Source organism: Corynebacterium sp. HMSC05E07, assembly GCF_001807225.1.
GTDB classification, from domain to species: domain Bacteria; phylum Actinomycetota; class Actinomycetes; order Mycobacteriales; family Mycobacteriaceae; genus Corynebacterium; species Corynebacterium singulare.
In genome coordinates this window covers 1-57,671 of record NZ_KV788277.1, presented here as the reverse complement: position 1 = coordinate 57,671, position 57,671 = coordinate 1, and the positions used below count along the sequence as shown (strand labels likewise).

At 60.3% G+C, this 57,671-nt stretch carries 40 protein-coding genes, 1 tRNA gene, 1 other RNA gene and 1 pseudogene (1 of these 43 running past the window's edge); 27 read left to right on the top strand and 16 right to left on the bottom strand.

The window, feature by feature from the left end; genetic code table 11:
- A protein-coding gene (locus HMPREF3149_RS12115) for an MMPL family transporter (RefSeq protein ID WP_070538440.1) crosses the window boundary here: on the top strand, positions 1–1,473 show its 3' portion. Its footprint begins 960 nt before the window's first position; 1,473 of the gene's 2,433 nt are visible here — the last part of the coding sequence; its start codon lies beyond the left edge, outside the window; its stop codon occupies positions 1,471–1,473.
- 6 nt (positions 1,474–1,479) lie between these two features.
- On the top strand, positions 1,480–2,763 hold the full coding sequence (gene tgt / locus HMPREF3149_RS12110) for a tRNA guanosine(34) transglycosylase Tgt (protein ID WP_070538438.1): 1,284 nt from the start codon (positions 1,480–1,482) through the stop codon (positions 2,761–2,763).
- Here tgt and HMPREF3149_RS12105 read toward each other — a convergent pair.
- The 4 genes from HMPREF3149_RS12105 to HMPREF3149_RS12090 all read right to left on the bottom strand — a co-directional run bounded on the left by HMPREF3149_RS12105 (position 2,751) and on the right by HMPREF3149_RS12090 (position 4,823).
- The gene (locus HMPREF3149_RS12105) at positions 2,751–3,479 is read right to left on the bottom strand and encodes a sortase family protein (protein WP_042528868.1); all 729 of its coding nucleotides are present in this window, start codon (positions 3,477–3,479) and stop codon (positions 2,751–2,753) included. The two genes, tgt and HMPREF3149_RS12105, sit on opposite strands and share 13 nt — an antisense overlap.
- Positions 3,472–3,756, bottom strand: a complete 285-nt coding sequence (locus HMPREF3149_RS12100; RefSeq protein WP_042528870.1) for a type II toxin-antitoxin system RelE family toxin — start codon at positions 3,754–3,756, stop codon at positions 3,472–3,474. The genes HMPREF3149_RS12105 and HMPREF3149_RS12100 overlap by 8 nt, the downstream gene beginning before the upstream one ends.
- A 2-nt stretch (positions 3,757–3,758) precedes the next feature.
- On the bottom strand, positions 3,759–3,968 hold the full coding sequence (gene relB / locus HMPREF3149_RS12095; protein ID WP_042528872.1) for a type II toxin-antitoxin system RelB family antitoxin: 210 nt from the start codon (positions 3,966–3,968) through the stop codon (positions 3,759–3,761).
- A gap of 120 nt (positions 3,969–4,088) precedes the next feature.
- Positions 4,089–4,823, bottom strand: a complete 735-nt coding sequence (locus tag HMPREF3149_RS12090) for a queuosine precursor transporter (protein WP_070538436.1) — start codon at positions 4,821–4,823, stop codon at positions 4,089–4,091.
- A 434-nt stretch (positions 4,824–5,257) separates the two neighbouring features.
- Between HMPREF3149_RS12090 and HMPREF3149_RS13995 the strand changes: the two genes are divergently transcribed.
- Genes HMPREF3149_RS13995 through HMPREF3149_RS12045 form a run of 9 tightly spaced genes read left to right on the top strand, consistent with a single transcriptional unit; the run spans position 5,258 to position 22,270 of the window.
- Positions 5,258–5,968, top strand: a complete 711-nt coding sequence (locus tag HMPREF3149_RS13995; RefSeq protein ID WP_246820013.1) for a hypothetical protein — start codon at positions 5,258–5,260, stop codon at positions 5,966–5,968.
- Complete coding sequence (locus tag HMPREF3149_RS12080; RefSeq protein WP_070538434.1) at positions 5,968–8,979, top strand: VWA domain-containing protein; 3,012 nt, start codon at positions 5,968–5,970, stop codon at positions 8,977–8,979. The genes HMPREF3149_RS13995 and HMPREF3149_RS12080 overlap by 1 nt, the downstream gene beginning before the upstream one ends.
- A gap of 57 nt (positions 8,980–9,036) precedes the next feature.
- Complete coding sequence (locus tag HMPREF3149_RS12075) at positions 9,037–12,705, top strand: tubulin-like doman-containing protein (protein ID WP_070538432.1); 3,669 nt, start codon at positions 9,037–9,039, stop codon at positions 12,703–12,705.
- Positions 12,705–15,563, top strand: coding sequence for a hypothetical protein (locus tag HMPREF3149_RS12070; RefSeq protein WP_042528880.1), 2,859 nt, complete (start codon positions 12,705–12,707; stop codon positions 15,561–15,563). Before HMPREF3149_RS12075 ends, HMPREF3149_RS12070 begins: the two co-directional genes overlap by 1 nt.
- A 24-nt stretch (positions 15,564–15,587) precedes the next feature.
- Complete coding sequence (locus HMPREF3149_RS12065) at positions 15,588–17,924, top strand: SaeA-related protein (protein ID WP_070538430.1); 2,337 nt, start codon at positions 15,588–15,590, stop codon at positions 17,922–17,924.
- A 2-nt stretch (positions 17,925–17,926) separates the two neighbouring features.
- Entirely contained in the window at positions 17,927–19,762 is a 1,836-nt protein-coding gene (locus tag HMPREF3149_RS12060; protein ID WP_246820012.1) for a GAP1-N2 domain-containing protein, read from the top strand.
- 41 nt (positions 19,763–19,803) lie between these two features.
- Positions 19,804–20,766, top strand: coding sequence for a hypothetical protein (locus HMPREF3149_RS12055; protein WP_070538428.1), 963 nt, complete (start codon positions 19,804–19,806; stop codon positions 20,764–20,766).
- Entirely contained in the window at positions 20,763–21,773 is a 1,011-nt protein-coding gene (locus HMPREF3149_RS12050; RefSeq protein WP_070538427.1) for a TRAFAC clade GTPase domain-containing protein, read from the top strand. Before HMPREF3149_RS12055 ends, HMPREF3149_RS12050 begins: the two co-directional genes overlap by 4 nt.
- Positions 21,770–22,270: a hypothetical protein gene (locus HMPREF3149_RS12045; RefSeq protein ID WP_070538426.1), complete on the top strand. Its 501-nt coding sequence runs from the start codon at positions 21,770–21,772 to the stop codon at positions 22,268–22,270. The genes HMPREF3149_RS12050 and HMPREF3149_RS12045 overlap by 4 nt, the downstream gene beginning before the upstream one ends.
- Here HMPREF3149_RS12045 and HMPREF3149_RS12040 read toward each other — a convergent pair.
- The gene (locus tag HMPREF3149_RS12040; protein WP_070538425.1) at positions 22,267–23,643 is read right to left on the bottom strand and encodes a hypothetical protein; all 1,377 of its coding nucleotides are present in this window, start codon (positions 23,641–23,643) and stop codon (positions 22,267–22,269) included. The genes HMPREF3149_RS12045 and HMPREF3149_RS12040 overlap by 4 nt on opposite strands.
- Before the next feature lie 52 nt (positions 23,644–23,695).
- Between HMPREF3149_RS12040 and gluQRS the strand changes: the two genes are divergently transcribed.
- From gluQRS to HMPREF3149_RS12025, 3 genes are all read left to right on the top strand, one after another.
- Entirely contained in the window at positions 23,696–24,628 is a 933-nt protein-coding gene (gluQRS, locus tag HMPREF3149_RS12035; RefSeq protein ID WP_070538424.1) for a tRNA glutamyl-Q(34) synthetase GluQRS, read from the top strand.
- Positions 24,629–24,695: 67 nt separating this feature from the next.
- A complete protein-coding gene (locus HMPREF3149_RS12030; protein WP_042528897.1) occupies positions 24,696–26,267 on the top strand; it encodes a cation:proton antiporter in 1,572 nt (523 codons plus the stop codon).
- A gap of 24 nt (positions 26,268–26,291) precedes the next feature.
- Positions 26,292–26,627 carry a hypothetical protein gene (locus HMPREF3149_RS12025; protein ID WP_070538423.1) on the top strand — a complete coding sequence of 112 codons (336 nt, stop codon included), beginning with the start codon at positions 26,292–26,294 and terminating at the stop codon, positions 26,625–26,627.
- A 569-nt stretch (positions 26,628–27,196) separates the two neighbouring features.
- On the opposite strand, the gene HMPREF3149_RS12020 is transcribed toward HMPREF3149_RS12025, so the two are convergent.
- The 3 genes from HMPREF3149_RS12020 to HMPREF3149_RS12010 all read right to left on the bottom strand — a co-directional run bounded on the left by HMPREF3149_RS12020 (position 27,197) and on the right by HMPREF3149_RS12010 (position 29,165).
- Positions 27,197–27,748 carry a hypothetical protein gene (locus tag HMPREF3149_RS12020; RefSeq protein WP_246820011.1) on the bottom strand — a complete coding sequence of 184 codons (552 nt, stop codon included), beginning with the start codon at positions 27,746–27,748 and terminating at the stop codon, positions 27,197–27,199.
- Positions 27,749–27,868: 120 nt separating this feature from the next.
- Positions 27,869–28,282 (bottom strand): Shedu immune nuclease family protein, encoded by a 414-nt coding sequence (locus HMPREF3149_RS12015; protein WP_083280874.1) that lies wholly within the window; start codon positions 28,280–28,282, stop codon positions 27,869–27,871.
- Positions 28,283–29,076: 794 nt separating this feature from the next.
- Positions 29,077–29,165: transfer RNA gene (locus HMPREF3149_RS12010), tRNA-Ser, on the bottom strand.
- Positions 29,166–29,364: 199 nt separating this feature from the next.
- On the opposite strand from HMPREF3149_RS12010, the gene ffs reads away from it, so the two are divergent.
- From ffs to recR, 6 genes are all read left to right on the top strand, one after another.
- An RNA gene (ffs, locus tag HMPREF3149_RS12005) (signal recognition particle sRNA small type) lies at positions 29,365–29,463 on the top strand.
- 81 nt (positions 29,464–29,544) lie between these two features.
- Complete coding sequence (locus HMPREF3149_RS12000) at positions 29,545–30,816, top strand: aspartate aminotransferase type Ic (RefSeq protein WP_070538421.1); 1,272 nt, start codon at positions 29,545–29,547, stop codon at positions 30,814–30,816.
- 84 nt (positions 30,817–30,900) lie between these two features.
- On the top strand, positions 30,901–31,377 hold the full coding sequence (locus tag HMPREF3149_RS11995) for a suppressor of fused domain protein (RefSeq protein ID WP_052471353.1): 477 nt from the start codon (positions 30,901–30,903) through the stop codon (positions 31,375–31,377).
- Between the two features lie 76 nt (positions 31,378–31,453).
- A complete protein-coding gene (locus tag HMPREF3149_RS11990) occupies positions 31,454–34,309 on the top strand; it encodes a DNA polymerase III subunit gamma and tau (RefSeq protein WP_070538420.1) in 2,856 nt (951 codons plus the stop codon).
- A gap of 57 nt (positions 34,310–34,366) precedes the next feature.
- Positions 34,367–34,747, top strand: coding sequence for a YbaB/EbfC family nucleoid-associated protein (locus HMPREF3149_RS11985; protein ID WP_042528907.1), 381 nt, complete (start codon positions 34,367–34,369; stop codon positions 34,745–34,747).
- 112 nt (positions 34,748–34,859) lie between these two features.
- Positions 34,860–35,516 (top strand): recombination mediator RecR, encoded by a 657-nt coding sequence (gene recR, locus HMPREF3149_RS11980; RefSeq protein WP_039673215.1) that lies wholly within the window; start codon positions 34,860–34,862, stop codon positions 35,514–35,516.
- A gap of 34 nt (positions 35,517–35,550) precedes the next feature.
- On the opposite strand, the gene HMPREF3149_RS11975 is transcribed toward recR, so the two are convergent.
- From HMPREF3149_RS11975 to leuA, 5 genes are all read right to left on the bottom strand, one after another.
- Positions 35,551–36,330: a type 1 glutamine amidotransferase gene (locus tag HMPREF3149_RS11975; protein ID WP_070538419.1), complete on the bottom strand. Its 780-nt coding sequence runs from the start codon at positions 36,328–36,330 to the stop codon at positions 35,551–35,553.
- Positions 36,323–37,609, bottom strand: a complete 1,287-nt coding sequence (locus HMPREF3149_RS11970; RefSeq protein ID WP_070538418.1) for a Mur ligase family protein — start codon at positions 37,607–37,609, stop codon at positions 36,323–36,325. Before HMPREF3149_RS11970 ends, HMPREF3149_RS11975 begins: the two co-directional genes overlap by 8 nt.
- Before the next feature lie 24 nt (positions 37,610–37,633).
- Complete coding sequence (locus tag HMPREF3149_RS11965) at positions 37,634–39,205, bottom strand: DNA polymerase III subunit epsilon (protein WP_070538417.1); 1,572 nt, start codon at positions 39,203–39,205, stop codon at positions 37,634–37,636.
- A gap of 49 nt (positions 39,206–39,254) precedes the next feature.
- Positions 39,255–41,477 carry a hypothetical protein gene (locus tag HMPREF3149_RS11960; protein ID WP_070538415.1) on the bottom strand — a complete coding sequence of 741 codons (2,223 nt, stop codon included), beginning with the start codon at positions 41,475–41,477 and terminating at the stop codon, positions 39,255–39,257.
- A gap of 403 nt (positions 41,478–41,880) precedes the next feature.
- The gene (gene leuA / locus HMPREF3149_RS11955) at positions 41,881–43,695 is read right to left on the bottom strand and encodes a 2-isopropylmalate synthase (RefSeq protein WP_070538412.1); all 1,815 of its coding nucleotides are present in this window, start codon (positions 43,693–43,695) and stop codon (positions 41,881–41,883) included.
- Between the two features lie 238 nt (positions 43,696–43,933).
- On the opposite strand from leuA, the gene HMPREF3149_RS11950 reads away from it, so the two are divergent.
- Complete coding sequence (locus tag HMPREF3149_RS11950; protein ID WP_246820010.1) at positions 43,934–45,217, top strand: mannosyltransferase family protein; 1,284 nt, start codon at positions 43,934–43,936, stop codon at positions 45,215–45,217.
- On the opposite strand, the gene HMPREF3149_RS11945 is transcribed toward HMPREF3149_RS11950, so the two are convergent.
- Positions 45,214–46,086: a DMT family transporter gene (locus HMPREF3149_RS11945; protein WP_042528920.1), complete on the bottom strand. Its 873-nt coding sequence runs from the start codon at positions 46,084–46,086 to the stop codon at positions 45,214–45,216. The genes HMPREF3149_RS11950 and HMPREF3149_RS11945 overlap by 4 nt on opposite strands.
- Positions 46,087–46,232: 146 nt before the next feature.
- On the opposite strand from HMPREF3149_RS11945, the gene HMPREF3149_RS11940 reads away from it, so the two are divergent.
- Both HMPREF3149_RS11940 and HMPREF3149_RS11935 read left to right on the top strand, forming a co-directional pair.
- Positions 46,233–47,498, top strand: a complete 1,266-nt coding sequence (locus HMPREF3149_RS11940) for an aspartate kinase (RefSeq protein ID WP_070538410.1) — start codon at positions 46,233–46,235, stop codon at positions 47,496–47,498.
- Positions 47,499–47,529: 31 nt separating this feature from the next.
- A complete protein-coding gene (locus HMPREF3149_RS11935; RefSeq protein ID WP_070538408.1) occupies positions 47,530–48,567 on the top strand; it encodes an aspartate-semialdehyde dehydrogenase in 1,038 nt (345 codons plus the stop codon).
- 181 nt (positions 48,568–48,748) lie between these two features.
- Here the strand turns inward: HMPREF3149_RS11935 and HMPREF3149_RS11930 are convergent, their stop codons facing one another.
- Positions 48,749–50,071: a YkvI family membrane protein gene (locus tag HMPREF3149_RS11930; protein ID WP_042528927.1), complete on the bottom strand. Its 1,323-nt coding sequence runs from the start codon at positions 50,069–50,071 to the stop codon at positions 48,749–48,751.
- A 261-nt stretch (positions 50,072–50,332) separates the two neighbouring features.
- Positions 50,333–50,881 carry an RNA polymerase sigma factor gene (locus tag HMPREF3149_RS11925; RefSeq protein WP_070538405.1) on the bottom strand — a complete coding sequence of 183 codons (549 nt, stop codon included), beginning with the start codon at positions 50,879–50,881 and terminating at the stop codon, positions 50,333–50,335.
- Positions 50,882–51,047: 166 nt separating this feature from the next.
- Here HMPREF3149_RS11925 and HMPREF3149_RS11920 point away from each other — a divergent pair, with 166 nt between their 5' ends.
- From HMPREF3149_RS11920 to HMPREF3149_RS11905, 4 genes and pseudogenes are all read left to right on the top strand, one after another.
- Positions 51,048–52,604, top strand: coding sequence for a catalase (locus HMPREF3149_RS11920; RefSeq protein ID WP_070538403.1), 1,557 nt, complete (start codon positions 51,048–51,050; stop codon positions 52,602–52,604).
- Between the two features lie 127 nt (positions 52,605–52,731).
- Positions 52,732–54,183 carry a hypothetical protein gene (locus tag HMPREF3149_RS11915; RefSeq protein ID WP_070538401.1) on the top strand — a complete coding sequence of 484 codons (1,452 nt, stop codon included), beginning with the start codon at positions 52,732–52,734 and terminating at the stop codon, positions 54,181–54,183.
- 262 nt (positions 54,184–54,445) lie between these two features.
- Positions 54,446–55,954: a DUF5129 domain-containing protein gene (locus tag HMPREF3149_RS11910; RefSeq protein ID WP_070538399.1), complete on the top strand. Its 1,509-nt coding sequence runs from the start codon at positions 54,446–54,448 to the stop codon at positions 55,952–55,954.
- A gap of 857 nt (positions 55,955–56,811) precedes the next feature.
- Positions 56,812–57,671: pseudogene (locus tag HMPREF3149_RS11905) on the top strand (adhesin); the annotation flags it as partial.

The following is a 57,671-nucleotide window of genomic DNA, read 5'->3' as shown; positions in this document are numbered from 1 at the left end:
ACGGTCTTCATCGCGCTTTTCGCTTTGCTCGTGGCACGCATCAGCTTCCTCACTGCCATGGGTCTGGCGGCTGCGGGCACGGTCTTCATGGCCGTGCTCGTGGCGCTGACCTTGGTGCCCGCGATGCTGGGCCTGCTGGGAGATAAGGCCTTTGCCGGGCGCATCCCCGGTGTGGCCGGCAACCCGACGAAGCGCCGCCCGCGCCGCACGAAAGCAACGATGGGCAACCGGTGGGTGCGCACGGTGCAGCGCGCGCCGGGCGTCGTCATGGCGTTGGTGGTACTGGGGCTGGGCGCCTTGACCACCCCGGTGCTCCACATGGAGCTGGCGTTGCCCGCGGATACCACGTCCAACCCGGACACCACGCAGCGCAAGGCGGCGGACCTGCTTTCCGAAGGTTTTGGCCCCGGTATCAATGGCCCCTTCCTCGTCATCGTGAACGGTGCCGAAGCGAACCCCGATTCCGCTGCTCTCAAACCTTTGGTGGAGGCTCAAGCAGGGGATGAGGATGAGCAACAGAAGGCGGCATTGGCCTCCTTCATGTACTCGGCACAGCGCCTCAACCAGGTGGGTGGTGTGAAGCATGCGCAGCTGGTGGGTGTGAATTCCGATTCCACGGCCGCGCAGATCATGGTCAGCCCCACCACGGCGCCGACGGATGAGGCCACGGTTGGTACAGCCTCCGCTCTTCGTGCCGCGAGCCATGAAATTGAGGACATCACCGGCGCCGAAGTCGGTATGACGGGCCTGACCGCGGTGCAGCTCGACATTACCGAACGCCTTGAGGGTGCCATGGGGCCCTACCTCGCCATCGTGGTGGGCCTGGCCATCGTCCTGCTGCTCGCGGTCTTCCGCTCCATCCTGGTGCCGCTGGTGGCGGGCCTGGGATTCTTGCTCTCCGTCGGAGGTGCCTTCGGCCTTACGGTTTTGGTGTGGCAGGACGGCTTCACCGGGCTGGTTCCCGCGCCGGGCCCGCTGATTTCCTTCATGCCCATCTTCCTCATCGGCGTGACCTTTGGTCTGGCCATGGACTACCAGGTCTTCCTGGTGACCCGTATGCGCGAGCATTTCTCCCGCTTCCCCAAGGGCACCGATGGACAGTACCGCAAGTACAACGCCAATGATGAAGCCACTATTGCGGGCTTTACCGCCGGTGCGCGCGTGGTTACGGCCGCAGCAATCATCATGATTGCAGTGTTTGTGGCCTTCATTAACCAGCCGTTGCCCTTCATTCAGATCTTCGGCTTCGCATTGGCGTCGGGCGTGCTTTTCGACGCCTTCCTAGTCCGCATGTCCCTCGTCCCCGCCACCATGTTCCTCATGGGGCACACCACCTGGTGGATGCCGAAATGGCTGGACAAGCTGATCCCGCAGCTGGATATCGAGGGCACCGCGTTGGAAGAGGAATGGGAGCGCAAACACGCGGCAGCATCCCGTGAAGCAGAGGATAAAGCAGCGCAGCCCGTAGAATAGTTTCCTATGACTCACCCTAAGCCGCAGCTGGAGACCGACCTTTCCTTCGAAGTTAAGAAGGAGCTGGACTTAAGCGGTCCAGCACAACCGGGAAAGCACGGCCGCACCGGTGTTATCCACACCCCGCATGGAGATATCCAGACCCCGGCCTTCATCCCGGTGGCCACCAAGGCCACGGTGAAAACGTTGACCCCGGAACAAATCCGGCTGACCGGGGCTCAGGCTATTTTGTCCAACGCCTATCACCTCTACCTGCAGCCGGGCCACGATATCGTGGACGAGGCCGGCGGTGTTGCCACCTTCGAGAACTGGCATGGGCCGACCTATACCGACTCGGGTGGATTCCAGGTCATGTCCCTCGGCGTGGGTTTTAAGAAGGTCCTCGCCATGGACGTGGCTGACTTGACGGAGTCCGATATCCGCGCGGCCAAGAAAGAGCGCATGGCGCAGGTGGATGAGGACGGCGTGGATTTTAAGTCCATCATCGACGGCTCCTCTCACCGTTTTACCCCGGAGGTCTCCATGCAGATCCAGCATGGCCTAGGTGCGGACATCATGTTTGCCTTCGATGAGCTCACAACCCTGGTGGATACTCGCATCTACCAGGAAGAATCCGTGGAGCGCACGCGCCGCTGGGCGCAGCGCTGCCTGGATGAGCATGACCGCCTGACCCAGGCCCGCGGCCCGCAGAAGCCGCGCCAGTCCCTATGGGGCGTGGTGCAGGGCGCGCAATACGAGGACCTGCGCCGACAGGCCGCGAGCGGTCTGGTTGAGCTCTCCGATCGTGCGGAAGCAAACGGTAAGCGCGGGTTCGGTGGCTTCGGCATCGGTGGCGCGCTAGAGAAGGAGAACCTGGGCACGATTGTGGGCTGGGTGTGCGATGAGTTGCCCGTCGATAAGCCCCGGCACCTGCTGGGTATCTCTGAACCCGATGACATCTTTACCGCCGTAGAGGCTGGTGCCGATACCTTTGACTGCGTGGCACCGACCCGCCTGGCGCGCCGCGGTGGCGTGTACACCCTGGATGGCCGCCTCAACCTCACCAATGCGCGTTTCAAGCGCGACTTTAGCGGTGTGGATGAGGAGTTCGGCGGTTACGTGTCGGAGAATTACTCCCGCGCCTACATCCACCACTTGCTCAAGGCCAAGGAATTCTTGGCTGGCACGCTGTGCACCATCCACAATCTGGAGTTCATGATCCGCCTGGTAGATAACATTCGGGAGTCTATCGACGGCGGCTACTACGAGGCCTACCGCGATGAATTCATGGGGCGCTACTACGCCAAGTGACCAGTGACGATGACGTTATACTCCAAATCCGTATAACCATCGACGGCGCAGGCAATGAGCACGATGCGCCCGGGCACCTCGGTATTCATGAGGTCGGCGTCGCTACCGAATTGATTCTTGGGGATGAGGAAAGCGTCATCCACTACCCACTCACGGCCGGCACCATCGGCCGAGGTCATGCGGATGTGGGAACCGTTGAGGGTGGACGTCGCAAAGCGCTGCACCTGCACTCCGTCGAGGCCCTCCACCGTGGTGGGAGAGCTCAGGTCCACGTTGGCCGTGACGACCTCGGAGAAGGGATTGAACACGAGTTTCTGCTGGCCCCACGCATGCCCCAACACATAGGTCGTGCCCTGCTCAGCCGTGGCGGGGGACTCACCCCAGCCGTCGACCCAGCGCACCATCGTGGCTTGCGGGCCGGCGGGGTTGAGTGGCACGACGAAAGGCATGGAGTCATAGGTCGCCCCCGTGATCGTGGCCGGGCCATCCATCTCAAACGTGCCGGTCAGTGCTGGTGCCGGGCCCTCATTAAGTGGGGGTGGGGTGGGCGCTGCGCTTGACGACGCCTCACTGCTCACCGTCATCGACTCCGACGCGGCCGCGTCGCTCGTCGTTTCAGGTGACGGGTCTTCTTCGGTCCCCGAGCACGCCACAAGGCTTAGGGCCGCGGCCAGGCTCAGAGCAAGCATGAGGGACGTTCGACGCTGCTTATGCATCGTAGATGTCTTTCCGGTGGCCAATAGCGAATATCTCAATCGTTACTTTCTGGTCGTGGATGTACGCCAGAATGCGGTAAGAACCGACCCGATAGCGCCATTCACCTGAACGGTTTGAAGTCAATCCTTTTCCGAAAGCTCGAGGGTCTTCGCAGCCCTCGAGGTTCTTGTGGATCCACGTCACGATGATTCGTGCATCGAATCGGTCAAACTTCTTTAGCTGTTTGCGGGCTTTCGCCGTGAATTCGACGTGATATGAAGTGATTCTCTCCGACATCTTTAGAGATCCTCGAGGACCTCATCAAGGCTAAACCGTTCGCCAGAATCCTCTGCCATTGCTGCGCGCAGTTCCTGAAGGTCGTAGTAGTCCTCGACCCGTTCTAAAAGCGCTGCTCGGGCAAAATCAGATATCGTACGGCCTTCAAAGGCAGCTAGATTCCGAACGAGTTCCGCGTCGTTATCATCCATGCGAATTGTCAACGTAGCCATATTCCCTCCTTAACCAACGTGAATACATTGTATTCTATGGGGAGAACGAAGGGAAGGGAGAAAGAGACCCCCTCAGCACAGTGCGTGCCAAGGGGGTGAAAGCTCGGGGATAAGTCGCGGCTACTGAGAAGGCGTTGCCGTAGGGGTTGTGATCTCGTCGGTAGGTACGTAGTCTTCGCGGCGCTTGACCCAGGAGATAACCAGGGTGGTCAGCGGAAGCATGATGACCTCGCAGGCGGTCTTCCACAGGAAGCCGACGATGACGTAGTTCAGGAAACCGCTGAAGGAATCGATGCCGATGACGGGTGCTGCGATGGCGCAGAACAGCAGTGTATCGCCGAATTCGCCGACGACGGTGGACGTAACAAGGCGGGCGATGAGTCCCTTCTCACCGCTGCGGGCCTTCATCTTGACCAAGGTGAAGGAGTTAAGCAGCTGACCTACGACGTAGCCGACGAGAGAGGCGAGGAGGATCTGCGGAACGAGGCCGAGCGTGGCGGCGAAGGCCTCCTGGCCTTCGTAGAACTCAGCTGCGGGCAGCCAGATTGCAATATAGAAGGAAACTGCGGCCAAAAGAGCCATGGCAAAACCGATATACACGGCGCGGCGAGTGGACTTGAAGCCATAGCATTCGGAGAGAACGTCGCCCACAATGTAGGCGAGGGGGAAGAGGAAGAAGGCGCCGTCGGTGATGAGTGGGCCGAGCTGGACGCCCTTGGTCGCGTTGATGTTCGAGATGAGGAAGGTAACGACGAACACCGCGACCAGCCACGGGTACAAAGTGGAATGTACCGGGATGAATCGGATGCTCTCGCCACCCTTTGCGGTGGTTGCGGTTGCCGATTGAGTTGTCATGGAACAGCATTTTTCCATGAAAATGGGGGAACTAGAAATGGGGTAAACCAAGCACTACTACTGGGGAGTACTCCCTACGGCTAGCTAGTCGACAAAAACCGCAGATGAGCAGGCGCTTTCAGAGGTAATGGCTGGGGCGTTTATTCAAGAAGATATCTAAAGTGGGCAGAAAAAATGACTGTATTATGGCATCCTTTTGCTTGCAGTGTTGTCGTGTTCCCTGCGCGTTTCCTGTCTGTTGTGTCTGATGAGCGCTCGAAGAAATTCGGGCGCGTTCGATTTTCACGTCATGACTAGGAGAGCGTGTCCGGGATTGCGACTACCTTAAATCTCAAGGCTCTCGGCTCTCCGGCTGATTCCTCGTTTCCTGTGTCTTAAGGCAGGGAAAGGGGGCATTAGTTGGGGCATAACCCGTTATAGGGAAGGTTATCGCTATGACATTTGGTTCCCCAGGTTCGTCACCTCAGTTTGGCGGGCGCCCGCCGCACGGTGCGCCTTCTCCAAACGCAGGGGCGGGACACAACGCTGGTTCTGGCTTTGGTGCGTCCGGTGGGCCCAGTGGATTCGGTGCGCCTGACCCCGCCCGGGCCCCCGTACCACGTCCCGGCTCCGGAGCGCCCTCGGGCCCCGGTACTGGCTTTGGCTCAGGCTCTGGTTTTGGTTCGGTACCGAACCAGGGCGCCCCAGCCGGCTCGAATCCACATGCAGGCTCGAGCACGGGTAGCTCCTTCGGCGCGCCGGGTTCGTCGGATGGCTTTGGTCAGTCTTCCCCGGCTCCGGATTACCGCCGCCAGGTTGCAACGCCGACCGTTCCCACCAAGGGCCCGTGGCCGCTGCTCATCGCCGGTGGTGTGTCAGCGGTCATTGCCCTGATTGTGCTGGTGCTGGCGCCCCTCGTTGCCTCCCCAACGCAGGGGCTGTATTTCGGTCTTGCGATCGCGGGCTGGTTGCTGGCAGGCATTGTTGCCTTTGTTCTCCTCGGCCTGTACACGCTGAAGAACACGCAGCGTCAGGCCGAGACGTTCTATGTAGAGGACACCACGCAGACGCTGCTCTACCGCATCATCATGGGCGGTAGCTTCCTCCTCGTCATCGCCGCTGCAGTAGAAATCGCCTTCTACGTGGGAAAGGTGGTTGGAGCCTAATGAAGAAGTTCACCCGCGCACTAGCCCTGTCCGCAGCTGCGATGCTGGCCGGCTTCGGAGGAAGCTTGGGAGCTGTGGCTCAGGAAGCGCCGCCAGCCCCCGACGCTCCAGCCCCCGACGCCCCAGCTCCCGACGCTCCAGCCCCCGACGCTCCAGCCCCCGAGGCGCCGGCTCCCGAGGGACACCCGGAAGAGCATGGCGACGATCAGGGCGCTCATGCGGACGAAGCTCCAGCCCCGCAGGAGCACCGCGAAGGTATTGGATCTGAGTCCAAGCTCTCTGAGGTCTCGCAGAAGAACTTGTCTGACTTCGGTTCCTGTATCGCCAGCGAGAAATCCGCTGATCTGCTCTTTGTTCTGGACCAGTCTGCATCGCTGGTGGGGTACGAAGGTTCTACGCCTACGGACGCCGACTTTTTCCGTGTGGATGCCACGGGGGACATCATCAAGCAGCTGGCGAATCTGGGCGAGGACAATGGCGCCGATATCAACGTGAAGCTCTCCGGCTTCGGTTCTGAGTATTACAGCGATCCGGCTGAGTATGGTGGTTGGACCAACGTCTCCGGTAAGGCTGATGCACTTGATGGCGAACTGGAGAAGTTCCGCCAAGAGGACCGCGTTTCCGATCTGGAGACTAATTACGGCGCTGCCTACTCTGGCGCCTTGAAGGAATTTGCTTCCCATCAGGGCAGCAACTGCCGCGCCATTGTGTTCTTCACCGACGGCAAGTATTACACCGATGCTGAGGCTAATGACCTGCAGGGAGCCCAGGATAAGCTGTGTGAGGTTAACTCCTCGGTGACGGCTTTCCGTAACTCCACTATCCGCCTCTTCAACGTCGGCTTGGTGCCGGCTGCGGAAGCACAGGACCAAATTCGTCAGCTCACCCGCATGGCGGAGGGTGATGACTGTGGTCAAGGGGCCCCGAATGGTGCATTCTTCGATGCAGGCGAGGACCCAGCAGCATTGTTCGCCGCCTTCCGAAACCTCATTCCGACCTCAGGTGGCGTGACCAAGGACGGAAACCTCAAGGACCAGTTTGACTTTGTTCTAGATAACTCCGTCTCCCCGGTGCGTTTGTCGGCGGTGCCGAAGAACTCGGTTGAAGAAGGAAAACTCACCCCGACTCTGACTGGGCCCAACGGAGAGGTGGTTGAGCTTAACGCTGATACGACACACGTTGCTGGAGCGAAGGTCTCCGTGACGGAGAACAACAAGCTTCCTGGCATGGTGGATGTTTCCATGGAAAAGGATGGCGATGACTGGGCCGGCGCATGGACCTTTGGCTACAAGGTGGCCGAGGGCGCTGAGGGCGAGTATCTCGCTTCCGTCGTCATGGTACCTGGACTTAATCTCAACCTCACACGTGAGGACGGTTCAAAGGTTGCCGGCGGCATCAACTCTGACCAAGTCATCAAGGGCCAGTTGGTTGATGGCAAAGGCGAGCCCCGCACCCTCGAAGGCGAGGGAACAGTGCATGCAGAGTTTGTTCCGGAAGACGGTTCACCGGTAACTCTCGTGGACAACGCTCCCATTACGGACGGCCAACCAGTCGACATTCCGCTGGAACACGTAGAGAATGCCGCGTCGGGCCACTTGGTCACCCGCGTGGATATCACTACAAAGGGCACGGAGGATCGCCCAGGCTCCAAGCTTGATCCCATCAATGCGGAGGCCCCTCTCACCATTACTCCGGTCAATATGCCGACCGTGGGCTCCGCGCAGACCATCACTATGACGGAGAAGGAGATCACAGTCGATGTCCCAGTGACCGGACCCGGCAAGGTGTGGGTTGCTGACCAGACGGTGGATTCCGCAAATGGCATGCTTCCCTCGGGAGTGTCCTCCATTGCTGTCTCCTCCCAGAACAACTCCGAGGACTCTGCACTAGAACTGTCCAAGGACGAGAAGGCCACCATACCGGTGACCCTGAGCGTTGAGAACATTGCAGATGGCCCACTGCGAGTGGAGCCGGTGATTAATCTCCAGTCGGCAGAGGATAACCAGCAGATGGAGCTGCCGCTTACTCTGCAGGGCTCCATGAGCGCACCACTGAGTAAATCCGCATTCGGCTTGGCATTCGTCCTTGCGGTTCTACTGGCACTGTTGATTCCGCTGGCCATCCTTTACTTCATGAAGTGGTTCTCCGGCCGCATTCCGGCGAAGCCACGCATGTTCGTCAAGACCATTCCGGTGAAGCGTGATGGTGCTAACCTCGTGCGCACTGATAATGGCCGTCCGTTCTCAGTTAGCAAGGACGAGTTCCAGGGCGCGGTGCCGGTGGAGGCATCGGCGCGCGCGGCGCAGCTGGGGCGCAATGAAGCCAAGGTGAAAATGGGGTTGAGTCCCTTCACTGCCGCTCACGTAGAGATTCAACGCGACGGCACTATCTCCGGCAAGGGCAAGAAGTCTGGCTATCGTGCGGTGCTGCCGCTGGCCATCCAGAATGAGTGGTTCTTTGTTGGTAACCAGAAGGACCGTGATTCCGGTGAGATTGTCATGACCGTCGATACGTTGGCTCAGGCTCACCACTATGACGAGCTATCCAAGGAGATCAGCCGTCAGGCGCTGCCGCTCTTTGACCAAGTTGAGTTCCCGGCAGAAAAGCAGCAGACTCCTCCGCCGACTGGGCAGCAACCGCCTCAGCAGCCGGGTGGCCAGCCAGGGCCTTCTGGCGCGCAAGGCGGTCCTCAGCCTGGTCCACAGGGAGCTCCGTTCCACGGTGGGCAGCAGAATGCCCCACAGCATGGCGGCTTTGGCTCCTCTCAGCCCTCGGGTCCGTCGCAGCCCAAGCAGCCTGGTCAGACCGGACAGCCAGGCTTTGGCGCTGGATCGGGATTCGGTGGCGGTTCGGGCTTTGGTCAGCCGCAGCGTCCAAGCCAACCAGACCAGCCAGGGCGGCCCAGCAGCTCAGGCTTTGGCCAGCCAGGGCAGCAGCGTCCGAACAATCCTGGTACCCCTGGTAACAACGGCGGCTTTCCCCCGAACCCCGGGTTTGGCTCTCAGAGCTAAGTCGGTTTAGCACCACACAACAGCACAGAAGCGAAGCCCTTCGAAAGGTAGTTAAAGATGAAGAAGTTCCTCGTCGTCGGTTGCGGTGGCTCCGGCGCCAAAACCCTGGCGTTCATGATGGACCAGCTCAAGGCTGAGCTGCGCAGCATTGACCCAGACATGACAGAGCTGCCCAAAGCATGGCAGTTCGTCAACATTGATGTGCCTCTCGAGGAGGAAGCTGGCCCGCAGAAACTGCCTAATGTCACCCAAAACGGCGGACAGTACGTGGGCATCGGTTCGCGCCAGAACTACAACACTTTTGACGAAGGTGTCTCCAGCATCCTTGGCCGCTCCGGCAAGCTCGGTGAAATTGCTACCTGGGCTACCCGTAACCCGTCCACCAATGATGTCAAGCTTGCGGACGGCGCCGGCCAGTACCGTGCCATCGGCCGCATGCTGACCCTGCCGCACCTCAAGGAGATTCGTCAGTCTCTCAAGGCGGCGGTGGATGAGATGTTCACCCAGGAAGCCATCCAGGAACTCAACCGCCTGAACTACAAGCAGACCAAGCTGGAGTCCGATACCGGTGACTCCGAGCCGGTTGTTCTCGTGGTGTCGTCCATGGCCGGTGGCGCCGGTGCTTCCATGTTCTTGGATGTGTGCCGCGTGCTCACCACTATCCCGAACGTGAATCCGCAGGGCACGCTCGTCTTCATGTACACCCCGGAGATTTTCTCCGATAACAAGGCTGATGACATGGCCGGCGCGTGGCCCAACTCCCTGGCCATGTTTGGTGAGGTCGTTGCAGCTCAGATGGGCAACTCTAGCGACCATGACCGTGCCATTTTTGAGGCCTTCGATATGGGCAATCCGCCGGAGGGGCAGACTTTCGGTCGTATTTTCCCGATTGGTTCCAAGATGGGCACCACCAGCGCTCGCTTCGGCGACGGATCCGCTATGTCCATCTACCGGGGTCTTGGCCGTGCACTCGCCGGTCTGATGGCCTCCACCAAGGCCAGCGACAACCTCGTGTCCTACGCGCTGACCAACACCCCGGCAGGTGACGGTGGTCGTCGCTTCTTCGGTTGGGACAGTCCCAGCGGCGGTACTCCATGGGGCCGTCTGCCTTGGGGTTCACTGGGGTATGCCCAGGTGTCCATGGGTCGCGACCGCTTCGCCGAGTATTCATCCCAGCGCCTCGCCCGTAGCGCCTTCGAGCGACTGTTTAACGGTCACCTCGACCCGCAGAATCCTGAGGCGGGCGAGATGCAGATTGCTAAGAAGCTCGAAGAGCGCCTTCCCAATGCCTTTAGCTCCATCACCCTTGACCCGTCTTGGGCACGGGGTGGTCAGATTGATAGTGGGAGCGTCTGGAACTGGCTCAACAGTGTTTTCGGTGGCCAAGCCCAGCAGGCCGCTGACACCGCCACGAAGTACCTGCAGAACTACATTCCGGTAGGCCAGGGACGCAACGTCAACGAGTGGCGTGAAGAGTTCGAGGGCAACCTGGCTGATCCCCGCAATGAGCAGGCCATCGCGTCCGTGCTCAACAACGCTGCCTATGACATCGTGTACCGCTACGCCAACTTCTTCACCGATAGCGTACTGGCCACCGTCGAAGGCGAGCTGGCTGCCGTCGGCGTGCCCTATGTACGCGAGATGCTCTCCAAGATCACGGATGTGCTTACGAACTCTGACCGCCTCATGCCGATTTTGGCGGAGTACTCCGGCTACTACCACAACACGCGAGTGCTCACGAAGCCGGAAGGCGCAGACCCCATCCTGAGCCCGCTGACCGGTAAGGGCCAGATGACAGATCCGACGCCTACGGTCAACGCGCTCATGGGTCTGTACTACAACCAGTTCTACAGCTACGCGCTGATGGCCATCGCGCACCTGTTGAAGGACGTCCTTCAGGATTACGCCGATGAGAACCTCTTCCATCTCAAGCGTGAACTGGGCGATGCCCACGCCGTGTTGGAGAAGGCAGTGTCCAAGCGTGCGGAAACCAACAAACTCGCCGATGTGCGCACGGATGAGGTCAACGCGTGGCCGACAGAGATTGATGAGGTTGTTGAATCCCGCTTCAAGGGATCTGAGAACGAAATCATGCTCACGGACGTCAACTCCTTCATCTTTGACTACAAGGACCAGATGCTGCGCACTGTCCAGGGCCAGCAGTCCACCGCGGATGTCACCAACTATGAGCAGGCCTATCCCTTCGCAGTACGCGCCGTTATTCGCGGCGAGTGGGAATCGCTCGATGCAGCTCAGGCTCCGCAGGACACCTTGGCACCACAGAAGCGCACCAATGACGCCTATTCGAACCGCGCCGGCTGGGTATCCAAGTACCTGTCGCGCCACCCGCAGACTGGTGAATCCCGTGAATCCCAGCGCGCGCACTACCACGCCAAGATTCGCCCGACGGACCTGCTGGAGCGCTCCCGTCAGTGGATCAACCGCCGCGATTATGAGTTCCAGAAGTTTAACTCTGTGGATCTGCGCCGCTACCTCACCCTGACTCCGGACATCAATGAGGTTGAGCATGCAGAGCGCCAGCGTCGCTTCGTAGAAGCCTTCCAGCTGGCTCTGAGCTATGCCCGTCCGCTGGCAGCTGTCAACGATGACATGGTTCAGCGCATTCACGGCAAGTCAGTCCAGTACACCTATTCCTTCTCTGATATCCCGTTCGCCGAGCTTGGTTCGGCAGAGAACGGCATCGCAGCTCGGCTTGAGTCCGTGCTCAACCGCCCAGAGATTGATGGACCGTCGTCGGTAGCTTTGCGCAACTCGCTGAACATGTCGGATCACGTCCAGCACATCGAGATTTTCGGTTCTTACCCGAATTACTCGCCCATCGTCTTCTCTTCCATGTTCAACTACATTGCGAAGGACATTGAGAAGCAGGACAATTTCGATGGTTCCTGGTGGTCCGAGCGCCGTACCCGCCCGCTACCGGCAGCTTTGCCACTGACGAAAACGGAGCGTCAGGCGATGGTGGCCGGCTGGATCATCGGCCGCATTACCGGCCGCGTGTACATTTCCAACCCGGATGCCAGCAACGCCGCGGCCCACATTTTTGATGACACCGATGGCGGCGTGAACAACTGGGTAGACTTCCCGAATCCCATGCTCATTTCGCCGCGTCGCATGATCAAGAAGTCGGACTGGATGTCCTCGGTCCTTGAGTCCATCTTCATTGCCTACGCCAAGGTGCAGGAGAACGGCCCCCACGGTTTCGCATCCTCTCTGTACCCCTATCAGCTGCTACGCGGGCTGTTCGACGACGGCCTCGATTTTGCTCACTCCGGTGCCTCCACCCACCCGGTGGTTCGCCGGCTGGCAACGTTCTTGGCATCGGGCGAGGTGCCGAACCGTGGAACCGTGGGTACCTCCATTCAGGATCGCTACGACACCTTCGTGGCAGAGCTGGATAAGTTCGCCCGCGGCGCGGATCACTTCGTCCCCGGCCACAACAATGCTCTGCCGGGGCAGGGACGCACAGATAAGCCGTTCGCAGAGATTCGTTCCCGTGAGGTGGCATCAATGACGCCGTACTACCGTGACTTGGCGGAGGATGTCATTGTGATGATCCCGGTAATCCGCAACTATTTGGACCAGGCCAAGACCGTGGCGGAGAACCCTGTAGCGCAGCCGGCCCCGCAGGTCCGCAGCTCCGAGTCTGGCTTAGGGAACACCACCGCACCGGAATTCAACCTCAACGATCTGGATGACACCTTCTAATGACGAACGTAATTATCTTCGGGCACGGCGCGACCGCGGATGACATCCGCTCGCGGCTCAGCGATCTGCGTGCCGTCGGTCTCCTGCAGGACTTCCTATGGATTGACTACGCGCACCCCACCAGCAGTGCGGTAGTGCGCTCCTTTACGGAGGAGGGCACCGCGCGCTTGTCGACGTTGGACGAGGCCCTCCGCAGCTTCACCGGCGATGTTCTCCTCGCCACCATTGATCCGATGGATGCGGACCAACCACAGGACGTCGATAAGCTCACGGCGTGGGTCAGTGCCGTTGACCAGCGCCTCATTCAGGCTTCGAACCTGCGCGTCCGCCTCTTGCTGTCAGCCCTGCCGGTAGAGAATGTGGATATCATGCCACTGCAGGGATGGAGCAATCTCGTGCTGTCTCCGGAGGAGGGCGGAACCCCGGCATCCTCACGCATCCGCCCGATCAAGCGGACGAAGGATGGCTTCGAGCTCGCGCAGTTCGCAGCTCCTGCCGTGGCCAGCATCTTTGGCCTATGGCGCGGCATGCCGGAGCCCGCTGTGCTCGACCCTGACACGCACCGCGTTATCGAAACCGGTGACCGCCAGCGTTTCCGCCTCGTGCGTGCGTTCCACCGGACCATTGATGCCAGTGATATTGAAGACAAGGTCAAAAAGGCTGTCTTCGATCCCACCCAGCGTCTGCCGCAGCCACAGGTCAACAACATCTCGCGGGCTGTACACTACGCCAACCCGGAGCAGCTCACGGATCAGTGTGCGCAGATGTTCATTGACCAGGAAATTTCTCCACTGGTGAGCGCGCCTACCGCCTACGAGGAGCTGCAGTCCCACAAGGTGAGTGGCTGGGCAGCACTCAAGGATAACCTCCGCCTGTACTGGTCAACCGTTATTGGTAAGCCACAGGATTGGGTCGAAGGCCAGCGCGGCGCCATAAACAAAAACGCGGCCACCTTCCTGCAGAAGATGCTGTACGGCGAGAATTCGAGCGTCGAGGTCGTCTTGGCGGGGCACTCCGGCAAGGGTAGCGGAGCAACGAGTGTTGACGAGCTGCGCCAAGCCAGCGAGCATGCACTGCGTGTGGCTAAAGAGCAGCATTTCTCGCTGGGGCAGGAGCCGCAGCTATCGCGTACCTGGGAGGCCTACCACGATTTCGCACTGGGACTGGTTGACGGTTCTTGGCGCGACAGCATTGATGTTCAGGGCCTACGCAATAACCAAGGCAACATGTACATCGTGCAGTACGGCGGGCAGTCGGTACAGGATGTCAGCGCGTCCTTCGAGGGCTTCCACCCGCTCATGACGAGCACATTGGGGTACACACATGAGTCACAGGCAACGGTGGCTCCTTTTGACCCAGTGGGTGCAGAGCGCTTTGCTGCTGATATCGAATACACCAGCCAGCAGACCCGCAACGAGGCCGTAAGCCGCAAGAAACACGAGTTTGCTTCGTGGCGGGCGAAGAACAGCACTACCTTCGCGTGGAAGGTGGGCCAGGGCCTCTGGGACACGGTGGGCCACGCCCAGCAGAAGTACCGCGAGGCCCATGCCAAGGCCCGTGAGCTCCAAGAACTGGCCAGCAGCTTCCAGGCCCGCGACTTCAACGCGGAGAACAAAGCTCTGACCAGGAAACTGCGCACAATGTGGATTGTGCTCTTCGTTGTCCTTGCCCTCATGACGTACATGGTGGCCGGCCGGTACAACCCGGATCTGCCACTAGGCGAGTACCTGCAATGGTTCGACTGGCCGTGGTACGTGGTGGGCCTCATTCTGGCGATTGTGCTCTTCCTTGTGTGCTCGTGGGCGGTGTTCACAAAAGCTCAGCGAGAGATCTTTGATTACGTGCAGCGCCGAAAACTGCTGAACCGTAATCAGGAGATTGCAGCCCAGAACCTGGCCACCGCCTCGGCAGAGATTTCACGCATTTCCAATGCCTATAACCAGTTCCTGAGCTGGTCGGCGCTATTGGGCCGCGCAATTTACGCGCCGTTTGGCCGCAAGGAAACTTCGAGCGATCATCTGCGTACACCGCAGTCTGGCCTCCCAGAGAACGCGCGCATTGCGCAAGCCGTGCTCAGCCGCGATGATGCGGTGCGCATGACCGATGAGATTCGCTCCTACATTTATCAGTCGGAGTGGGCGCACAAGTCCCTCAAGTCCTTGCTGGATGACATGAACGACACCTTTGAGCGCAACCGCACGGGCCACTCGGCTGTGGCGCTTAATGAGATGTGGGGCATGGCGGGCTTGGGCTCAAGCACCCCGCTGGATAATCTTTCACGCAGCCTGGATCACCCGTACATGAAAGATCGTGATGCGAAGCAGCAGGAGTGGCAGAAGGTCATCACGGATCCGCGTATGACGCGCAGCCTTCAGCAGTACCTGGGCCACGTGACCTTCCGCGAGGAAGGTGGCAGCCGTAGTCAGAGCACGAGCGAGTTCCTTGCCGGTATGAACCAGGACAAAGGTGCCTTGCAAGCCTTCAGCCCTAACGCGCTGACCAGTGCAGGTGGCGCCGAAGGGTTCACGGAGATTGATGGTGACCGCACCCGCATCGTTGAAGTCGATAGCCAGACGGCACTGACCAGCCAGCTGTCACGCTCGGTCACGGTGGTCCAGTACGGCAAGATCACCGACTTCAAATACCTCATCCCCGATTCGGCATCCGGCGCGTACACCTTTGACAACCCGTCGGCTCTGTCCCTCGATGAGCTTGATGACACTAGCCACATGGGTTTCGCCACACCATCCCAGTCCGATGCACAGGAGAACTCCCCATGGCAGCAGGGCTCGAACGCCAACCCAGTCTTTAGGCAGCCGGGTGCGCCGGACCTGTCGGACCTCGATGAAACCTTCTAAAGACCGCTGATCTAAGGAACGTTGATGACACACACCCCGAAACCTTCGATTAAGGATGTACCGCTCAGCGAGCTCACCACGCTGCATGAGCTCAAGCGCGTGAGCGCTGAGGACGTCCGCGCGGCCGTTTCAGCACCGTTTCGGCAGTTTGCTGAGCAGATCGCTGCTGCCTTCAATGGTGAAGCGGTAGAACACCCAGAGCTCAGCGCGGAGTCCCTCAACGCTGCTGCCGCGCAGGAGCGTGCTGCTCAGCAGGCAGCTGAGGAACGTGCGGCGGCGGAGCGTTCAGCGGCACGTGATAAACAGCAGCACGTCACGGCATCGCAAGCACAGCCGCATAGTCAGCCTGAGCCGCGCCCCGCGCCCGAAGCCCCCGCTGCAGCGGCTCCGCGTGACTTCTTCGCTGAGTGGGAGCAGCTGCAGGCTGAGGAGGAACAAAAGACTCAAGTCAACGAAGAGGATTACATCACCATTCCGGGCTTCGGAATCCGCGCGGAATACCAGTACCGCCAGGATCCGAACTGGGTAGCCCCCGGTATTGATGTCGAGGTGGAGGTCCCTGAGAACACCGACACCGGGGAAGAATCTAGCGAAGACTTTGGCTACGGCGTCGAACCGGAGCCGGAGGAGGACACTGACCAGCGCCACCCCGTGCGCCTGTGGTGGCCGGAGCTTGAGCATGAGCCGAATGAGGTCGTGTTTTACCGTGTTGTGGCGGACGATTCTGAGATGGTCGCGTCCCCAGATGCCGGCGACACGCTGGTCTACACCAAGGGAACGGCCTACCGTGACCACAACCCGGGGGAAGCTGGCCTGCGCCACTACGCGGTGTGGGCTTATAAGGGGACGGACCTGCGGGAACTAGTCCACAGTCAGCCGGTTTTCATGGGTGATACTGCCGTAGTTTTCCCACCGGTCAACGTTCAGGTCTCGACCATCAAGGGCGCTGTTCAGGTTTCCTGGGACCTGCTGCCGGGGCACACCAGCGCCATGGTCTATGCCTGCCGCGATACCGAGAAGGAGCCCCTTTCACCGCGCTTCGAGCAGGATGTGGACAGCTCTGGGCGCAAGGCCACCATCCCCGTGCAGGAGGCAGGTCAGACCATTGTCATCTCTTTGCTGGGCCAAGCAGAGTTCCATGGCGCTACCGAGCAAAGCCAGGATGAGGTCGCGGTGCAGCGCTCCGTGAAGCTAGCCAGTGAGTTGGAAAAGCTGGAGCTTTCGCGCTGCGAGCGCCGCAGCGAGTACGGGCAGGATTCGATCGAGGTGGACTGGTACTCGCCCAAGACTGGTGAAGTGAAGATTTACCTTACGCCCACCGCACCGCAGGCAGACCTGCGTACCTCGGCAGTACCAAAGACGTACGTCGAAAGTGCGCTGTCGAGTGCGATCAGTGAGACCCGTGGCGTGTCCGAGGCCGGTTCCTTCCAAACCACCACGGTGCCATGGCCACCAGACTGGTACGAGGTGTACATCACCCCAGTGAACTTTAACGATGCCGATGCTTGGGTTGGTGAATCCAAGGTATTGCAGCGCGTGCAGTCCATTGGGGACGACCAGTTCCGCCTCATTGAACGTGTGGACAGCCAGCTCATCACCTTTGACTGGCCAAAGGGAGCGACGGCGGTTGAATACTCCACCAACCGCGAACATGACCAGATCCGCGAAGAGGACTATGACCTGCAAGGCGGCATCCGCATGCGCCTGGATCAGCATGGCGATACGGTACGTCTTAAGCCCTATGCAGTGTTTGCGGGTAAGCGTACTGAGGGCGATGAGCGCGTCATTCAGTATGAGGGCCTACGCCCGGTGACCTACGACTTTGAATTTGATGAGTCCAACAGCCAGGTGCAGGTGTACCTGTGGAGCCTGGGCAACGGTGACAAGCGTCAGTTCTCCTGTCAGGTGGTGTACCGCGCCGATCGCCTCCCTCTCTTCCCCGAAGACGGTGAGGCGCTCGGCATCGTCGAGACCAACCTGCAGAACACCACTCACGTAGCGCAGGGCTTGGGCCCCGTACGCGGCCAGTACCCCGACTTCACGGTCTCCTTGGGGCAGTACTCACAGCGAGGAGGCTTCATTCGCCTCTTCGCGGTCGAGGGCTTCGATGCTCACGTTGATTCTTCCTTTGGCAGCTTCGGTGGTGAGGACGCTTTCAGCGGATTCGCTGAGAGTTACAGCGAGGCATCACCGACGCTCAGCGCATCGGATAAGGCAGTGGTGGTGGAAAAAGATGTGTCCTACAAGCTGATGTTCTATGCCGCCAGCCAGAACAACAATCAGCAGTACACAAACCAGCAGCCTCCGTACAACTACGACCAGAATTATGGTCAGGACCAGTACTTCCAAGGAGGCCACTAATCATGGGCGGTGCATTTAGCTACGCGTCTTTCTCCCGAGCCAACGGCCGCGCTGGTGGTTGGGGAGTGGGCCAGAAGGTCGGCGACCTTACCCAGGAAGAGCTGGCTGAACTCGTTTCCTTCGTGCCCACCACGCTCAACAACGGCACTTCAATTCCGGATTTTCCCTCGGCCCAGCAGCGTGCCGAGCTTGTGCGGCGTACCGCGGTTTTTGCGCTCACTCCGGAAGCAGACAAGTGGGTGACCATGGTGTCGGTTCCAGCTGGTCTCGATGCCACGGGACGCGGGGGTAACGTGTTTACCTACACCAGCATTACCCGGACGGGTACCCCGCCGGTGCCTTCGACGGTTTTGTATTCTCCGGATATTCCTGCCCCTTTTTCTATCTATGAGGTGGACAAGGTACAGATTCCAGAGAGCATTTCGGCGCGTGGTCCGCTGCATTCGGATGTGTTGCTGGATGAATTCCTCGAAGGTGAGTTCCGTCAGCCGGAGAAGCTTCCCGCGCCATTTAAGTCGGTGACCCCGAATCCGAATCCCTCGTTTAACCACGCGCTTGTGTCCGCGATGGCGACCGTGCTCAATTCCCGCAATGGCCTTGTCGTTCTCGTTGCGCCGGATAATCAAGCGGCATTATGGATTGCTGCCACCGCACGCGAAGTGGGGGAGGACGGCTTTGGATTCTCTACCTTCGAAAGAGCTGCGGCCATCAATGAGTTTCCTTTGAGCACCTCCACGATGATCGTTGTGCCGCCGAGTGAGAAGCAGCGCCTTGCGGATACCGCCATACCCGGGAACCCAGTGGTGTTCGCTGTGAATGAGGCCCTCCCAGACGTCAGCGCTTTTGAACGCCCTACTCAGGAGAGCGAACTGAGTGATCCTTCCCAGTACACGTCGGAATCGTCGTCTCTGCATGAGGAGTCAGAAGCCAGCTCGCTGTCCACTGGCGGTGCCGGTACGGCGGATTGGGCCGCAGGGAACACTGCTGGTGAAGGCACTGATACGCAATCAAATTGTGGTGACCCGTGGGCTGCTGACGGCACAGTGGAGTTTGGTTCCCCCGCTTCTGACGCCTCGCCCTTCGCCGCCGTCGATGGTACTTCTTCACCTTTCCCGCCCAACCCCTTGGAGGCGCCGAATCCCCTGGGTAGTCAGCACTCGTCGGAGGGACTTGAATCCCCTGTGCAGCGCGACACCGCACTGGCGGCGACTGAGGATGACGGGCTGCCGTTGAATGCTGCATCGGGCAATCCCTTTGCGGTGGGAGGGGTGCCGCCAAGCACTGCGTCTTCTGACACCTCGGCCCAACCACCGGCCGCGCCTTCCACATCGGCAGCCGCGCACGGTGGGCAGACGGCATCCGAAAGGAAGCTTCCCAGCACAAATGCGGTTGTTCCCGCCTTGAGCGCAGAGGAGCACCAGAAGCTTGTTGCCTTTGATGCGCGCTGGTGGATCGAATACCTCGATGTCCACCGCGGGCGTTCTATCCAGTTGGCCTACCTGGACAAGACCGCGTTGGGGGATGGGTTGGACAAGCTGCTCATGTCAGCGGTTATCGCCTCGTGGGTTTTCTACTTCCCCCGAGACTTTGAGCTGCTTGCGGCCGATGCCTTGCGGCCGTGGGAAAACCGGGATCTTGAGCACATTGCGAACCTCACCGCGGACCATTTCGTGGGCACGTTCCGCCTTGACCAGTGCGATCGGCATGTTACCGGCCGTGTCGCAATGGTGCTCGATGAAGTCCAGAGAATGCTCGCTGAGCGCGCAGAACGAGCCCAGCAACACCAGGCAGGCTGGCAGAATCAGGACTCTGGCCGGGGCAGAGGCTATGGATTTTAGGCAACACACGATAGGCAAGATAAAAGAAGGTAAGAAGCGTCATGGCTAAATACACACTGCGGGACGGCGAGTCCCGCCGCATCGGCTCAGACGGCATCCTGCGCGTCGAGGCCTTCGAGATGGGCACCGGGGGTGCCTCAATGGAGCTGGCCATCGTGGGCGAGGGCGTCGATGCCGTGCGCGTGCACGACCTCTCCCTCATGGTTCATTCCCTTCCCGAACGCGCCACCATTGTGGTGCAGCCCAAGCGTGGCGGCACCTTTGGTCAGCGCAGCGAGGTACGCCTTACGGTGAGCAACGCGGGCGATTCGGTGACTTTCCCGCGTGTGCTTATCGACGCCGCCGAGGACTCCCCCGAGCGCCTCGCCGAAGTCACCCCGGAGTCTGGTAGCTACCGCCTTGATGCCTTCGGTACGAGCGAAGGGGCCGGCATTACAGATTCTGCCCGCGAGGTGCGTTCCAAGATGCGCCGCGCGGAACTGGACGTGTCCGGGCTGGATGACGTCACCGTTATCGTTGATGGTTCCGCCTCCATGCAGGTCAACGTTAATGCGAAGATCATTGACGCTGCGGCCAAGTACATTGATGCGCTGTCGGATGCGTTCAAGCGTTTCCGCGCCACCGATGGCCAGGACAGCATCCAGACGCACAAGGTGGATGAGCTGAGCCGCTTCATCAGCGGGGTTATTAGCAACGGCGCCGAGCGCGTAGGCCAGCGTCCGTGGCGCGGCCCGAGTATTGCGTCCTCAACGTCGCTGGCCATCTACGTCACTGATTCCCCGGTGGCGTCCATGCTCACCACGGGTGTTCCTACAGTCGTGCTCATTACGAGCGCTATAGGCCGCCAGGAACTCGAGCTCGCCCGCATCAACGGAACGCCGCGCCAGGTGGCTTTTGCGGTCATCGATGAGGACGTGGCGAAGCAGCTGGAAACCGGAGCAAACACCGAGCTTTCTGAGCTCACCGACCGCGTTACCGCCATGCTGAAGGAGAGGAATTCATGATCCAGGCACGTTGCCCGTGGACGTTCAAACCGCTCGAGGCGGGCGTAACCGTCAGCCCGTACACCAACCGTGAACTGCCCGAAGGCTGGACCGATGCGGTCACTCACTGCGTTGCCATGGCCGGTGCGCGAAACTCCGGTAAGTCGCTCTACACCGCGGTGATGATTAAGCAGCTCAAGCAGCTGGCGCACAAGCACGATAGGTCTGTGCAGCCGGCGGATGCCTCGACGCGTGAGCGCTACGAGGAGGTCTATGAGAAGCCGCTCTTTGAAGAGATGCGCGCTATGGACCCCACGCCGAGCGCCGTGGCGACGGATGCCTACCAGCGCGATCCGCTCATTTTTGAGCTCGGTGTCTGGCCGGATCAGCAGGGCACCCCGCGTATGAACTACCTCGTCTTCCGCGATGTCGCAGGCGAGGACCTTGAGAACCCACCGGAGAATGAGGCAGACCGCGAGAATCTTGCTTTCTTTTCCCACGCAGACCTGGTGATTTTCCTCTTTGATCCCCTGCGCGTGAAGCAGATTCAGGATTTCATCCACGGACTAATCCCCAACATCGGTGAATTGGGAGCGGATTCCCTGCGCGTGCTGGACAACCTCCTTGATCTGCTCGAGTCAGATACCCCTCCGCCGCTGGCAGTGACCATTTCCAAGTTCGATACCGTGCAAAAGCTTGAGCAGGTGGATGACGTGCGTTGGAAGAAGCTCATGTCCAACCGCGGTGCGGCATTCCGCCGCGATACCGGCTGGAATTTCAACGATGCGGATCGGTATATGGTTCACCAAGAAGCCGAGTCGCTGCTTCGCTTCCTCGGTGCGAACGACCTCATCAACAAGCTGTACTCGGCAGGCACAGACGAGGGAAGCTTCTTCGTCGTGTCCGCGTTGGGTGAGGCGCCGACGGGCCGCCAGCTGGCGCGCAGCGGTATTGCCCCGTACCGTGTGCTGGACCCGATTCGGTGGTTGCTGAGCCGTCGTGGCGTGTTTGTGCAGGACGTGTCATGACTTTCGGCACGCCCCAACCTGCTGCCCCGCAGCCGCAGCATCCATCGCGGCCACAGCCTGCCCGGGATTATCGCTATGGGCAGGTCAGCGACTCTGCCCGGGAAACCCGCCGGGCGGCTGATATGAAGGCCCAGTGGGCGCCCTGGCCGCTGAAAATTGCAGCAATCATCGAGCTGTTCATCAGCAGCTATGCGGTGTTCACCATCTGCCGGCTCGTCGCTTTTGAGAACAGTCCCGCGGCGGTCACCCGCATGGATCAGCTATCCACCGAGTTCGGTGTGCTGTTGGGCCTGCTGGTGCTGCTCGTATGTGTGCTGACCGCCTACGTGGTGCATGCCCAGCAGGCAGCGCGCATTGCGCTTACCGTCATCAGCGCAGTTCTGGTGCTGCTCATCCCGGTGGATTCGGTTATGCCCGTGTCCATTGCCTCAGCGGTGGTCATCGTGCTGATGTGGCTTCCGACGAACCGGCAGTGGTTCGGCGGGGTGAAGAACTAGGCCTTCTTGCGCAGCTCGTCGAGCGCGCGGGAATTGCCGGCAGCGTCGAACAGGTTATAGGCAAGGTGGTACATGCTCCGCGCACGGTCGGCCACGTTGCCGGCGGCGTAGCGGTCTCCGAGGAGCTCTGCCACCTCCGCGAGAGCACTCTGTTCCGAAGGTGTGGTGGCCTCGGCGGCCGTGTGCTTCTCCAAGAAATCGAGCAAGACCTGCGTGGACTTAAACATGTCCTGAGCTTGGGTGCGTAGGCTCTCGGAGTAGAGCACCGTCCACTTGGCGGACACCGGAAGATTCTGCAGCTTGGTGGAATCCACGTAGCGCGAAGCCAAAATGTCGTAGGCCTCCCTGGGATCGCGGTGGCGGACATCGAGAACCACAGTCTTCAGGATGGACTGCAGTTCACCTTCGAGATCCCCGTAGCGGCTGTATTCGCGGGCGGCCGCTTCGAAGCATGCCACGCGTTGCGCTGTGTTATCCCCCGAATTGGCGGCAGCATCGCTGTAGAAGCGCGCCAACATGGAGGAGGGAAGCTGCTTGTAGTCCGCCTCGCTGCGAGCATTGGACAAGATAGCAAAGGATTGCGTTGCCACGCGGGAGCAGTCCGCAGTCGAATCGGAGGCCCACAGGGCACCGACGGCGGACTCGAGGATGACCGAGAGGGCATCACCAAGCGATGTGCCCGAGCCATTAAACGCCCCAGACGCCACCGCGTCATTGATGGCCACAAAGTCGGCGGCGTGGGCTTTGGCGTCGCCGCTTTTGGCGGCATCGAGAACCGCGCGGAGCTCGGCGAGCGAAGGCTGGGTGGATGAGGAACCGGAGTGCGCCTTCTCGGCGGGTGCGGAGACAGCTGCCGCTTGGGGCGTTGAGGTACGCGCGGACGCGGAGTCAGCGGGGGAGGAAGACGCAGATTCAGAAAAGTCCTTGTGGCTGGTTGCGGTCTGTGCGGCGGCCAGTTCTTCGAGCACGGAGCGGTCCCCCGCAGCGGCGGCCCTGGCGGCAAACTTCTCCGCTTCCTCCGGGAAGCCGTTGTCCAACCAGGCGCGTGCAACGCGGGCATAGCCGGTAGCCACGAGGTCCGGCTGACCGGTCAGCGCACCAAGGGCGGCAATGGTGAAGGAATCATTGGCGTTCTCAATGGTGCCTGCAGCTTGGCGCAGGATTTCGCGGGCCTCAAGGTACTGGGCGGCTGGGCGGGCGTCCTCAGCACTGCCCAGGAAGGAATCCTCTGGGAGGACGCGGCTAATCTGCTTCTCAATGTTGGCGGATTCCACCGTGGGCAACGTCAGCCCAGGGCTCTGGGAGCGTGCATAGGCCAGCATGCGTTCAGCGTCGGCGGAATCAAGCAGGGGATAGGTCACGTCAGAAGCCATGGGGGCGATTCTAGTAGAGGACGTCACCACGTGCGGCCCTTAGACTGGGGCCATGGATTCTCTCACTCCTGCCGGGCGCTATGCGCCGAGCCCGTCTGGTGATCTTCACCTGGGAAACCTCCGAACAGCACTCTTGGCCTGGCTGTACGCCCGCAGCAGCGGCCGCCGCTTTCTGGTGCGCGTCGAGGACATCGACACGCAGCGCTCGTCAGAGGAGTCGGCACAGCGCCAGCTGGAGGACTTAGCAACCTTGGGGCTGGACTGGGATGGCGAGGTCATCTACCAGCACGATCGCTACGCTACCTATGAGGAGGCCCTGGCTCAGCTGCCCACCTTCGAGTGCTACTGCTCGCGCAAGGACATTCAGGAGGCCTCCCGCGCGCCGCACGCCATCCCGGGGCAGTACCCAGGGACGTGCCGTGCGCTTTCCGACGACCAACGGGCCGCCAAACGCGCCGAACTCGCCGCCCAGAACCGCGTTCCCGCCATCCGCTTGCGTGCCGATGCCACCACCTACACCATCCACGATGCTCTTGCGGGTGAGTACACCGGCGAGGTTGATGACTTCATCCTGCGCCGCGGCGGCCAGCGCCCATCCGACCCTGCACAGGGCATGGACTGGGCCTATAACTTGGCCGTGGTGGTCGATGATGCTTTCCAAGGCGTGGATCAGATTGTGCGCGGCGACGATCTGCTCTCCTCTGCCCCACGCCAGGCCTACCTCGCGCACAAGCTGGGCTATGCGGTGCCGGAGTTTGTTCATGTGCCGCTCGTTCTTAACGCCGACGGTGTGCGCCTATCCAAACGCGATGGGGCGGTGACCCTGCGCCAGCTGCTCGAGGAGCCGGGACGGGGGAGGGGGGACGTCGTCAAGCTCCTGGCTCGCTCATTGGGCTATGAGGCAACGTCTGCGGCTGAGCTCCTGGAGAGATTTCGGCCGGAGTCTCTCACCCGTGATGCCTTCGTATGGGATGGAACTGTGTAGCTCCCTCTTCCCCTGCACAGCGGTACTCTAAGAACATACAAACCTGCAACGGGGAGTGAAGCGCACTATGGAAGTTTTATTTGTCCTCATCGGTCTGATGCTGCTGACCGTCATTGTCATGGCGGTGGGGGACAAGATTGGACTTCCCTGGCCGGTGTTGCTCACGCTCCTCACGGCGATTTCTGTCTTTGTGTACGCCACATTCTCGAGTGGTGAGTTCGAGTTCGCTGTGCCCGCGGACCTTATCCTTCCAATCTTTTTGCCGCCGCTGTTGTGGGCTCTGGCAAGGAAGACATCGTGGGGCGTGATTCGGGAACAGTGGATGACCATCCTTGCTCTCTCCGTGCTGCTCGTCGTGGCCACAACACTGGCCGTTGGGTTCACTGCCTGGGCCTTTATGCCGGGCCTGGGCATCGCCGCAGCCATCCTTATTGGTGCAGCGATTGCCCCGCCGGACCCGGTGGCCGTGGAGGCAGTGGCAGAACCCGCCGGTATTCCCCGCCGTATCATCTCGGTGCTGCAGGTTGAGGGCCTGTTTAATGATGCCGCGTCCATCGTGGCCTTTCACCTCGCCCTTGAGGCCGTGACGAGCTCTGGGCAGATGCATGCCGGTCAGGCGGTTATGCGTTTCCTCTACTCGGCGGCCGTCGCTGCCATCCTGGGCCTTGTGGTGGGCCGTGTGTCCTCCTGGTTCATCGGTGCGGTGCACGAGGTCGTCGCCCGCAACGCATTGACCTGGGTGATTCCCTTCGCCGTCTATATCGCAGCCGAGGAGCTTGGCGCCTCTGGCGTGATTGCCGTGGTGATCGCTGCGGTGGAGTTGCATTCCCGTGCCCCGGTTCAGGCCGAGGACCGACTCTCCGGTCAGTCCTTCTGGGAAACAGTTGAGTTGCTCTTTACTGGTGTGGCCTTTGGTCTTATCGGCCTGACGGTCTTCAGCGCGGTTGATGCCGTGGGCGCGGATCTGTGGCACGCAGTCATCGTCGGAGTCATCCTGTCCCTCGTGGCTTTCCTTGTGCGCATGGCCTGGATGTATACCTTTTACCTCATCAACCGGCGCCGGGGTAAGCCGCGTTTGGCGCCACTGCGCCGTCAAGAGGTGCTCGTCATGTCGTGGTCCGGCATGCGCGGACTGGTCACCCTGGCGCTGGTTCTGTCCGTGCCGAGCGGTTTGAGCTTCTACAACGAGTTGACCGTCATCGCCCTTGTCGTGCTGCTCATGACCATGGTGATCCCCGGCCTGCTCCTGCCCTGGCTCATGCGGCAGCTGGACATCACGACCTACTCGCAGGCCGCCACCGATAAGATGCGGGCCACGATTACCTCCCGTGCTCGTAAGGCCGGCATTGCCGCGATGCGTTCCAAGTATGAGGAGCTGGACCCCGACATCGCCGCCAATATTGCGCAGTGGTTTGAGGACCGGCTCGGTGAGGACGAGGATGGCGAGGATGCCACGACCCGTATGAAGATGGCTATTGAGGCTCGTGAATTGGCCTTGGCTGCGCGCACGACCGCCTTGGCCGGCGCACAGCAGGAATTGCTGCGACTGCGCCGCGATAGGGAGTTCAATCCCATGATTGTGGACGAAGTGCTTGTCGACGTCGACCGAATGTCCCTCGGCGCCAAAAAGCGCGGCTGATGCAGCAGCGAAAGGAGAGCAACAATGGACGCTTTAGAGTATGCCCAGCTGGAGGACGGCTTGGACTACCTTTACGCCTTCTTTGATGAGGACCTTGAAGAACGCGTACGCGCCGGGCGTGAACTCCTCCCGGAGGGCATGGAAGACATCCTGGGGGACCACACTGTGGAAGACTTCGTGTGGCTGTGGATCAAGGAACCCGGTCCCCGCGGTTTCCGCCAATACTTGCGCGATGGCGGCTACGACGGCGCAGAGGTATCCGAGGCTTTTCTCTTCGCCCGCACGGAGTGGGGCATGAACACGCCGCCGCATGTGGAGTGGCTCAGGGAGGACGGCGTCGAGGTCCCGGAGTTTAACTAGGAGTGTGCGACTGGGGGCGTTCGATGGGGCGCCCAGCAGCACCAGCAGCAAAGGAACCAACGTACTGGCACCTTATGCGAAACTCCGCATGCGATCACCTGGGGTTTTCCGCCCTGAACCCCACAAATGGTGCCCTAACTTTGGCTCTTTTGCCCGAGTGTTTGGGCCAGAAATTGTGTGCGCTGGCGCGTTGGGTAGTTAGACGCACTCATTTCAAAGCCCCTTTACCGCGAGTGGGTAGAGCTTGCAAGACCTGCCGTCGAAACTGTTAATGAAAAAGTGGGTTTCGATATTCGACTGCGAATCAATATTGACAAGACTCGTGATGACTTGGCATTTCTCTCAAGCATGCACAACTAGTTTTGTAGAACCCTAAAGGATATCCCAAAGGTGATTATCAGCAAATGTTCACTTTTTGTCGGTTTTCCCGAACGTTTGGAGGAGCAACCGCGGTCGTACTTGTAGCGTGGCTACTCGCTGCCTCTGACTTCAGCCACTGTGCAGCACTTCCAAAGTGTGTGCTTCAAAGCGCCTTCAGAGACTGAGTTATCTCTCGACTTTTCTTGATTCTATGCTCCTGGGAGCAGATTCTTTGCCGCTGTTGTGAGAGCTTTTGGAGCGTTCTTGGTAAGCGTTTTTCGGGCCTCAGGGCTTATTGCTGCTACACCGACGAGTGCTGTAACCCCCAGTACAGCACCAAGCACCTCTTTGTGGGCTCTCAGAGCCTCTAGATTGAATCTCTTATTGTTAATATCATGCTCGAACAGTTTGTTGTCGTACCGTTCAAGGCGGTCGAGCGCATCCTGTTTGGCTTCCGGGCTACTTTCGGGGTCTCGGACAATTTGCGCAAGCAGTTCCTTAGTGAAAGCAATGCTTGCGTAGAGATTTCCAGAACTTTTCTCGTTACTGGTGACTGCCTGTTGTACCGAATCATCCATAGCTTGCGCGAGTTTTGCCACTGTGTCGGGCGCAACTGTTAGAAGTGCTGATAGAACTCCCGAACTAATCTGATCATTTTGAATCATTTGTACAAGATCAAGAACCTTGTCACTACTCATTTTGCGCAGGTCGTCGACTTTCAGTGCGCTTTTCAAATCGTCAATAGACTCTATTTGTCCCATTTTCGCTCCCCTTGGTAACTTGTTGAGTGAATTGTACCGTGGGCAAACTGCAGAACGGTGAAGCTACTCATTGGAGACGACCCGCTAATTTGGAGAGTTCTGGGAGGGGGTTACTGGCTTTTAGTCAACAGCGGATTCTGAAGCCCTAGATTCAGTGAGTTCTACATGCCATTCCGCGCGCGCGAGAAGTTCATCGAAAGTAATGATCTCAGGGTGAGTGATATTTCGACGGAACATTTCGAAACTATGGACTTTGTCATCGATTGCTCCGCCGGTTGAACCAAGTAGTTCTTGCAGAGAACCAACGATTAAGTAGGCTTTCGGCTGGGTAATAAATGTCCCCTCACCAGACCGAGAACCGTCAGTTTCTTTTTCCTCGATATACTCTCCTAAATCTCGGACGGCCATACGGACACTTTGCTGTACTTGCACCACTGCACCGGACAGTTCATTTGAGGGTGCCCAGCACGATGAGCGATACAGTGTGTTCGAAAGCAAGTCGGTTTTATGGTGCTTTATTTCCGCGAACACCATAGAACTGACAGCCCTAGGATTTAAAAACCTCAACCACTACATCTTGCGATGCCTAATCCACTCCGGACAGCTACAGGACAAAATCAACGCACTCTAAAACCGGAAGGGCCGGATAATTGGCAATTAATCGGGTAGGTATCCAAGATGAATGTCGTCTGCTTCGTAGAGTTCGATAAACACTCGCCGTCGGTCTCCCGCTTCAATCCACTGCAAGAATGCCAGAGCTAAGTCGTGGCCAAGTGTAGGAGACACGAGCGTCATGAAAGCGTGAGGGCTGATCCCAAATGGTGCCGTCTGCTGTTTTGAACGCCCCATCGTCAAGAGCTGTCCAGAGTTCGCTGGGGCTGGCTTGCTAAATCCGCACGAAAAGCCCCTTAAGCCGCGCTTTAGGATTTTAACAGTGCCAAACTTGCGGCGGGGTTCTTTGTTTCTGGGGCGGCATGGAATTTCTTAAGCGCTTTAAATCCCTGTAGGGCGAGGGATTTAAAAGGGGATCATCTCTGTCGAAATTCGGGGGAAATGTCCCTTAAGCCGAATTGTCTTGTGGTGACCAAGCGCAAATTAAAACGGTCCATCGCTCGATGGACCGTTGGCTAGTGCCTACACAGCCATTGGACTGTTCAGCACTGACCAAATCTTAGCATGGAATCAATGAAGGAGGCGTAAGAACGCCTTGCTCGCCCCAAGTGACTTTGGCTTCATTCAAATGTAAAGGCCGGATAATTGGCCACCCGTGCCTGACCAGTGGGGATGCAGAAGGTCCCCTGGATGATGACATCCAGGGGACCTCCCAGTGGCGGAGGATAGGGGATTTGAACCCCTGAGGGATGTGACTCCCGCACGCGTTCCAGGCGTGTGACATAGGCCGCTAGTCGAATCCTCCGCTGGAAAACATTACATGAGCCCCCTAATGAAGCAAAATCGCCTGGTCAGTGCGAAAATTGGTGTCCTCTTGGGCGGCGGACTGTGGATCGCGGTTCCTTCGTGGGGGCGCTGAGTGGTGCGGTGTGGGGCGGGCGAGGGCGACGGGCTGGGAGAGGTTGGCGGTTTGGCGTCGGCAAGCGCGGCGCGCTAGGCTAGACCGCAGGATTCCGCGTGGCGTCCATCCTCTGAACTCCCCCAGGGCAGGAATGCAGCAAGGGTCAGGAGGCTCTGGCGGGTGCGCGGGGTCCCCTTTTTATTTGCGGTCTTACGCACGGGGGAAGCGTACGAGAGTTACTATGGGTGCCATCTGTCCGCAACATGTCCCGGAAGGAAGAGGGATGTCGCTTTCTAATCTCGAGAAGTCTGAGCTCAACGAGCTTGCTGCCCAGGTGCGCAAGGATTACGAGGATCTCAAAGCCGAGGGGCTGAACCTCGATCTGACTCGCGGTAAGCCGTCCAAGGCTCAGCTGGATTTGTCCAACGATCTGCTCGTACTGCCAGGCCGTGGCCACTACACCGACGCTGCTGGCAATGACCTGCGCAACTACGGCAACCAGAAGGGCATCAAAGAGCTGCGTGACCTCTGGGGCAAACTAACCAACATGGATCCGGAACTGCTGGTCGCAGCCGATTCTTCTTCGCTCAACATCATGTATGACCTGATCCACTGCTCCTACAGCTTTGGTAACAACAGCTCTGAGCGCCCGTGGAACAAGGAAGAAACCGTCAAGTGGATCTGCCCTACCCCGGGTTATGATCGCCACTTCGCCATCACGGAGTCATTCGGCTTCGAGCTCATTTCCGTGCCGATGGAAGAGGATGGCCCAGACATCGAGGCCGTCGAGGAGCTGGCAAAGGACCCGCAGGTCAAGGGCATGTGGGTGGTGCCTATGTTCTCTAACCCGACGGGTGCGGTCATCTCTGAAGAAAAGACCCGCCGCCTGGCACGTATGGAGGCTGGTGCGCCGGACTTCCGCATCGTGTGGGATAACGCCTACGCCGTGCACACCCTCACCGAGGAGTTCCCGGAGATCCTGCCGATTCTGGAGATTGCTGAGCAGGAAGGCAACCCCGACCGTTTCTGGGCCATGTCGTCCTCGTCGAAGATCACCTTCGCAGGTTCGGGCGTGAGCTTCTTCGGTTCCTCCGAGGACAACCTTGAGTGGTACCTCGAGCACGCTGGTATCCGCGGCATTGGTCCGAACAAGATTAACCAGCTTGCACACTATGAGTTCTTCGGTTCCGCCGAGGGTGTGCGTGCCATCATGCGCCGCCACGCTGCGCTGCTGGCCCCTAAGTTTGAGGCGGTTCTGCGTATCTTGGACAAGCGTCTGACCCAGTACGACGTGGCGGAATGGACCCACCCGAAGGGCGGCTACTTCATTTCCCTCAATGTTGTGGACGGCACCGCTACCCGCGTGTGGGAACTGGCGCGTGATGCCGGCATTCTGCTCACCCAGGCTGGTTCGGCTTTCCCGTACGGCGAGGATGATCGTGACCACAACATCCGCCTCGCGCCGTCCCTGCCGCCGCAGGAAGAGGTTGAGGCCGCGATGGACGGCGTGGCTACCTGTGTGCTTCTGGCCGCAGTGGAGAAACTGGGGGCTTAGGCCATCAACGCTGACGAGACGTCCTACTGGCTCGACCAGGTCATTCCGGTTGAGCTTGAGTTCAAGAACGTTGATGGGCATCGCTTGGGCTTAGCCGCGCTTGACGACGCCCAATCCCTCGCCGTCTCCTGCGACTTCGCGGACGTCGACACGGGCTTGGCTCATGCCGAACAAGGCGTGGACGTGCGCTGCGAGCTTCTTGCCGTGGCCCGTACTGGTCAGGCAGAAGTGGCTGCTGCGGTGAGTGCCGCAGCAGCCCTGCTCACGAAAGCTGCCGGCGTGTTACCTGCGCAGCCGGGCCTGCTGTTACCGAAGCTCTTTGTCGACGATGATGAGCGTTTCGCGCCGCTCACTGTTCGCCACGGCATGCTCATCGCGCCGTATTTGTGGGGAGGACAGACCCCGCAGGTGGCGGAGGACAAGCGCCTTACCCTTGTGTGCCAGCTGCTCATGCTGACTGATGCTGAATATGCCTTCGCTGTCGATGAAGGCGTGCCTGCTTTGCAGCAAGCCGTGGCGGAGCAGGGCATCGATTTGTTGGACTGGCAGCGCTCCGAGTAGCGGGGCGTTGGCGTCTTTTCGCCGAGGAATCTGGGGGTGATCCGGATGTCCGGGCGAGGCGCTAGACTGACTAACCGTGGCTCTTTACCGGAAATATCGTCCAGCAACGTTCGCGGAAGTGGTGGGCCAAGAGCAGGTCACCACGCCGTTGTCCGCCGCCCTTGACGCGGGGCGCATCAACCATGCGTACCTCTTTTCCGGCCCGCGTGGCTGCGGAAAGACTTCCTCGGCACGTATCATGGCCCGCTCCTTGAACTGCGAGCAGGGCCCCACGTCCACGCCCTGCGGCGTGTGCGATTCCTGTGTTTCACTGGCCCCCGGTGGGCCGGGCAACCTCGACGTTACTGAGCTGGACGCTGCCTCCCATAACGGTGTGGAGGACATGCGTGAGCTGCGTGACCGCGCCTATTATGCGCCGGCGGAATCGCGCTACCGCATCTTCATCATCGATGAGGCTCACATGATTTCCGCCTCCGGCGCTAACGCCTTACTGAAGGTGGTGGAGGAGCCGCCGGAGCACGTCATCTTTATCTTCGCTACAACGGAGCCGGAAAAGATCATCGGCACCATCCGTTCGCGTACCCATCACTATCCTTTCCGCTTGCTCACTCCCCCTGCAATGAAGGGCCTGCTGGAGCGCACCGTGGCTTCCGAAAACGTCCACGTGGATGACACTGTCTACCCCATGGTTATTCAGGCCGGCGGCGGTTCTCCCCGTGACACCCTGTCCATCTTGGACCAGCTCCTTGCCGGTGCCGGCCCGGATGGCCTGACCTATGATGTTGCCCGTCCACTCCTCGGAGTAACTGACCTAGGCTTGCTCGATAACACAGTGGAAGCCCTGGCCAGCCAGGATAAGGCGGCACTGTTTAGGCTTGTTGATGATGTCATTGAAGCCGGCCACGACCCGCGTCGCTTCGCCATTGATCTGCTTGATCGTCTCCGCGATCTCATGATCATCCAGGCCGTGCCTTCAGCGTTGGAGGAGGGGTTGGTGTCCGCGCCGACGGACCGTGGGGACATCCTCACGGCCCAGGCCCAGCGTTTTTCTGGCCCCCAGTTGGCCTACTTGGCTGACACCGTTAACGCGCGCGTCTCTTCGCTGCGTGGCGCAACCTCCCCGCGCCTGCTCCTGGAGATTCTTTGTGCTCACCTGGTCGTGGGTTCGGCTCCCGCCGCCGCGGCTGCTGGCCACCTTCCAGCCGCTCAACCAGGCAGCGGTGCGCCGGCTGCCGGTGCCCCCGTCACTGGTCAGGCCGCGGTCAGCGGCGCACAGGGTTCCGCGCCTTCTCAGCGCCCGCAGTCTGCAGTTTCCAGTGCCCAGGATCCTGCCGCTGCAGCCGCCGCTATCATTGCCCAGCGCCGCAGCCGCCAGGCCGCGAAGCAGAATGCCGAACAGGGCCAGCAGCCCCAGCAGGACGCACAGCAGCTGAACCAGGCGGAGCCAAGCCTGCAGGGAAACCAACAGGCTGCCTCACAGCCACACGCGGTGCAGCAACCCGCTCACAGGCCCGAGCACAGCCTTGAGCGCAGTGTGGAGAACAGCTCGGAGCAGACACAAAACCAGTCGGAGCAGCAGCTGCAGCATGAAGAGCGCACTTCGTCGGAGGCACAGCAGCCTGCACCCACCGAGCAGACCGTTCAGCCTGAACCGGCGGAGCACTCGGCGCACTCGCAACCACAGCAGGGTACAGCTCCCCAGGATCTCGCAGCGGAGATCCGTTCCACGTGGTCCGATGTGCGAGCAACAATTGGCCGCCGCAATAAGGTCGCTGAGATCATGCTCGCGGAAGCCCGCGTTCTTGGAGTGCGCGATGAAACCCTCGTCTTGGGGCACACCACGGGCGCCCTGGCAGAGCGCATCAATTCGCCAGGAACCAACGAGGTCATTGTTGCGGTACTCAAGGAGGAACTCAACCGCGAGCTGAAGGTCACGTGCGTCATTGGCACCGACCCCAAGTCGCAGGGTTTCACCATTGAGGAGCCAGCACAACGAGCCCAGTGGAACCCGAACCAACCGCAGCGTGAGGCCTCCGAGCCCGAAGAGGAGGCAGAGAGTCCGAAGCCCTCTAGCGCCCCTCACAAATCTGACACAGCTCAGTCCGACACGGCGGAAACTTCTGCCGAGCAGAAGGACCAAGAACCGGCGGAGGAGCCGACTGAACCGCAACGGTCTCGCAACCCTGAGCCGGAGGCGGAATCCGAGCCGGAAACTCAGCAAAAGCCGGAGCGGGCGCAGCAGCCTACGCCCCAGCACGAGGCGAGCGATGACCCTTGGGGAGCGCCGCGCCGTATTGGTGGACAGGAGCCGTCGTCTCAAACGACGGGGCACGGTCAGCGAGGTACGCTGTCACGACAGGACTCCGTGCGTGAGGAAACATCACCGCCAGAGTTGCAGCACAAAGCACAGGACCCGGCAGCACAGTCGTCCCTCCACCAGCAGACGACGCCGCAGAATCCACAGCGAGACACACTGCAGCAGGACTCGCCGCGCCAGGATGTCCCACAGCGCGGCGCGGCGGTGCCCCCAAAGAGGGAGGCGCGTGGCAGCCAATGGCGATCACGCATTGCCCAAGCCAGCCAGGTAGCGGCCCAACGCGATGAAGAATTTTCCAAGGTTCCCCAGTTTGGAAACGGAGTTCCACTGCCGCCGGAGCCCGGCCCGGATGAAGGCGAATTCGAGGCCCCACCGGAGGAGTATGCACCGTCGGCGGGGATGGGCGGGACGTCGGAAAGCGCAGCTCAGAGCGCGGGATCGTCGCAGCAGGCGGAGCCACAGCGAGCCCCGGAACCGCAGCCGGCCTACACGCGCGATGACGAGGAACGCGAGATGATGGAGGCCGCACAGAGCGCCGGCGAGATGGACCACCGCAACGCCACCGAGGTCGCCATAGAGCTCCTTGCCCAAGAGCTGGGGGCGCGGCGACTGTAGCGCGGCATCTGTACACTTGTCGGGTAGCGAAAATAACCGTGTGAAAGGACTTTTAGCATGACTGAGAACGATCCGATGCAGCAGGCAAACGACATGAACGACATCCTGGCGCAGGCCGCACGCGTCCAGGCAGAGCTGCAGAAGGCGCAGGAAGAAATCCTGGCCGCCACCGTCGAGGGCACCGCCGGCAACGGCCTGGTGAAGGTCACCATGACCGGTGGCGCAGAGCTGCAGGACGTCACCATTGACAAGTCCGTGGTTAACCCGGACGACATTGAGACCCTCCAGGACCTCATCGTGGGTGCCTTCAAGGAGGCGCACGCCGCCGCTGGCCGCCTGGCACAGGAGAAGATTGGTCCGCTGTCCCAGGGCATGGGCCAGTCCCAGCAGGACTACGATGGTCCTTCTTTCCAGGATGTCTTCGGCGGTAACCAGTAAGCCGCGCGTTAGACTTGAAGGCCGTTGTCGCTCTCCCCACAGAGGGCGGCGCGGCCTTTTGTTTATCCCCAGCCACCTAGGTTGGGGACCGTGACGTGAAGGGGAGCATTGCGTGTTTGAAGGACCACTGCAGGATCTCATTGATGAGTTCTCGCGCCTGCCTGGCATTGGGCCAAAGTCGGCACAGCGCATTGCCTTCCACGTGCTGCACCAGGACCCAGAGGACATTGACCGCCTGCAGAAGGCACTGGGCGCGGTGCGCGATGGCGTGACCTTCTGCCGCATCTGCTGCAACATCTCCCGCGAGGAGGTGTGCCGCATCTGCATTAACTCGCAGCGCGATGCCTCCACCATCTGTGTGGTGGAAGAGCCCAAGGACATTCAGGTCATCGAGCGCACCGGCGAATATGAGGGGCGCTATCACGTGTTGGGCGGTGCTTTGGACCCGCTGGCGAATGTGGGGCCGAAGGATCTCAACATTTCTCAGCTGCTGCAGCGCCTTGGTGGCGTGCTGCCGGACCGTGAGCTGGCGGATTCCACCCCTGAGGAACCGCTGTACGATGACACACCCGAAATCACCGAAGTTATCCTCGCTACCGATCCCAATACGGAGGGCGAGGCGACGGCGGCCTACCTCGTTCGTCTGCTTCGTGATTTCCCAGGGCTGAAAATCACCAGGCTGGCGTCCGGCATGCCGCTGGGTGGTGACCTTGAGTTCGTTGATGAACTCACGCTTTCCCGCGCGCTCAGCGGCCGCCTGACGGTGTAGCCGGGGGACACCGTCCCCCACGTTGCCCCGCGTTCTAGCGCTGGGAGCGCGGCGGCTCCGAGGCGTTGAAGCGCTCGGTGCGCAGGCGGTCGATGGCAGGAATGTCAAGCGGCTCAAGCTCACTGAGGGCCACTCCCAGTGCCTTGGCCAGAAGAAGGTCAGCCAACTGCGGGTTACGTGCGAGAACCGGGCCATGCATGTAGGTGGCGATGACGCTGCCCTGAACCGCACCCTCGGCGGCGCGCTGTGCAGCGCCGTCGGACAGATCACAGGTGGCCGCGGTGTCGGCGTTGCCGGTGCCGCGGGTGAGCTTGCCCAACGGCTGGGCAGCGGGGCCAAGGATGGTGGCGCCCATGTGGTTTTCAAAACCGCTGAGTGGCTCGGTGAGTTCAGCAGTGATGCCAGCCTTCGTTGGCTTGGAAGCGACCTCACCAATGGCACGCTCGGTCATGGAGGCGGTGGTGGCGTCGAGAAGGCCCACACCATCGACAACGCGGCCCGACGCGCGGAAAGACTCGCCGAGTACTTGAAGTCCTGCGCAAATAGCCATGATGGGGCGGCCGGAAGCGGCAGCGCGGCTAAGGCCCCCATCAGCAATGAGGTGCTCCGCCGCAAGAATCTGCGCTGTGTCTTCGCCGCCGCCGACGGTGTAGACGTCGAGGGAATCCGGAACCGGCTCGCCCAGTTTGATGGGCACAATCTCTGCTTCACAACCGCGCATGCGGGCGCGCTGGCGCAGGACGAGGGCGTTGCCATCGTCGCCGTAGGTGCCCAGAACGTCCGGAAGGATGAGACCAATCTGCAGGTTAGTCATTCTCGTGCTCCTTTACTGCGGCGGTGAGTGCCTTCTTCAGATCACGGAAGGCGGTGTAGTTGGCCAGGACCTCGACGCGTCCTTCCGGGCAGGATTGAATGGCGGTGAGGGGGTCGTCGATAAGCTCGTGCGAAATATCCGCATACACCAGGCGCACGGCAAGGTCTGCGGCGCGCTCACCAGTAGCTTTGACGGCGATACCCTCGAAATCTTCGAAGCGCACGTCCCACAGCCAGGACATGTCGATGCCGTCTGCGACGTGGCCATTGGTGGCAATGACCAGGCCATCAGCATCACGGTCCACCATCGACAGCGCCTCCTGCCAGCCGGCCGGGTTCTTGGCCAGAAGCAGACGAATAGTGCGGTTGCCCAGCGTGATGGTGGAGTAGCGTCCGGCCACATCGTCGACGCCTTCAGCAGCGGTAATGGCCTTGTGGCGATCCACACCGAAAGCCTCGACGGCGGCGGCAACAGCTTGTGCGGCATTACCGCGGTTGGCGCGCCCGGGGAGAGCAAGCCTGAGCTTATCGACGCCCCCAGGGCTCACAATTCCTTCCTCCGTCACCGCCCACGTGGGGGTGGGGCGGCGGAAATCGCGCCCATCGGGCAGCGGCTTCACCGCGCGCCAGTCCTCGCCATCGCGAACGATGTGGCCGCCGGTACGCGGGCAGGTCACGGATTCACCCATCCAGCCCGCCCCCGCGGAGACCCAGATGACGTTCTTCGCGTCATAGGCCACGGACGTCATGAGGACATCATCGCAGTTGGCGACGACGAGCATGTCGGGATGCGCCTCTACCGCGCCACGCAGGGCGCGCTCGATCTTGTTGATTTCGCCTACGCGATCCAGCTGGTCACGCGAGAGGTTGAGCAGTACCAGTGCCGTGGGGTTGAGGTTATCTGCCACGTGCGGAACGTGCAGCTCATCAACCTCCAGCACGAGGTGGCTTGCATCCTTTCCAGCGAGGAGCGCGGAGATGATGCCGGCGTCCATGTTGTCGCCGCCATCGTTGGTTGCCACGGCGTGCTCGGTGCGTACTGCCGCGGCCAGCATGCGGGTTGTGGTGGACTTACCGTTGGTACCGGTCACCAAAATGGATGGGCGCTGCCTGGCCAAGTTCTGCATGATGGTGGGGTCAATGGCGCCGGCGATGAGGCCGCCGATCATGCCGCCGGCGCCGCGGCCGGTAGCGCGCGAGGCGGTGGTGGCCAGCGATGCAGCAGTTGTGGCCACCGCGGTGCGCGCTGACTTCAGCGCGCTTCGGAAGTTAAAATTCATGTTCCCCAGGGTAGTCGGGGGACGCTAGTTATCGGTGGTGCGGGAGCGGTTGTGTCCCGAGTTTTGCTGGTTCGGCTGGTGCTGGCCGCCCTGCCCACGCCGGCCACGCCCACCGCGGCGGCGCCGACGGCGGCCAGTGTTGTTGCCGCTCTTATGGTTGGAGTTGTTGCCGCTCTTGTTGTTCTTGTTGGAGGACGCAGCGTTGTCCTGGTGGGACGCAGAACCGTTGTTGCCGGAGTTGCCCTGGGAGTTCTTGTGGCTCTGGTTCTTGTTCTTTGCGCCCTGGCCGTTGCCGGAAGATTTCCGCCGCGAGCGGCGGCGGTTCTTGCTGGAGCGGTTACGGCTAGTGTTCCCGCCAGAGCCGCCGTGATTGGCCCGCTGGCCGTTGTTTCCTCCACCAGATCCGGAGCTGGTGTCTGATTCTTCTGGCTCTTGGGCGTCTTCGATGCGCTCGAGTGCGGCAAGGAAGGCGGTATCGGACATCAGGGGGATGTCCTTGCGGTGCGCATGCATGGGCTTGCCCACGAGGTCGGTGGTGATATTGCAGACCACGAGGGAGGTTTCCCGGGTGAGCTTTTCTGAGTAGTTGAGCTCCTCGCGCGCGAGCGCCGCGATGATGGTATCGGGATCCTCGGTGATCTCTGGGGCGACCACGATTTCCATGCCACGAATGAGCTCCTTGCCCGGCACATAGGGGCCGGGGTTGTGGTGCTGGCGGGGTGCTTCGGCGGCGTCGACGCGCACATGGGAGCGCTGTAGGCCGAAGCGATCCGCACGCAGTTCCTCAGGGGATGCGGCGCTCACAATGCCGTCGCGCTGCGCGCGGTAGAGCGACACGAGCAGGCGGGTGGCCTCACGGGACGTTTCCTTCTCCGGGCGCTGGGCGCGCTCGACCGTGGCTGTGGGGGAGTCCACGTCCAGGCCGGTAGCGCGGGCGACAGCCGCCAGACGGATATCCGTGCCCCACACGCCTTGGCGGCGCGCCGTGGCGAGGGTATCGATGATGCTCACCGGGGTTGGTACGTGGCCCACCTTGACGCGGCGACGGCGACCCTTGTTGCGGTTTCGGTTGCGTGCGCGGTTCTGACGCGCGGCTGCGGTCATCGCTCGGCGGGCTTCCGCCACGATGAAACCCCAGGTGAAGGTGGTGTCGTGCACAATGAGTGTGCGGCCGTCAATAAGCCTGTCAAGTGGCTTGAGCAGCGAGGAGAAGGATTGTCCGGCCTTAATCTCCTCCACGCTTAGTCCGTGGAGGTGGCGTGGGCCCGGGTCACCATCGGGATTGATGACGGCGTGGAACTCTTGGCCGACCTCCCCATCGTCATTCAGCGTCAGCGCATCAACGGTGAGCAGATTTCCTGTTGACGGGTGAATGCCCGTGGTCTGAATCGTCAGCGCGACATAGGGAAACGCTGCCAGTGCTTCCTCACGGGCGGTGTCCCGAGAGGCGTTGTTGCCCTTGGCGGGCGTGGACTTCTCCGTGGATTGAGGACGCGGGCCGGGCTTCGGGGCGCCTGTGCTTGGCGACGCCACGGCCGCAGCTCCCCCAGCGCTGTGGTGCGCTGGAGGTTCGGTGGGGCCGGGTGTCGTAGTCATTGTTCACAGTTTAGTACCCGGTCCTAGGGAACGAGGAAAGGGCACACTCTTAGCGGCTCGGTGAGGCAGGGGAGGGCTTGCTTTCCCTCTCCATCTTCTTGAGCTGGCCCGGAGGAATCCACTGTGGCTTGTCCGGTTTAGCCGGTTTTCCTGGCTTTTTGGCCGGTTCATCGACCTCCGGCTGCGGCAGTGGATGCGGCTCCGGACTCGGCTCATCATCCTCTGGCTCCACCACCGTCGTAAGCTCCACCACTATCGTAAGCTCTATCTCCGGCGTGGGCTCCTCTGCCGCACTGGGGACCGGCGTGGGCTCCTCTGCCGCACTGGGGGCTGGCGTCGGCTCCTCTGCCGCACTGGGGACCGGCGTCGGCTCCTGTGGTGTTGAGACGGGTGTCGACGGTTCGACCGTTGCAGCAGGTTCGAGAGGCGCGGCTGGAATGACAGTGACATCCTCGGGAATCTCCGGAGCTGGCTCGTCAGTGCCCGATCCGTGAGGGGGGAGTGTTGGTACGAAGGGGACGAGGATCTGGCCCTCCTTAGGTGCCGAACGATCCTGCTCAGTGGGGGCAGATGGCGTGGGCTGCGGAACGTATGGAACAGACGTCGGGCGTGGCTGCGGAGCGTACGTCGGTTGCGAGGCAGCTGCGCGCGGAGTTGTCGTCGGCGCTGGCTGTGTGGTGGCCTTCGGCGGAGTCGGCTTTGCCTGGGCAGTTGGCATTGGCTTGCGCGTTACGCTGGGCTTCGGTTGTGCCTGGCGGGTGGGCCGTGCAGCGGTGGCGGCGGCGCCAGAACCCGAGTCGCGGATGGGCGCGGAATCTGATTCTGCGCCGAGACGCTCGCGGCGGCGAGGAGCGTCCTGCGTCGCAGTGCGGCGCGGAGACGTGTGGGCTTCGGTGGCTTTCGACGTCGGGGACGTGCGTCCTTCGCGGTGCGCGCCGCGGTCGTTGCGCTCTGGGGCAGCGCCAGCGCCGGTGGCTTGGGCGGTGCCACGGGGGACGTCGACAAGCGCAGTAGTGTCAGCGGCCCTGTCGCTTGCTGCCGTGGCAGAATCGGAGGATTCATCAGCGGAGGTATTCCTGAAATCTTGGGACACTACGTCACGCAGAGGCGATGGACCATCCCACAACAGCTCCGAGTCCACGCCCAGCACTGCACTCTTTTCTGACCACTCGGGGCCCTCCACGCCGGTGGAGTCCGCGGTGTTTTCGTCATCGGCCGCACGAGGATTGATGTGGGGATTGTTGTACACCTCCAGAGCCGAGCCCGTGATGTGCTCCTGGGAGGAATTGAGGGAAACCAATGAGGCGGTAAAATTGGCGGTGCCGCCGATGATGATGGCAACGCTGGCTGCAGAGGCGAGCTTCAACCCAGTGCTCGCTGCCGCGAACTTAGAGCCAAAGGAGGCCGTGGACGCGGCATCACCCATGGAGTTCAGCGAAATAACGGGAGAATGCGGGCTCGGAGATGCACCAGCAAATGGGGTGGGGGAGCTAGCCCCGTTGGCCTCAGCACGAGCAGCGGCAACGGCAGCACCTGCGGTAGCGGCGGCGAGAGCGCCCGCGGTCTTCAAAAATGGAGAGCCACTGGTCGTGTCATTTGGGATGAAGAGGGTAAGAGTAGGCGTGCCATTGTCCACCGAATAGTAGGCACGAGTTACGGCAACCAGGTCCTCGCGGTTGACGTTAGTGATGGCATGCGCAAGCCACTCGGCCTCTTCATAAGGAATCGTGGCGATGAGTGTTGTATCCGCGAAGACCTGAATGTGGTGCTGGAACAAACCGCGTTTGTTCTCCACCCGCACGAGCAGGTGAGCGGAATGGTTCGACAGTGCATCGTCAGAAATTTCAAAATCGGTGATGCGTAGGGGAGTGTCACCTTCGAGCAGGTGCCAGCGATCAGCGGGCGGGTTGTTGCTAGGTACGCACAAGCCGGGCTCCGGAAGGAGGACTTCGACGACAGGAGTTGTGTCATCCTCGCAGTCCAGGCACAGGCTCACCATTGCGGTAACCTGTGGGCTCAACCCAGCAAGCATCACCCAATCCAGCTCGCCATAGTCGGCGGATTGGGCCGCAGAGACCACGCCCACCACGGTGTCGTCGTGGCGTACTCTGAAACCAGAACTGGAGTGGCCGCATAAGGTCACCGTGACCTGATGAGAGTCCCCTGCCTCAGCGAGCAATTCAAGGAAAAGATCGGGGTTTACATTGTGGACGGTGAGGTGGCGGGGATCACCAAAGCCCGCGTGGGGAACCACATAATTGGTGACCGTCATAATGCTCGCCTTCGTGGCTGGCTCGAGCGCACGGTGCGGGCGACGAGAGTAAGAGTGTGTGTCGGCGCGGGCACCAAGGCGCTGAGTTGCAGCCGGGACATATCCCTTAAAAAGATGGTAAAAAAATTTTCAAAATTGTCTGTGTGTATTCACCATACAGGGGAAACGTTCTGCGGACAAGCTGACGTGTCCTGCACAATGTCACATTCCGTAACGATGACAAAAAATATTGCATAGGTGTGCTCTGGAGGGGACCAGCGTCGAATATAAAAGATATAAATACAATCCGCGATAGGGGTAGGTGCAAGCGCTAGGAAAAGCATTATGCCCGTCGTGCTATCCCGATATTCGGGGCTAGGACGACGGGCGGGGGATGTCTGTACTTGTGTGCCGTTAACGAGTGTTAGTTGGCGCGGTTAATGGCTGAGGTGATCGCGTTGATGGAAGCGCGCGTGGTCGAGCCTGCGATTCCAGCACCCCAAACGTGGGTACCGTTGACCTCCGCAGCGATGTAGCAGGCCGCCTCGGCATCATCACCAGCACTACGAGAGTGCTGGGAGTAATCCATGACCTCGAAGTCGATGCCGACGCCTTCCAGGGCGTTGGCATAAGCGGCCACCGGGCCGTTGCCGCTGCCGGAGACAACGTGCTTCTCGCCGTTATAGGTGATCGTGGCCGTTACCTTCGCGTCCTCAGAATCCGTCGTGGAGTTATCAACGTGGAAAGACTCCAGCTCCAGCGGGGTAGTGCGATCCAGGAACTCGGTGGCGAAGATATCCCACATGTTCTTGGAGTTAACCTCGCCTCCCTCGGCGTCGGTCACCGCCTGCACGGCGGAGGAGAACTCTGCCTGCATTGCGCGCGGCATGTTGATGCCGTGGTCGGTCTTCATGATGTAGGCAACGCCACCTTTGCCGGACTGCGAGTTCACACGGATAACAGCCTGGTAGTCGCGGCCGACATCCTTTGGGTCGATGGGCAGGTAGGGAACCTCCCACGTGGTCTCGCGCAGCTCCTCCCACGACACGTCGGTGTTGTTCGCTCCCGGACGGACCACCTGGGCCAGGGCGTCGAGCCCCTTGTTGATCGCATCCTGGTGAGAGCCGGAGAACGCCGTGAAGACGAGCTCGCCACCATAGGGGTGGCGTTCCGGCACGCGCAGCTGGTTGCAGTACTCCACGGTTTCGCGGATCTTGGGCAGGTCGGAGAAGTCGATTTGTGGGTCCACCCCCTGGGTGAGCATGTTCAAACCCAGGGTGACGATGTCCACGTTGCCCGTGCGCTCGCCGTTGCCGAACAGGCAGCCTTCGATGCGGTCGGCGCCGGCCAGGTAGCCCAGCTCGGCGGCAGCGATGCCTTCACCGCGGTCATTGTGCGGGTGCAGGGACATGATGATCGAATCGCGCTTGGCAAAGTTGCGGTGCATCCACTCGATCTGGTCGGCATAGACATTCGGGCTTATCATCTCCACCGTGGATGGCAGGTTGATGATCATCGGGTTCTCTGGGGTGGCCTCCATGATGTCCACAACCGCGTCGCACACCTCTACGGCAAAGTCCAGCTCGGTCCCGGTAAAGGACTCCGGAGAGTACTCCCACCGCCAGTTGGTGTCCGGGTAGTCCTTGGCAATGTCCTTGATGAGCTCCGCAGCATCCGTTGCCAGCTTTTTGATGGCGGGACGGTCCTTGCGGAAAACCACGCGGCGCTGCAGCTTGGACGTGGAGTTGTAGAAGTGCACGATGACATTCTTGGCGCCTTCGCAGGCTTCAAAGGTGCGGCGGATGAGGTGCTCGCGCGCCTGGACCAAGACCTGGATAGTGACATCATCAGGGATTTTGTTGCCCTCAATGATCTCGCGCACGAAGTTGAAGTCCGTCTGGGACGCAGACGGGAAGCCCACCTCAATCTCCTTGTAGCCCATCTTCACCAGCAGGTCGAACATGCGGTGCTTGCGCTCTGGGCTCATTGGATCGATGAGGGCCTGGTTGCCATCGCGCAGGTCGACGGCGCACCACTGCGGGGCAACCGTAATCTTCTTATCTGGCCATGTGCGATCCGGCAGTTCTACGGGCTCAACTTCTTGTGCGAAGTTCTGGTAGCGCCCTACGGGCATGGAGGAACCGCGCTGCTTGTTCCACGCGGGCTGGTTCTCATTGCGCGGGCCGTTGGGGGTGGTGATGTCACGCGGAGCGGAGATAAAAGAATCGTTGGGGGACATGGAGGTTTCTCTTCCTTGGGGCTGTGGCTGTGTGTGCTGACGGCCAGCTGCGGTGGGCTAAGCATCACCGCGCTCCGCGACGGGGCGCTGGCCGTGAAATACGAACCTAAATCCCGCCGCGGCTACTAAGGAGAAGGGTGTGCCGCAATGTCATGTGAGCCACAATACAGCGCCTCTCACTCTGTGGCAACCGATTTCACATGTTGGGATCTGGGTGAGGGTGGTTACGATGTTCATTGTGACTGAAGAGAAACTCGATCTGAATGCGGCGGAATCGGAGCGTGAATCCGCGCTTGTCGGCACCCCTCCCGAGCTCCACCCGGGGGATGAAGACTGTGGTGTTGAGCAACGTGACGGGCAGGGCGGCGAACATGGTGAAGGGGAAGGTGAGGAGCGGGCCGAAAAGGGTGAGGCTACATCTGGCTTCGGCTACATTGCCCTGATTCTTCCGGCCGTTGCCGTTGCTGTCATTGGTGCAGCCGTGCGCATCGGAGTGCTGCGTCTTCTGAGCTCGGTTCATGAGCGTGAACTGTGGGATCAGCTGCTGGCGTGGGACGCCAAGTACTACCTTGAAATCGCTCGTGTTGGCTATTTTGATGCTGACATCACCACCGATGGTCCGATCCATGAAACCACCATGGCTTTCTTTCCGGGCTTCCCCATGGTGCTGCGCGCGCTCGGCTGGACAGGGCTAAGTCTGGAGCTTTCGGCTCTTCTTATTAATACGGTGTTTACTGCGGTCATGGCTGCGGGTGTCATGGTGCTGGCGCGCCGGATTGGCGCTGGCCGCGCTGGCCAAGTGGCGGCGGCACTCGTGGTGACGAGCGCGCCGATGTCTATCGTGTTCTCCATGCCCTATACGGAGGCGCTGTTTGGTGCGCTCGTGGTGTGGGGGTTGGTGGCCTTGGACCAGCGCGCCTGGTGGTGGGCCGGTGCCTTGGGCTTCCTCCTGTCCTTTGTCCGGTTAACCTCCGTGGACTTTCTTGCTGTCTTCGGTCTGTGGGTGCTCATCTACGGTCGCCGGACATGGCAGGCGTGGGTGAGCCTCATCATCGCTGCGCTTCCGCTGCCTGCTTACCTGCTGTGGGCACAGCGCTACCTAGCAGATGTGGGCGGCTACTTCGGAATACAGACCAAACACTGGCACTCCACCTTCGATGGTGGAGTTGCCACCGCGACCTTTGTGTGGGAAACCCTGACGAAGAACAACAATGTGGGATATCTGCTCTCCGTGCTCGTCATCTTGGGTACGGTCGTCCTCATTGTGGCGTCTTGGGGCAAGGCGAACCCGGTGGCGTGGTGGTTTAGCGCAGCTCTTGCAGCGAACGTCCTGTTATCAGACGGAATTATGCACTCGCGTCCTCGTTTGCTGCTGCCCGTCGCGCTGCTCCTTGTGCCGTGGACGGTGCGTGCTGTAGTTGCGCTGCCGCGTCGCATGTCCTGGCTGGGTAGTGCAGCATGGGTCGTCTGGTCGGCGTGGTTTTCCGCCTACATGATTGTCGTGTTTGAGTGGGCTATCTAGCGCGGTGACTGATCGGTGCGTCGAGCCGTGCCGGTGTTGACGGGAAGACGCGACAGGACAACCGTGGCGATAACCATGATGGCCAACGAGCCGCCCATGACGCACCAGCCCACGCTAGAGTTCACCTGGAACTTTTCTCCCAGCACCCAGTAGCCCAGGCCGAAGGCCACGATGGGTTCCATGATGGTCATAGCCGGCAAAGAGTGCGCGAGGGCGCCGGCGTGGAAAGAATACTGCTGAATGACCGTGCCACCCCCTGCGAGCCCAATGAGCGTGTAGAGCTCCCAACTGCCCAGCATGGCCGCGACACCTTCGTGGGAAAAGATGTCCACGACCGCTTTAGCTACCAGCGCAACGTAGCCATACAGAATGCCGCACGCTGTGCCGAGCGCCAGGGCGGATTCCTTTGGGCGGTTATAGGCGGCGACGAACAGCGCGGCCAACGCCACGGCGCCGACGGCGAAAGCGGGCCACCATTGGGACCACGTGGGCGTCGACAAGCCCTTGGTAGGACGCCCATACACAACGAGGATGCCCACGGCGATGGTCAGCGCCACGCACCAGGTGATCTCGCGGGCAGGCATGCGGCGCCGCGAATACCACGCCGCAAGCGGCAGCGTGAACATGAGCGAAAGCACAAGAATGGGCTGCACGATAAGCAGTGTTCCGAAATGAAGGGCGATGAGCTGCAACACATACGCCACCACAGCAGCGCCAGTACCCACCCACCACAGGGGGGTTCGCAGTGCAGTGCGCATCACGCTGGTGGAGCTGGCGTCGAGCACAATACGGTGACGAATCACCGTGCCCCACGCAATGACCAGCGCCGAGGCCAGTGCAAAAGCAACGGCAACCACATTAGAAAGCATCGTATCCACCCTACCCGGAATTAAAGTGCGTTTGGTGTTTCGGTCGCGCTGTGAGGGCGGTAGGCTAAAGGAGTTGACTGCCGGTCTATAGGTATTGGGCGGTGAACAGGTATTGGCCCTCGCGAAAACGAAAGGTGGGACCATCAGTGGCCCTAGTCGTACAGAAATACGGGGGATCCTCCCTCGAAAGCGCAGAGCGCATCCGCGCCGTCGCGGAGCGCATTGTAGCGACGAAGAAGCAGGGTCACGACGTCGTCGTCGTGTGCTCCGCCATGGGAGACACCACCGATGAGCTCCTTGACCTTGCCGCTGAAGTAAACCCGGTCCCACCGCAGCGTGAGATGGATATGCTGCTCACCGCCGGTGAGCGTATTTCGAACGCCCTCGTGGCGATGGCGGTGGAGTCTTTGGGTGCCCAGGCGTGTTCTTTCACTGGCTCCCAGGCCGGCGTGCTCACCACTGAGCGCCACGGTAATGCCCGGATTATCGATGTCACCCCAGGCCGCCTCACCGAGGCTCTCGACGAAGGCAAAATTTGCATTGTCGCCGGCTTCCAGGGCGTGAACAAGGACACGCGTGATGTCACCACCCTCGGCCGCGGTGGCTCAGACACTACTGCAGTCGCTCTTGCGGCAGCGCTCAAGGCAGATGTATGCGAAATCTACTCGGACGTGGACGGCGTCTACACCGCTGACCCGCGCATCGTGCCGAATGCCCAGAAGCTGGAAAAGCTTTCCTTTGAGGAAATGCTGGAACTAGCAGCAGTGGGCTCCAAGATTTTGGTTCTGCGCAGCGTCGAGTACGCCCGCGCGTTCAACGTTCCTATGCGAGTTCGCTCGTCTTATTCAAACGACCCCGGCACGCTCATCGCCGGTTCAATGGAGGATATCCCCGTGGAAGAAGCAGTACTTACCGGCATCGCTACCGACCGTTCTGAGGCCAAGGTCACCGTCCTCGGCATCCCGGACCGCCCGGGGGAGGCCGCCAAGGTCTTCCGTGTCATTGCGGATGCAGAGATCAACATCGACATGGTCCTGCAGAATGTCTCTTCCCTAGAGTCCGGCACCACTGACATCACCTTCACCTGCCCGCGTTCTGACGGCCCGCGCGCCATGGAGCTTCTTGCCAAGCTCAAGGAAGACGGCCGCTGGACCAATGTGCTGTACGACGACCAAGTGGGCAAGGTCTCCCTCGTCGGTGCCGGCATGAAGTCCCACCCAGGTGTGACTGCTGACTTCACCGAGGCGTTGCGTGATGCCGATGTCAACATGGAGCTCATCTCTACCTCCGAGATTCGCATTTCTGTGCTTACCCGCGAGGCAGACCTAGAGAAGGCTGCCGTCGCACTGCATGAGAAGTTCCAGCTGGGTGGCGATGAGATTGCTACCGTCTACGCTGGTACCGGACGCTAGAGAACGCACTAAGGATCAAGGAGTTAACGTCATGACCACTGTTGCAGTTGTAGGTGCCACCGGGCAGGTCGGCCGCGTGATGCGGTCCATCCTGGAAGAGCGCAATTTCCCGGCGGACACGGTCCGTTTCTTCGCCTCCGCGCGCTCGGCAGGCCAAGAACTGACTTTCCGTGAGGACAAGGTTGTTGTGGAGGATCTGGCGGAGCAGACCGTAGAGAGCCTCGCCGGAATTGATATCGCGTTGTTCTCTGCGGGCGGTTCTACCTCCAAGCAGTACGCTCCACTCTTTGCGGAGGCGGGTGCCACCGTGGTGGATAACTCCTCCGCCTGGCGCAAGGATCCCGAGGTTCCGCTTATTGTCTCCGAGGTGAACCCGCAAGAGGCGAAGAACGTTGCCAAGGGAATTATTGCGAACCCGAACTGCACCACGATGGCAATTATGCCGGTCACTAAGGCGCTTCACGACGCCGCCGGTCTCACCACCATGCGCGTGGCCTCCTACCAGGCAGTCTCTGGCTCCGGCCTCGCTGGTGTGGAGACACTGGCCAAGCAGGTCGCATCCCTGGGCCACCAGAACGTGGAGTTGGCGCATGACGGCTCCGTGCTCGACGTCTCTGAGGACGAGCTCGGCCCTTACGTGGCCCCGATTGCCTATAACGCGTTGCCGATGGCCGGCAACCTCGTTGACGATGGCTCGGAGGAGACCGATGAGGAGCAGAAGCTGCGCAACGAGTCCCGCAAGATTCTGAGCATCCCTGAGCTGAAGGTTTCCGGTACCTGCGTACGCATTCCGGTCTTCACCGGACACACCATGGTCGTCCACGCGGAATTTGAGAAGCCGATTACCCCGGAGCAGGCCCGCGAGGTTCTTTCCAATGCCTCCGGTGTCAAGGTCGTCGACGTTCCAACCCCGTTGGCTGCCACCGGCATTGACCTCTCCCTCGTGGGGCGTATCCGCCAGGATCAGACGGTCGCGGACAACAAGGGACTCGTCTTCGTTGTCTCCGGTGATAACCTCCGCAAAGGCGCAGCCCTCAACACTATTCAGATTGCGGAGCTGCTGGTCTAAGACGCCGCACCCATAGGGTGCGCCCGAAAAGGACCGAGAGGTCCGAGAGGCCCGGGATGCCTTATTGACAGCCAAAAACAACGAACGTCCGCCCCAGAATTTATCTGGCGGCGGACTTTCTTCGTTTCGAGGGCCGATAAGAGCGCCGAGCTCTCTCTAGCCGTAGTCCTGTGAGCCCCTGCTAGTTCTTGGGAACCTCAGGCTGAGTGTGCTCCACGTAGGTCACGGACGGATCCGGGTCCTCGCGGTCGTACTCGATCTCGTCATCCGCCTCGAGTTCCTCGTGGATTTCCTCGGCAACAGTCTCCACGAACTCCTCGGTCTTCATGTTGGAGGCTGCAGCAAGCTTGCGCAGCTCGCGCTCGTTCTTCTTGGTGAAGTGCTCACGCGGGTCCAGACGGCGCTTCACCAGCTTGCGGGCGCGCACACGACGGCGGGACTCAGAGGTAATCTTGTCGCGCTGCGTGATCCAGCTGATGACCATGACGGCAATCATGAGCAGGCCGATCCAGCCCAGAATTGGGTAGACGCTGGAGACCAGCTTCTTAAAGCCCACGAAGGACAGGATGAAGCCGATGACACAGGCCGCGGCGTAGACGGGGTAGAAAAGCTTCGGCTTCTTGCGGGTCAGGCGCTTGCCCATGGCGTAGAACATGCCGATGGCGGTGTTAAAGACCATTCCGTAGATGATGAAGGTCATGAAGTAACCCAGTGCCGGGTTCACGTTGTTAATCAGCGTGAGAACCGGAAGATCCTGGCCGTTGACCTCAGGGGCCACCATGTACAGGGACACCACGAGCAGAGCCAGCAGCACAAGATAGATGATGCCGCCAAAGAAACCGCCAATGCCCACGGCGCGGTTATCCAGGATGTTGCCGCCAATCACGATGGACATGGACACCGCACACATGACGTTCAGGCCGGTGTAGTTGAGGGCTGCCAGCCACCAGCTGCCAATTGGGCTTTCCACCTGTGCCACGGCGAACTCGTTGGCGGAGGACCAATCCACATCCGTGACCACAATGGTGTAGCCGGTGGCAAAGACGACGAAGATAATGATGAACGGCGTAATCGCGCCGATGACGGAGGTCACCTTGTCCACGTCGAGGAGGCCGACGAGGAGGACCAAGGCGAGCATGATCGCGCCACCGACCCAAATGGGGACCCCGTCGAACTGCTGGCTAATAGTAGAGCCACCACCGGCGAACATGACGAAGCCGATGGCGAATAGCGTGGCAAGCGTTCCATAGTCCAGGACGCGAGAGATGATCGGGCCACTGATCTTGTCGTAGACGGCAGTGTGCTCATCAGCCTGGAAGTACGATCCCAACTGCAGGATCGAAACACCGGTAATCAGCATGAGGGCTGCGGCAAGTACCACACCCCACAGGCCCCAATTGCCGAATGCCACAAAGTACTGCATCGCTTCTTGTCCAGATGCAAAGCCGGCGCCAACGACGACGCCGATAAAGGCCATAGAAATGGCCACTGCGCGTTTCCACATAAGGTTAAGAGGTCTCTCAATCTCACACGAGCCGGGGGTCGTCACTGTTTGAGGCGTGATGCGGGCGGTCGGAGGCCGCGCGGCCCGGGTCGACTATCGATTTATCACGTGTGCCTCGAAAAACATTAGGCATGGCGGACAGGTATTTTCCAGCTGAAACGGTCTCAACGCGGTGTGATGCGTGTGACAGTAGGGTAATGTTCTCAGTGTCTGTGCAGGTGTGTACGTCGAGGGTTGCACTTTATAACGGCTCGGTAACGATTATCCACGGTGGTCGATGAGGTCTTTTCGTGCGCGGGCGACTCGTGAGCGGATGGTGCCCACCCGCACTCCGGCAATCTTGGCGGCCTCCTCATAGGTGTAGCCCAGCACCTGCGTGAGGATGAGGGCCTCGCGGCGATCGTCGGGGAGGGCGTCGATAAGCGAACGTGCGTCGATCCATTCGCTCCACGTGCCGGCGTTCTCGGGAGCTGGGGCTAGGGCCGCCGCATCCTCATATTCGGTGGCAGATTTCCGGGGGCGTGCCATGTCGTGGCGGATGTTGTCCACCCATACGCGGCGGGCAAGGGAGAGTAGCCACGTGCGCGCAGAGGAACGCGCGGCAAAGCGGGGGAGGGCGCCGATGACGCGCAGGTAGGTTTCCTGGGTTAGGTCATCGGCAATGTCGGGTCCGCCGAGGTGAGCAAGCAAGCGCCAGACGTCATCCTGGGTGGACTTAATGAACTCCGTTAAAGCTGCGCGGTCGCCGCGTCCCGCCTTCAATGCAAGGTCGGTAACGCGCGTATCATCGCGCTCGGAGTGGGGTTTCACCTCCCACAATCTACCAGCAGCGGTGGGCCACCTTAGCTATCGCTGTGAGGTGGCGTCCGGTTTGGTGAACCTGTTGCGGGGGTCATATTTCGGCGGTAGGCTATGAAACGTCCGAGATTGATAATAATCCTCAAATTATCAACCAAATTAGGAGGAATATTCCCCAATGACTAACGCTTCGAACGAATCTGCAGCAGACAAGGTACTGGACAAGGGTCAGCGTGCCCCGGGTGGCCCGAACACCACCCGCCCGTCCGGCCAGCCGGTGGCCACCGAAAATACCAGCATCACCAACGGTGAGAACGGTCCGGTTGTTCTCAATGACATTCACCTCATTGAGAAGCTGGCCCACTTCAACCGTGAGCGCGTTCCGGAGCGTACCCCGCACGCGAAGGGCCACGGCGCTTTCGGTGAGCTGCACGTCACCGAGGATGTGTCCGCTTACACCAAGGCCAAGCTCTTCCAGAAGGGCACCGTTACCCCGATGATGGGCCGCTTCTCCACCGTTGCTGGTGAGCAGGGCTCCCCGGATACCTGGCGTGACGTTCACGGCTTCGCGCTGCGCTTCTACACCGAAGAGGGCAACTACGACATCGTGGGTAACAACACCCCAGTGTTCTTTATCCGTGACGGCATCAAGTTCCCGGACTTCATCCACTCCCAGAAGCGCCTGGGCACCAACGGCCTGCGCGATGCTGACATGCAGTGGGACTTCTGGACCCGCAACCCGGAGACCACCCACCAGGTGACCTACCTCATGGGTGACCGCGGCACCCCGAAGACCACCCGCCACCAGAACGGCTATGGTTCCCACACCTTCCAGTGGGTCAACGAGCAGGGCGAGGCATTCTGGGTGAAGTACCACTTCAAGTCCCGCCAGGGCGTGGAGAACTTCACCGACGCTGAGGCAGGCGAGATGGCCGGCCAGAACGCTGACTACCACCGTGAGGATCTCTACAACGCCATCGAGGAAGGCAACTTCCCGGTCTGGGACGTCAAGGTTCAGATCATGCCGGTCGCTGAGGCGGAGGGTTACCGCTTCAACCCGTTCGACCTCACCAAGGTCTGGTCCAAGAAGGACTACCCACTGGTGGATGTCGGCTACTTCGTCCTCAACCGCAACCCGCGCAACTTCTTCGCACAGATTGAGCAGGTTGCACTGGATCCGGCCAACATCGTTCCGGGCATTGGCCTGTCCCCGGACAAGATGCTGCAGGCTCGTGCCTTTGCTTACTCTGACCAGCAGCGCTACCGCATCGGACCGAACTACAAGCAGCTTCCGGTCAACCAGCCCGTGAACCAGGTCAACACCTACGAGCACGAGGGCCCGATGCAGTTCCTGTTCAACGACCCGGAGGACCCGGTCTACTCCCCGAACCGCCACGCCAAGGGCGGCGGCTACCAGGACGGTGACGAGAACCTGCGCTTCAAGGAGCAGGAGACCACCACCGCGACGGACCTCTACGTTAACCCGGACCCGGCCGGCATCGACTTGGTCCGCGCGCCGTACGTCCGCCACGCCGAGGACAACGACACTGTTCAGGCCACCGACCTGTACGAGAATGTCTACGATGACGGCGCCAAGGAGCGCATAGCGGACAACATCACCAACGCCATGGCTGGTGTGTCCCCGGAGACCGAGGAGCGCGTCTACGCCTACTGGGACGCTGTGTCCCCGCAGCTGGGCAAGCGCGTGCGTGAGCTCTTCGCTGAGAAGAAGTAGCGCGTTAATGCGCGCACGCTAAAGCGCCCCTAAAAAGGCCCCGCTAGGTACCGACCAGCTCGGTACTGGCGGGGCCTTTCCGCGCGTCTGACTCCTTTTTCCCAGCGTGGGCGATAGTTTCTATACCATGACCTCACGCCTCGCTACTCCTTCTGAAGCTGCGCAGCCAGGGCGCACCCGCTCGCTACTGATCGCCGCCTTCCTCCTTGTCCCGCTCATCGTCGGCGCTGTGGTTGCTACTGCGTCCCAGTGGCAACCAGCCCAGGCGTGGTCGGAGGAACAGGCCGGTGCGCCCAGTGACGGCACGATTGATCCCACTGAGCTTTATGACGTCGCCCGTGCCCTCACTGAAGCCAATGCTCAGGCCGGCTTTTTGGCGAACGGAACTCAGCAGCTGACTGACGGTACCGGTGAGCTCAAGGGCGGCGCAGACGAGCTGGGTGGCGGTGTTGACCAGCTTGCGGGCGGCTCGCAGGAGCTGTACGACGGACTGATTCAGTTGCAGTCCGGCACCGCTCAGCTGGGCAATGGCGCCACCGAGCTTGCCGACGGCGTCGGCAGCGCCGTCGATCAAGTCGTCGGCCTCGGCGTGGTGCGTGGCCAAATCCTCGAAGCTATCGACGGCACCGTCAAGGATCTTGAGGGCAACAACTCCCGTGAGGCGAAGGAAATTCGCTCACAGCTCGGTGATCTGCGCGCCCAGGTGGAAAATTTCCAGTTTGACCAATCCATCCAGGACCAGCTCATCCAGCTCAAGGACGGATCGCGTGAGCTTTCAAACCAACTGGCGGTCAATGGCTACGCCTATCATGACGGCGTCTACCAAGCTGCGGAGGGTGCCAAGCAGCTTAACGCCGGTATTGGTGAGCTTAACGCCAAGGTGGATGAGGCGCTCAAGGGCGTCGATGAGCTTGTAGCCGGTGCCGAGAAGGTTGATGGGATGGCCCAGCAGAATAAAACTAAGGTTCAGGGTGCACAGCGCGCCCTGCCCACCGTGGCTGGCCCAGCACAGCAGCACTCTGAGCCCGCGCAGCTGCTGAGCCCCATCGTGGCGATGCTGCTGGCCGCGCTCGCTGTTCTTGGCGGCGGTGTGTTGGGTGCCCTGCTCACCCGTGTTGAGCGTCGTCTCGTGACCCTGATTGGCGGCGCGGCGGTGATCGGCGTGATTGTTGCCCTTCTCATGGTTCTCCTGGCCACCGGTGTGACCGCTACTGCCGTGGGCTGGGCGGTGCTCGCGGCGGTGGGGGCCGGGGTGGCGTCGGCAAGCGCGATGTTCGCCCTGGTTCGTGGTCTTGGTGTCCCGGGGTGGGGCCTGGGTATCCTGCTCGGCGTGCTCCAGGTGGGCGTCGTAGGATGGGCGTGGAAGGCGGCGTCCACGGGCACGGATCTGAATGCGGCACTGAGTGCCCTTGTTCATCTTTTCCCCATGCAATGGGCAACGTCCGCCATTACGGTGGCAGGAAATGGGGGGAATTCCCCACAGCTCTTTGCCGCAATGGCAATTTTGGGGGTAATCATCGCCGTCTCGATCGGCGTTGTGGGGGCACCCTCTTCGCGGCGCCCAGAAACAAAAGCCTAGCTCAGGGCCTCGCGGTGTGAGAGCGGGCTGAGCAACGGCTAAAGATACTACGATTTTCCGAAGTTAGGTATCGCAACGAGGGGAAATAGTGCTAGAGTTAGAGTCGCTCACAAAGCCTACTTAGGGGGTAGGCAAACGGTTTCTCCAATCCGTTGTGAGTGATAGGGAATAGGGGCGACGCGGCTGCTGTAGGGGCACCGCGTCGTTTCCCGTTTTCGGGGGTAAAATCGGCGTCATCCCGCTCTTGGATTGGAGAACTATCGTGACTTCGGACCGTGATATCAAGCCGTTTGCTGCTAGCCGTGGCCCCAAGGTGACGTCCGTCGGGGCTATCGTCGGGATGGCGTTAGCTAGTGGTCTGCTTCTCGGTGGGCTTGGCGCCGGGGCAACCCTTGCAGCCGTCGGCGCCCCAGAGCGTTCCGACTACGTCATTCAACCGGCCCAGCAGATGGTGCAGACGGACATCATGGATCCCCATGACGTGCTCACTCCGGAGGAAGAAGAGCGCATGCTTCGCGATGCCTCCCGGATCGCCGCCCCCGACGTGGTTCAGGGCCTGCACTACGTGGTTTTCGCCAGGAATCATGAAAACGTCAACGACACTGTGGAAGAGTACCTGCGGGACCAGCATCCAGAGCTCATTGGCAAGGACAAGTTCGCCGACGGCCACGTGTTCATCGGAGTGGGCCTTGACCCGCGTCAGTCCTTCGTCTTCGCGGGCGAGGATGTGGCTTCAGAACTGGATTTGCGTAAGGGTGACCGCCATTTGAGCCGCTCCGTCGAGGCCATCAAACCGGGCGTGCGGGATGGCAATATCCCCGCCGGGTTGTTCGCTGGCGCGTCCACCGCAATTGATGCTGAGCGTGCCGCCGATGCTCGGTTTGAAAGCGCCAAGGCGAGTCGTGTCGGCGGGGCCGTGGGACTCGGTGTGGGCGGACTTGCACTAGGAAGCGTTGCTGCAGGCACGGTTGGCGGAGTGCGCCGCAGCAAACAAAAGAAGGCACTGAAGGCGCGTGAGGATTGGGATTATGTGTCCCAGACGTACACCGATGTTGCACAGCGCCTGCAGTCCATTGATATCCGTGCCCATTCGCTGCAGTCGGGTTTGGTAGACGAGCGCATGCGTGAGGACTGGGAGGGGCTGCGCGATGACTTCCTAGCCATTGATCGTTCCGTTGGTTCCTTCATGTCAATCCCTGCCGATGCGCCGGATGAACAGTTTCGTTCGCGCGAGGAGAAAATCGCGCAGGCACGACTCATGTGTGAGCGCGTAGAAACGGCCGAGGCCAATCTGGAGAAGCTATACCGCGTTGAGAACGCCGACGTTGATGCCCGCCGCTATGAGCTCTATGAGTTGGGCAAGGATCTGGCGCAGGCGGGGTATGTGGCTTCCGATATTGATTCTGGGGCCGCGCGTCACGCTAAGGAGCTGGAAGATGCCGCCGTGGCGCTGTCCAACCAGCCGGATCATCCGCAGTTTATGGAGCGCTACCTGGAGATTCTCGACCGTTCTGCACTGTTGTCGGAGCACCTTCAGAGCCAGCTTCAGAAGCGCAACGAAGCCGACGAGCGCCCAGAGCGCACCCACATCTACGACTCCGACTTCTTTGCCGGTTCCGGCTACCACGGCTACGTGCCGTTCTACGTCGTGAGCACCTGGGATAACGATGCCGTCGCCGCCCGCGATTCCAGCTCTGGCAGCAGCGGCGGCGGTGTCAACAGCAGCTTTAGCTCGGGCTTCTCCGGTTCGGGTGGCTCCTCCAGCTTCTAAGGAAGCAGAGGGCCAGGCCGGCAAGGGCGACTCACAATTCGGAAGCCCGAACCCCCGCTCAAGAGTTGAAAAAGTGGAAGCGCAGACCCGAAAACTCAACATGAATCCTGTCCCCATAAGAAGCGCTAATCACGGCGGCCACGCTGTTACCGCTGACGCGGATGATGGGGAGCGAAAAACGATGGTGGTTTTCACCAAAAGCAAACGTGTGTGTTGACCACGACGATAGCTGTGGCAGAAATCATGGTAGGAAGCCCTGATGGCCGCACGACACTCACGACAACGGCGCACCCTCCGGTACAAGGGGGTCAGACTGGGGCGTTTCGGCGCACAACAAGACTAGGCTTAGCGACATCTCTGGTGTTGAGCTTATAAACCAGGTGCATGGTGAATCCGAAAACGCAGTGCCGTCCTCGAGCTCAGCGCGTTGGGATTAATGCCCTTCTACATGGCGCTACTAGGCTTTATCAAGACATACAGAGCTTTATTAGGCGGCCTGCACCGCTCAGAAATTCAAGAGACGCCAACTCACTCCCGTGCATATTTGCACATTCTGGCGGAAACTTTACATCACAATCTACTCCCAGAGAGTTCACAGTGCTCTGGCAGCGGCTGACGTGCGTCTGACAGCTGCCGTTCACAATGGCAACACTGCAGCCTGTTCCTACACATACGCTGGAAAACGTATTAAGTGCAGATAGTTAAATGGTGGTAGTGTTCAGTATGCACTATAGGGCTAATCAATAGCTTAGCGTTGAAGTCGAGATTGGCTGCGGTGTGCTCAGCTACGAAATCGTGCCTTGAACAGCGAGATCGCCACTGAGCCGGAATATATCTTTCAAATGTGAAGAGGAATAATGAGTATTTCAAGAAGATTGCCCCGAAGGGGGTGGGCGCTCTTAACTGCGATTCTCGCAATAGTTGCAGTTATCGCGGCTTTGCTCGCCGTGCCGTCGGAAAGAGCCAGCGCTGCGGAACCCACCGATTTTGTGCCCAATACTAAATTGGGTAATGAGGACGCTAAGCGTGCCACAAGTACATTCGGAGAAGATCCTAGCTGGGGTATGCTTGTTTGGGCTGGCGAATTGCTGGACCCCGAGAACGACCCACATCCCGACAATGCTCCCAATAAAGAAAATAATGTTGGCTGGGCGTGGTGTATTGAGACAAGCTTTGTACCTCCCCTTTTCACGTCGAACAAGTATGACAAAGCGAATGCTAAGCGTCTCAAACTTCGTCCGGAGTATCATGATCCAGTGATCAGACTCGCACGGATGATGCAAAGTGCGGTTGCGCGAGGCGATAAAAAGGCGGCTGCTAACTATTATGTTTATCTAGTAAGCTTTACCGCCACTGCCGCTCTCTCAAGGTCACAGGCTATCGGTACGATTACGGGCCTAGATCCAAAGTACAATAATCCACACAACAATTTGAACTTTAGCGGCTATACAGGACGCTACGAAGAATTCACAAAACTTACGGGTTATCGATTTGAAGGTAGATACCTTGAGCAGATGAAACTCGTAAGAGATAAATCGGTGTCGATCCCAGAGCAACCTCGAGACGCATACATCACCGTTGTTCCTCCTGAAGGAAACGACGCTAAAGATTCTCAAACAATTATGCCAGTGGATCAGCCGGGCCTACCTGACGAGAACGGTGGAAGCGGTTCTAACCCGTCCACTAAGACGCCGTCTATTAAGACGAAGGCTGAGTT

Excerpts from the sequence above, each read along its gene's own strand:
- HMPREF3149_RS12020 (WP_246820011.1), bottom strand. The coding sequence starts at position 27,748 with ATGGGACAAATAGAGTCTATTGACGATTTGAAAAGCGCACTGAAAGTC.
- HMPREF3149_RS11935 (WP_070538408.1), top strand. The coding sequence starts at position 47,530 with ATGACCACTGTTGCAGTTGTAGGTGCCACCGGGCAGGTCGGCCGCGTG.
- HMPREF3149_RS12015 (WP_083280874.1), bottom strand. The coding sequence starts at position 28,282 with ATGGTGTTCGCGGAAATAAAGCACCATAAAACCGACTTGCTTTCGAAC.
- HMPREF3149_RS12000 (WP_070538421.1), top strand. The coding sequence starts at position 29,545 with ATGTCGCTTTCTAATCTCGAGAAGTCTGAGCTCAACGAGCTTGCTGCC.
- leuA (WP_070538412.1), bottom strand. The coding sequence starts at position 43,695 with ATGTCCCCCAACGATTCTTTTATCTCCGCTCCGCGTGACATCACCACC.
- HMPREF3149_RS11945 (WP_042528920.1), bottom strand. The coding sequence starts at position 46,086 with ATGCTTTCTAATGTGGTTGCCGTTGCTTTTGCACTGGCCTCGGCGCTG.
- HMPREF3149_RS11915 (WP_070538401.1), top strand. The coding sequence starts at position 52,732 with ATGACCTCACGCCTCGCTACTCCTTCTGAAGCTGCGCAGCCAGGGCGC.
- HMPREF3149_RS12065 (WP_070538430.1), top strand. The coding sequence starts at position 15,588 with ATGACACACACCCCGAAACCTTCGATTAAGGATGTACCGCTCAGCGAG.
- HMPREF3149_RS11930 (WP_042528927.1), bottom strand. The coding sequence starts at position 50,071 with ATGTGGAAACGCGCAGTGGCCATTTCTATGGCCTTTATCGGCGTCGTC.
- HMPREF3149_RS12070 (WP_042528880.1), top strand. The coding sequence starts at position 12,705 with ATGACGAACGTAATTATCTTCGGGCACGGCGCGACCGCGGATGACATC.
- gluQRS (WP_070538424.1), top strand. The coding sequence starts at position 23,696 with ATGGATTCTCTCACTCCTGCCGGGCGCTATGCGCCGAGCCCGTCTGGT.
- HMPREF3149_RS11975 (WP_070538419.1), bottom strand. The coding sequence starts at position 36,330 with ATGACTAACCTGCAGATTGGTCTCATCCTTCCGGACGTTCTGGGCACC.
- HMPREF3149_RS12025 (WP_070538423.1), top strand. The coding sequence starts at position 26,292 with ATGGACGCTTTAGAGTATGCCCAGCTGGAGGACGGCTTGGACTACCTT.
- HMPREF3149_RS11965 (WP_070538417.1), bottom strand. The coding sequence starts at position 39,205 with ATGACTACGACACCCGGCCCCACCGAACCTCCAGCGCACCACAGCGCT.
- tgt (WP_070538438.1), top strand. The coding sequence starts at position 1,480 with ATGACTCACCCTAAGCCGCAGCTGGAGACCGACCTTTCCTTCGAAGTT.
- relB (WP_042528872.1), bottom strand. The coding sequence starts at position 3,968 with ATGGCTACGTTGACAATTCGCATGGATGATAACGACGCGGAACTCGTT.
- HMPREF3149_RS12055 (WP_070538428.1), top strand. The coding sequence starts at position 19,804 with ATGGCTAAATACACACTGCGGGACGGCGAGTCCCGCCGCATCGGCTCA.
- HMPREF3149_RS12050 (WP_070538427.1), top strand. The coding sequence starts at position 20,763 with ATGATCCAGGCACGTTGCCCGTGGACGTTCAAACCGCTCGAGGCGGGC.
- HMPREF3149_RS11960 (WP_070538415.1), bottom strand. The coding sequence starts at position 41,477 with ATGACGGTCACCAATTATGTGGTTCCCCACGCGGGCTTTGGTGATCCC.
- HMPREF3149_RS12060 (WP_246820012.1), top strand. The coding sequence starts at position 17,927 with ATGGGCGGTGCATTTAGCTACGCGTCTTTCTCCCGAGCCAACGGCCGC.
- HMPREF3149_RS12030 (WP_042528897.1), top strand. The coding sequence starts at position 24,696 with ATGGAAGTTTTATTTGTCCTCATCGGTCTGATGCTGCTGACCGTCATT.
- HMPREF3149_RS11970 (WP_070538418.1), bottom strand. The coding sequence starts at position 37,609 with ATGAATTTTAACTTCCGAAGCGCGCTGAAGTCAGCGCGCACCGCGGTG.
- HMPREF3149_RS11920 (WP_070538403.1), top strand. The coding sequence starts at position 51,048 with ATGACTAACGCTTCGAACGAATCTGCAGCAGACAAGGTACTGGACAAG.
- HMPREF3149_RS12040 (WP_070538425.1), bottom strand. The coding sequence starts at position 23,643 with ATGGCTTCTGACGTGACCTATCCCCTGCTTGATTCCGCCGACGCTGAA.
- HMPREF3149_RS12075 (WP_070538432.1), top strand. The coding sequence starts at position 9,037 with ATGAAGAAGTTCCTCGTCGTCGGTTGCGGTGGCTCCGGCGCCAAAACC.
- HMPREF3149_RS13995 (WP_246820013.1), top strand. The coding sequence starts at position 5,258 with ATGACATTTGGTTCCCCAGGTTCGTCACCTCAGTTTGGCGGGCGCCCG.
- HMPREF3149_RS12105 (WP_042528868.1), bottom strand. The coding sequence starts at position 3,479 with ATGCATAAGCAGCGTCGAACGTCCCTCATGCTTGCTCTGAGCCTGGCC.
- HMPREF3149_RS12080 (WP_070538434.1), top strand. The coding sequence starts at position 5,968 with ATGAAGAAGTTCACCCGCGCACTAGCCCTGTCCGCAGCTGCGATGCTG.
- HMPREF3149_RS12100 (WP_042528870.1), bottom strand. The coding sequence starts at position 3,756 with ATGTCGGAGAGAATCACTTCATATCACGTCGAATTCACGGCGAAAGCC.
- HMPREF3149_RS12045 (WP_070538426.1), top strand. The coding sequence starts at position 21,770 with ATGACTTTCGGCACGCCCCAACCTGCTGCCCCGCAGCCGCAGCATCCA.
- HMPREF3149_RS11985 (WP_042528907.1), top strand. The coding sequence starts at position 34,367 with ATGACTGAGAACGATCCGATGCAGCAGGCAAACGACATGAACGACATC.
- HMPREF3149_RS12090 (WP_070538436.1), bottom strand. The coding sequence starts at position 4,823 with ATGACAACTCAATCGGCAACCGCAACCACCGCAAAGGGTGGCGAGAGC.